This window comes from Aestuariibacter salexigens DSM 15300 (assembly GCF_000429145.1).
Classification (GTDB): domain Bacteria; phylum Pseudomonadota; class Gammaproteobacteria; order Enterobacterales; family Alteromonadaceae; genus Aestuariibacter; species Aestuariibacter salexigens.
Genome location: NZ_AUBH01000015.1, coordinates 1 through 55986, shown reverse-complemented (window position 1 = coordinate 55986; position 55986 = coordinate 1). Strand labels below are relative to the sequence as shown.

Here is a 55986-nt window from a genome sequence, read left to right as displayed (position 1 = left end):
CAGCTTTCATTTTCGTGTCGGCCAACTGTTGTTCGAGCTGTTTAATACGTTGTTCCGGCGTCAACTCTGTTTCTTGCTCGCTCATGGTTGCTCCCCGTTTAAAAAACCTGGGTGTGCCTAAGGACCAATCTAGACGACCATGCCTGCGAAGCCAAACTAAAACTGTCGAACTACCCTGAATACCATACTTGTATTGAGCTTGTTGATACGTCAACTCTCCCTTTTCTACCTGATCAACAACTGCCAATTTAAAAGCGAGGGAATAATCACGCTGAGTTCGTCTATTTATTGAATGCATTACACTCTCCAAAAAAGGTTGGAAAAGTGTCAACGCTATTTAGGACGGGTCACCAAGTACACTGGAAGGGTGACATGATGTCACCCTTTTTTATTTGAGATGGAACTCATGTTTAATGTACTGCAGCGGCGGCTTTTAAACGCATCTTTTTTTGACGTCAGCGTCGCCACCGATACGCCCGGCATGCTGACCCATTTATGTGCGCTGCTTATGTGCAGCTTTATTATCCTGCAAATTCCGGTTGTCTTACATTTTACTCCTGTGGAATCAGGGCGGGCAGCACCACTGCTGCTCTGCATATTGGTTCACGCTGCTATCATGTTGGCCGTATCTTATTGCCTTTCGCTCAACAGGTTGGTGACGGCCAAATTGTTATTGGTGGCCGGTTTCACCAGCTACCTTGCGTGGTCAACGCTGCTATGGACTGCTGATATTGGCACGCCCTATTTTCTGCTGCTGGCAATTTTCGTTATCGCATTTATCTTTGCCCACAAAGAGCGTGCATTAATGGCAGGCTGTACTGCGCTGGTCAGCATCGCATTCGTCGCGCTGCAAGTGGTGCGCATAAACGCGCTGGGCGGTCCCACATGGCAACCTCAGCAGTATTTGCAGCTGTGTAATCAGATAACCCTGCTGGCCGCATGTTTGCTGACCTCAGTGTTGTGTCATCAACTGGCACGTCAGGCGTGGACGCAACGTCACCTGTCACTCGCCAAAGACAGCGTATTGTTATCAGAAATTCTGCCCAAACCGATTGCCAGGTGCTGGCAACATAACAGGCAACGGATCGCTGTTGAATACCCCTGTGTTAGCGTAGTCTTTGCGGACATGAACAACTTTACACGTCTGGCCCAAACGCTGGATGATTTAGCACTGGTCACGTTGCTTGATGATATCCATCGTGAATTTGACCAAATACTTACCTATCATGGCCTGGAGAAAGTGAAAACCAACGGCGATCAATATATCGCCGTGGCAGGACTGTACGATGCAAATACAGGTAGCAATCTGAGCAACACACCGGCACAGCAAGCGTGTCGCTTTGCTCTGGCTATCACGCGAGCCTACCGAGCTCGCTGTAAGCAGTTGCAACTGCAGTCGTCACTACGCACGGGCATTAGCAGTGGCCCGGTGATTGCCGGCATTATCGGGGCCTATAAACCCGTTTTGGATCTGTGGGGCAACACGGTTAACCTAGCGAGTAGAATGGAGAGCCATGGCCTGGATAATCATATTCAATTGGATGCATCAACGTATCAGATGACATCAGGTCAGTTTACCTTTACCAGACGGGACCATGTATGGTTGAAGGGGATCGGCTTTCGTACGACGTATTTATTGAAGGATGATGCCGTTGAGTTATCAACTAATTAACTTTGATCGCGCTGAGTTTATGCGTAAATACTGGCAGAAAAAGCCTGCCGTATTCCGCCAGGTCTTTGATCAGTTCAGCGATCCACTGGATGAGCATGAACTGGCAGATCTGGCTATGGAGCAGGACATCGACTCGCGCATTGTCAGTCGAGATGGCGACAAGTGGGCAGTGCATGAAGGACCGTTTTGTGAGTTTGACTCAGTATGTCAGCACCATTGGTCACTGCTGGTACAGTCTGTTGATCATCACCATACGAGTGCCGATGCGCTGCTGCGCGCCTTTTGTTTTGTTCCAAATTGGCGCATTGATAATCTGATGGTCAGCTTTTCCGTTGCCGGCGCTGGCGTGGGTGCACATATCGACCAATACGACGTGTTTATTATTCAGGGAAAAGGCAGCCGTCGCTGGCAGGTCGGGTTGCCGGGCGACTACCCGCCCTATTCTCCCCATCCCTCATTGTCGCTAATAGACGGTTTTGAGCCGGTTATCGACGAAGAGTTACATCCTGGTGATATGGTCTATATCCCTCCGGGACATCCACATCAGGGGCAATCATCATCAGACTGTCTGAATTATTCAGTGGGATTCCGAGGCCCAACTGGAAAAGAGCTATTGACCTCATTCAGTGAAGAGACCGAACAATATAATTGGTTTACAGAGCGTATCAGCGATCCGACTCGTCAATGTCAGCCACTGGCAGATGAAATTTCACAACAGGATATCAGCGAGCTGCGAAAAAAATTTCACACTATGATCGATTCCGATCAGTTTCTACTGTGGTTTGGCCAGCACAGTGCCCGTCGTCTGGAAGACTGGATGTTAGAAGAGCTCGAGGAGGATGGCAGGACTGACGATAAAATTGTCCCACCTGATAGCCTGCTTATCAGGCAACCAGGCATTCACCCCATATTCATACCTGCTAATGCGTTTTCAGACCGGATAGCCAGAGTCTTTGTTGAAGATGTCAGCTTCAACGTACCGGATGCTGAGTGCGAATTGGTAAGAGAATTTCTGAATGCGCCACAATTTACGATAAATTCGAAAAAAAGCCACCAAAACAGTTTATTTTTTAACCGCTTTGTGGCTACACTGGTAAATCGAGGATTCTGGCATCAACACTCGTCTTTGTGATGCAGGGCCAAACACTCAATACCAGGGGGCACAATGCCGTTACGTGTGAAAAACGTGACATGGAAGGACGCGAAACAAACGCTCAGCAAATTGCGAGAGGAAGTATACGTCTATGGCTGGCGTATCCCCGCAGAGCGCGAATTTGATCAACACGATGATCAGGCTTTTCATATTCTGATGTCTGATGATAAACACGAGCCGATCGCAACAGCGAGACTCACCCACGAGGGAGAACTTGGTCGCATTGCTGTCAAACCCAAGTTCAGAGATAAGCGTGTTTATATTGCGCTTAGCAAAGCATTGCTCAAAATAGCCAGACAACAGAACCTTCAGGAAGTAGTGGTGCTGTGCGACCTCAGTGCCGTTGATGAATTTAAACAGCAGGGATTCAGGTCAGTCGGGCAGGCTTTTATGGAAGCCGGGATCCCACGTCAAAAAATGGCCTGCGCAGTGGAGTCCTTTTCACTGGCAAAAGTTGATTTAATGCACTAGCCGGGTGCTGGCAACAGACTATTGTTGCCAGATATTCTGCTCGTTGTAGAGTCGATACAACCCCTCAGCCCGCGATTCTAATAGTGCTGCGTGTTCTATTTGCTGCTTATCAGCGGCATTCTCACGACGAATATTTTCCGCTTTCATTTGCCACATAAAGGCAAAATGACGAAGTGCGCTGCGCGCTTCTTTTTCATTTTCAACCGGCATGAAATCACAGGGAAGATCGCCACTTAATACCCAGTAAAACCGCTGCGCGGTGTCTTTGATTTTCCATATCGCAAAAAACGGTGCCAGGTAACGACTTTCCTCGGTCACTACGCTCTCAAATAGTACGCCATTTTCTGCCAGATGCTTATTTGCGCGCTGAAATTGCTCTCTCACCCAAGCTGAGGTCTGCTCTGGGGTAAGTTGACTCGGTATATGTTCTGCCATTGTCGTTCTCGTTATTGTGGTTATTCATTAGTGTGCAAATGCGAAAGCAGCACTTGCAAAGGATGTTGAGGTTTATACCCGTCAATGCGCGATACCTGACTGCGACAGGAGTATCCGGTTGCCAATACGCGACTGGTATCTAACTTTTGCAGTGCTGGCTGCCAGCTTAGGTTAAAAATGCCTTTCGAATTTTCAAGCTGTTCCACCTCATGACCATAAGTACCGGCCATCCCGCAGCAGCCCACTGCGACAGGCGTCAGCGACAATCCGGCTCGGGCGAAGATTTGCTGCCATTGCTGTTCACTTTTCGGTAATGCAGTCTTTTCAGTGCAGTGCGCAAATAGCTTATACTCGTGGTTATCCCCCGGGCCAGCAGTGAATGCATCTTCAGGCAATGACAACAGCCACTCATGCGCTATCTGTACGGTAAAATCGCCTCGCGCCTGTCCCAATGCTTTAACGTACTCATCGCGATAACACAGCACCAGTGACGCATCGACACCTACCATAGAGCAGCCGGCCTGGCTGATACTATTTAGAAACGCTGCGGTATTTTTGGCAGTTGCCGCAAACTGTTTAAGAAAGCCCTTTACATGCTGAGGTTTACCATTGGGTTTAAAAGGTAAAAGCATCGGACGATAACCCAGTTGGTCTATCAGACGCATAAAGTCTTCCACCAGCTCGGCTTCATAAAAACTGGTAAACGGGTCCTGCACAACAAGTACAACCTTATTACGCTCACGCTCCGGCATGGCTTCCAAAGTGGCGAGATTAAACTGCCAATCTGCACGTCCCGCAATCCTATGCGCAAGCGTAGGCGTTGACAGTAAAGGCATATCAACATAGCCGACGTTATTAGCGAACAAGCGTTGTAGCCAGGTACGCTTCAAGAACCAGTTTACCGGTCTGGCAAATTTGGCCATCAGCGGTGCCATACGTTCGACATTCGCCACCAGATAATCTTTCACTGGACGCAGGTAGCGCTGGTAGTAAATATTCAGAAAGCGGGCCCTGAATTCCGGCACGTCGACCCCGACAGGACATTGACTGGAGCAGGATTTACATGCCAGACAGCCATTCATGACCTCCAGCACCTCATGAGAAAAATCCTGTTCTGCACTTTTTTTCTGCGAGTTTCGCCAGCGTGCCCACCAGGACAGATTAGTGCCGTTTTCCAACTCGGTGACGTCCTGGCCCTGCGTCGACAGAAGCCGTAACCACTCGCGGATCATGCCAGCTCTTCCCTTTGGCGTATGCCGCCGATCGCGGGTGATTTTACTCGATGGGCACATCGGCGAACTGACATCGTAATTGAAACACAGGGCGTTGCCATTGCAGCTCATGGCGGGCTCAAACGCATTGCGCACGTGGATAGGGATCTGCCTATCCAAACTGCCGCGTTTTACGTCATCAACGCTGACAAGTTGTGCGCCCGAATCAAAAGGTGTGCATATCTTGCCCGGATTCATCTGGTTGTGAGGGTCAAACGCACGCTTTATTTTTTGAAGTTCGGCGTAAAGCTCGTCACCAAAAAACGCTGGTGCATACTCACTGCGATAGCCTTTACCGTGTTCGCCCCACATCAAACCGCCATACTTGGCAACCAGTTCAACGACCTTATCAGACAGGCGTTTCATCAGTTTTTCCTGCTCTGGATCGCTCATATCAAGGGCCGGACGCACGTGCAGTACCCCAGCATCAACGTGACCAAACATGCCGTACTGTAACTGATGGCTATCCAACAGGTCTCGAAACTCCATGATAAAGTCGGCCAGATGTTCAGGCGGTACCGCTGTGTCTTCGGCAAAGGCGATAGGCTTTTGCCAGCCTTTGGCTTTACCCAGCAGTCCAACGGCTTTCTTGCGCATGGCGTATATTTTATTGATATCTGCCACATCAAAGGTGACCTGAAAACCAATCACGCCATGCTCGCCATTTTCCGCAGCAGCGCGTAGCTCTTCACTCAAACGGGCAATTTTGGCCTGAATTTCCTGTTCGTCATCGCTGTTATACTCGACCATATTCAGACCAAGCATGTGCTTATCCGGCACATCGGTAATCAGTTCAGAAACCGAATGCCAGATAATGTCTTCACGGGCCAGGTTAAGCACTTTGCTATCAACGGTTTCAACAGAAGTAGCATCGGCAGCGATCATGCGCGGAGCGTGACGCAGTGCCGACTCAAAGGAGTCATATTTAATATTAACCAGCGCCTTATTTTTCGGTATAGGCGTGACGTTTAATTTCGCCTCGGTGATGAATGCCAGCGACCCTTCCGAGCCGGTCAGGATGCGGCTGATATCCAACTCTGTGACGTCATCACTGATTGCATGCTCCAGATCATAGCCGGTCAGAAAGCGGTTCAGGCGCGGAAATTTGGCCAGAATCCTGTCACGTTTTTCCACACAGGTAGCAAGCAATTGCTCGATGATCTGCGCGGCTCTGTCGCCTGCTTTGACTAGTTGTCTGGCACTATCCAGCGGCATGGGCGCAGAATTTATCAAGGTGCCATCGGCCAGTACCGACGTTAAGGCCAATACATGGTCGCTGGTTTTACCATACACCAATGAGCCCTGCCCTGACGCGTCTGTGTTTATCATGCCGCCGATGGTCGCGCGATTACTGGTCGACAAATCTGGCGCGAAGAAAAAGCCATGCTCCCGCAGTGCATCATTGAGCTGGTCTTTGACCACACCCGCCTGCACTGTGACCCAACCTTGTTCGGCATTGATTTCCAGGATGTTGTTCATATACCGCGACATATCCACCACGATACCGCTGGTCAGCGACTGACCATTTGTACCTGTTCCACCGCCTCGCGCTGAAAAGCACACTTTCGGGTACTGCTTGGCCAATGTGCCGATGACGATGACATCGTCAGTTCCGCGGGGAAATACGACCGCCTGAGGAAGACGCTGATAAATACTGTTATCAGTTGCCACAGCCAGTCGACTGGCATAGCTATACTCAATATCACCAGAAAACGCTGACCCAGACAGTTCTGATAAGAAACTGGCATAGTCGGTCTCGAGCGTGGCGTCAGGCTTTAATGCGGGTAACATACGGCAAACAGAGGAGTGTCAGATAGTCAGCTTGCGATTATACCTAAGCTTGAACATGATTTGTAACATCAATCTTATGGCAATTTGTTTGGTCTTACGTAGACTTTGTATAACGATAAAAGTAGGAGAGTTGCGGTGAAAAAAACGGTCAAAACTATTGTCGGTGCATCTTTAGTGCTGGCAGGGATTGTCTTTTCTATCCTGCCAGGTTCAATCCTGTTTGTCCTTGCTGGACTCCTGATCCTCGCCACAGAGTTTGCTATTGCTCGCGTATGGTTACGTAAATGCCAATCGGGTATGAGTCATGGCGCAAGACGACTGGATCGGTTTTTGTTACTCAGAAAGCTTCGTTAAGCTTGTTCCCATATACAACAACACCGGCTTAAAGCCGGTGTTGTTCGTTCTATACCCGGTGTTATCAAGCGTGATTTTCAGCCAGATATAACCATGTTTCGACGACGGTATCCGGGTTGAGACTGACGCTGTCGATACCTTCAGCCACCAGCCACGCAGCCAGGTCTTCATGATCAGAAGGACCCTGACCGCAGATACCAACGTACTTGCCACGACGTTTGGCGGTCTGAATTGCCATCGACAACAGCTTTTTCACTGCCTCATTACGCTCATCGAACAGATGGGCAATAAGACCTGAATCGCGGTCCAGTCCCAGCGTCAGCTGAGTCAGATCGTTTGAGCCAATCGAGAAGCCGTCGAAGATATCCAGGAACTCATCCGCCAGCAATGCATTGGATGGTAGCTCGCACATCATAATAACGCGCAGGCCATTCTCGCCCTGCACCAGTCCCTGCTCTCTGAGCAGTTCGATAACCTGACGGCCTTCTTCTAACGTTCTGACAAATGGGATCATGATCTCAACGTTAGTCAGGCCCATCTTATTGCGAACACGCTTGATGGCTTCACATTCAAGTGCGAAGCATTCTCTGAAATCTTCAGAGATATAACGACTCGCTCCGCGGAAGCCCAGCATTGGGTTTTCTTCATCTGGCTCGTACTGATAGCCGCCGACCAGGTTAAAGTATTCGTTTGACTTAAAGTCAGACATGCGCACGATCACTTTTTCAGGCGAGAATGCCGCACCAATCGTGGAAATACCTTCGACCAGCTTTTCAATATAGAACTCAGTCGGTGATTCGTAACCGGCGATCATGTCGCTGATCTCTTCTTTCAACTCGTCAGGTTGTTCATCAAAGCTCAGTAACGCTTTAGGGTGCACACCGATCATGCGGTTGATAATGAACTCAAGACGGGCCAAGCCAACACCTTTATGCGGCAGGCGCGCGAAATCAAACGCGCGGTCTGGGTTGCCGACGTTCATCATCACTTTGAGAGGTAAGTCGGGCATCGAATCGATACGCGATGTGGTCACATCGAAATCCAGTTGCGCATCATAAATGTAGCCCGTATCCCCTTCTGCACACGACACCGTAATGTTGTGTCCGGTCTCGATGGAGTGCGTGGCGTCGCCACAGCCAACAACCGCAGGAATACCCAGCTCACGAGCAATGATTGCCGCATGGCAGGTACGTCCGCCACGATTGGTGACGATTGCCGCGGCCTTTTTCATGATCGGCTCCCAGTCAGGGTCGGTCATGTCGGTAACCAATACGTCACCGGGCTGAATCTTGTCCATCTCTTCAATAGAGCCAAGTACTTTCGCGACACCTGAGCCAATCTTATGACCGATTGCGCGTCCCTGAGATACCACTTTAGCCTGACCTTTAAGCTGGAAACGCTCGATCACTTGCGCATCTTCGCGGCTACGCACGGTTTCAGGTCGGGCCTGAACGATGTATAGCTTGCCATCGAGGCCATCTTTGGCCCACTCGATGTCCATCGGACGTCCATAATGTTTTTCGATAATCATAGCCTGCTTGGCAAGCTCCATCACTTCTTCATCGTTGATGGAAAACTGCATGCTGTCGCGTTTATCGACATCGATGATTTCGACTTGCTTACCGTGACTGGTGTCGCTTGAGTAAATCATCTTGGTCAACTTGCTACCAAGATTACGACGCACCACGGCGGGCGTGCCTTTGGTCAGGGTTGGCTTGTGCACGTAAAATTCGTCTGGGTTTACTGCACCCTGCACGACCATTTCGCCCAGTCCGTACGATGACGTGATAAACACCACATCTTCGAAGCCTGATTCAGTATCAATGGTAAACATGACGCCAGATGAGGCCTGATCACTGCGCACCATACGCTGGATACCGGCAGACAGTGCCACGCCTTTATGATCGTAGCCCTGATGCACTCGGTAGGAGATAGCGCGATCGTTAAATAGTGACGCAAAAACGTGCTTAATGGCAGTCAGTACAGACTCATAGCCTTTAACGTTCAGGAAAGTTTCCTGCTGTCCCGCAAAGGACGCATCAGGCATATCTTCAGCGGTGGCTGATGAGCGCACAGCGAACGACGCTTCGTCACCCGCATCGCCCTGGAGTTGTTCAAACGCATCGCGAATGGCGTCTTCCAACGCAGGCTGAAACGGTGTATCTATCACCCACTGGCGAATGTTCTTACCGGCCTCGGCAAGCGCGTTGACATCGTCAACGTCTAGTGCGTCGAGCACCTCATGAATTTTCTGATCCAGGCCGCTCTGCTCGAGAAATTCGTCGAAGGCTTCCGCAGTCGTGGCAAAACCACCTGGCACCTGCACTCCCGCATTCGCCAAATTGGATATCATTTCTCCCAGCGATGCATTCTTACCGCCGACTTTACCGACATCGCCCATCCCTAGTTGCTGGTACCAAAGTACATATTCGTGCACTGCCAAAGCCTCCAAATTGTATTTTTGTCCCGTCCTGTCATTCCTGCAAGGTGTGTCCGGACAGTTCATTGCGTAAGGTAAAATGGTTAGACCTGTTTGTTATGTTATTGTCAGGTCGCGAAATTCCTGTCACCAGTCACTCCGCGTTGTGGATTTTAGAATGGTGTATGAATCAATGTAAAATTTAATTTAAAACTGTAATTAAATTACCACAATGTTAAAGAATTGTTCTCGGCTAAACCAATAAAACAGGGGCTTTGCGAGGACTCTTATTCGTCGGTTGCAAAAATGCTGTCGTGCTTTTACAAGCTACTTATTTTCTAACCAAAATTACCGGGCTGGTAATTATCCGAAGCTTGCATAGAATGAAGCGATAAAAATGACAACAGATGCTTGTTAATACTTTTTGTTAATGAGCGATTAAGGACCCTATTGTGCGCACCGCTTTTTACATTTCTGACGGCACCGCCATCACCTCTGAAGTATTTGGTCATGCTCTGCTATCGCTGTTTCCTATGCAGTTTAATCATAAAACGATTCCGTTCGTGGAAACGGAAGAACAGGCTAATGAGGTGGTGAGGGAAATTGCCGAGAGTTTCGCCGAGACCGGCCAGCGTCCATTAGTGTTTTATACCGTTGTGAACATGGATGTGCGACGCATCATCTCCAGGTCGGTAGGCATTAACTACAACTTTCTGGACCAGTTTGTTGCGCCGCTGGAAAAAGTCCTCGGAGTGCCTTCTAAGCCTGAAAAACACCGTACCCATAGTATCCACGAGACCACATACGATATCCGTATTGAAGCGGTTAACTATGCATTGGCCAATGACGATGGTTCGAACATCAAAGACTATCATGAGGCTGATATTATTCTTTGCGGTGTCTCTCGTTCTGGCAAAACGCCAACCAGCCTCTATCTCGCCCTGCAATATGGTATCAAGGCAGCAAACTACCCGTTTACCGAAGAGGACATGGGCGACATTCTTAAACTGCCACCGGCGTTACGGCGTTTCAAACAGAAGCTTTTTGGACTGACAATTGATGCCCAGCGACTGCATCAGATCCGTTCAGAAAGACGCGCCAACAGTCGCTATGCTTCACTGCCGCAGTGTCGAATGGAGCTCAGAGAGGTGGAAAACCTGTACCGAAAAGAAAAAATCCCGTTTCTTAACAGTACCAAGTATTCGATAGAAGAAATTTCAGCCAAGATCCTGGCCACTACCGGGCTTCAGCGTCGTAAATATTAACGCGGGACTGGCTTAGTCAGTTTCACCCTCACCAAGGCGCTTTTTGCGTCCGCCGGTGACTTTGTCAGCACGGCCTTCCTGCTTGGCTTTTTCTGCCCGGCGCTTACGTACTTCTTTTGGATCGGCGATCAGTGGACGATAGATTTCGATACGATCACCATCCGAGACGGCATCCGACAACTTACAGGTGCGATTCCAGATCCCCACCTTATTTTCTGTCAAGTCAATTTCCGGAAACCGCGAAAGAATACCCGATTCCTGAATGGCGGCTTCAACAGATACGCCGCTGTGCACTGAGAGTTCAATCAGAGCGTATTTATCGGGCAGTGCATAGGCCACTTCAATCTGGCAAATGTCACTCATTGGTATACCTCTTTAGCCCGCGTTGTAAACGCGTGAACCATGTTACTGGCCAGTGAATTAAACACTTTGCCAAAAGCCATTTCCGCCAGTTTGCTGGAAAATTCAAATTCCAGATTCAGTTCAATTTTACATGCATCTTCAGACAGGCTTGAAAATGTCCAGCCACCGCTGAGGTGTTGAAAGGGGCCATCAATCAGTTTCATGTTGATGTATGCACCACGCTTGAATTCATTGAGTGTGGTAAACCACTGATTAACACCGGCCTTTGAAATCAGCAGAGAGGCCGTCATGCCATTATCTTCACGTTTAAGCACTTTACTCTGCGCGCAACCGGGCAAAAATTCCGCATACGCATCGACGTCGTTGACCAAATCAAACATGTTGTCTGCGCTGAAAGCCACCAGCGCACTTCGACTCACACTCGGCATTTAGGTTCTGGATCACTGTGGTGTATAAAAAGACGCGGAAGTGTAGCATGAAAAAACCCGCGATTTTTAGCCAGATTTTTCACTCCGCGATAAAGACAAACTTAGTGCGATGCGTATAATACGCGGCCATGAGTAAAAACAAGACTAAAAAGCCCGGCGGCGGCACCATAGCGCTTAATAAAAAGGCGCGGCATGAATACTTCCTTGAGGACAAATTTGAGGCAGGTATTGCGTTGCAGGGCTGGGAAATCAAAAGCATACGCGCTGGTAAAGTGAATATCAGCGACACCTATGTGATAATCCAGAATGGCGAGGCTTTCCTGCTGGGCTGTAAGATTCAGCCACTTAATCAGGCCTCTTCACATGTCATTTGTGATCCCGAACGTACGCGCAAACTGCTGCTTAATCGGCGGGAGTTAGATCGTTTGATGGGCGCACGGGATCGAGAGGGCTATTCTGTGGTCGCCACGGCGATGTACTGGAAAAAATGTTGGGTAAAAGTAGAAATACACCTCGCCAAAGGTAAGAAAACCCATGACAAGCGAGATACGGTCAAAGACCGAGACTGGGCGCGTCAGAAAGAACGCATGATGAAACACAAAGCCTGATGTCACTCAGGCTTTAATTTTTCCCTTCATTGAAACCTATCAACCTCTGCTGCGAAGCTTTGCCGATAACGTTTAGTCAGACGCGATGTACGCACTTGATCGGTGATCAGACTCCACAAGGGTGAACTGTCAGGTTTGGCACGTTTGCCATCCCCTACTCTGCGTAGCTGCCGTTTGATAATTGCCATCGTAGCCAAACCGGCAAGCGTCTTATCTTTCCAGTTCACCTTTGGGATCATGCCATTTTTATCTGGATCATGCTGCCAGTGATTCGGCAAATCCGGGGTAAATGCCAGTGCACTGGCCATGCCAACCAAACTCACGCCGCTTTCCACCACCGTATGCGCAGTTTCTAGCCGGCTAATGCCTCCTGTGGTCATTATCGCAATGCTGGTGTCTTTGGCGATACGTTGCGCGAATTCAAGAAAATAGGCTTCTCGCGCCAGGGTGCGCTGATCGGCGGTACGCCCCTGCATGGCTGGTGCTTCGTAACTGCCCCCTGATAGCTCAACAAAATCAACGTTGAGAGGCTCCAACATTTTTACCACGTTAGCAGCTTCGTCAACGTCAAAACCGCCACGCTGAAAATCCGCAGAGTTGAGTTTTACTGAGACGATAAATTCGTTACCGCATGATTGTCTGATACGTTTGACGATATCCAACAGCAATCGCGCGCGGTTTTCAATACTGCCGCCATATTCATCTTTGCGCTTATTAGTCAGAGGTGACAGAAACTGCGCTAGCAGATAGCCATGTGCGGCATGCACTTCAACACCGTCAAAACCGGCCCGCTTTGCCAGCTTTGCGGTGGTGTCAAATCGCATCGCCAGATCTTCAATTTCGGCCAGCGTCATCGCTCGCGGCTGACCGAATAGCTTTGAATGTTTCCCCATGTTTAAAGGCACATTAGACGGCGATAGCACTTTGCCGCCCATTCTGGCAAATACCTGACGACCGGGATGATTGATTTGCATAATCGCTATGGTGTTATTCAGCTTTGCGTTTTGTGCCATTTCCGAAAAGGCCGGAAGATGTTCAGGTGTTTCCAGAGCCAACCCACCTGGTCCAGTCATTGCGAGATGATCGACCATCACATTGCCGGTAATAATCAGCCCCACGCCGCCTTCAGCCCACGCTCGGTAAAGCCTGAATAATTCAGAGCCTGGAAGCTGTCCCTGACGTGCCATATTTTCTTCCATCGCAGCTTTGACGAGGCGATTTTTCAGGACAACACCACAGGGCAATGTTACAGGCGTAAAAACAGATGATGACATAAACGTATTCCGTTGCTGACGTGTTAGGTTACACTTTAACCTTAAAGTCAACTTTAAGGTCAAGAGTGAAATTCATGCGAATCGGTGAACTCTCTCAAACCAGCGGAGTGCCTACTTCAACGATCCGCTACTACGAGCAGCGAGGCCTAATCAGTAAGCCCGCCCGCACTGCCAGTGGCTACCGTCAATATGACGAAAGTGCTCTACAGCAGTTGCAGTTAATACGGATGAGCCAGCAGCTGGGGTTCAGTCTTGACGATCTGCCCAGGCTGCTGGACACCGACGGGAATTGGGATCATCAGCAAATACTGACCAAACTGAGTCAACATAAAGCCGATATGCAGAAACTTATTGAACAATTAACGGTCCAACTCAGTGTGTTAGGAAAGCTTGAAAACGTGCTAAGCAATACATGGGCGCAGGGTAAATGCTTACCTTATGAACGCATTAAAGCGCTGCTTGATGAAACCACTAACAAAAACGGAGCCAATAAGAGTTGAAACGGGTAATTTTACACCCATATTAAACAAAGCATTGATTCGAGGTGCGGGTGTGATAAAGTCGCGCTCGCAAGAATTCGGGGCTGATTAGGATTCGACAGGATTCATGAGGCTCGAGGTGCATGCAGAGGTGCGGTTTGCCTCTTAAAAAAGCCGCATTTAAATAGTCGCAAACGACGAAAACTACGCACTAGCCGCTTAATAACCGGTATAGGCCCTCCCACTCAAGTTTTGTCTGCTAGCTGAGGTTCGGGAGGTCATCCCAGTAGACTAGCGAGGGAAACCTGCCTGAGGTTGAACCGCGAAATAGTTTCAGGCCAGCTGCAAGGAATCCTGTTTGTCGGAGTCCAACGCAGTTAAATAAAAGACAAACTAAGCATGTAGTACCAACAGTTGACGTCTTCTGGACGCGGGTTCAAATCCCGCCAGCTCCACCAAATACAAAACCCTGTGCCAACGGCATGGGGTTTTTTGTTTGGTCGTGTTGGTGTGGACGCAGAATCCGAATCCGGGTTCACAAAAACGCCTGGAGCGTTTTTGGACAGCCGAAGGCTGGCCCTAAGGGCGAAGACCATGGAGGGTCTGAGCAAATCCCGCCAGCGTGGTTAAATCATCATCCCCCAAACACCACCGCATCAGGTATCTCATAACGCTCATTTCCCACCTGAATAATATGAACGTCAGCATCTCGCGTCGCTGAAAACTCTCCCCAGTCTGCCTGACTGGTGCTAGCACCAATGGCTTGACCAAGTACAAAATAGACTGCGCGTTTCCTGCCATCTGACTTGGTGATCACAACCGTTGCATAACCTGAGCCTGAACGAGCAACACCAAATGCACACTGTGATATTTCTTCCGCTTTAGTCGAGGCGCATTGCACTTGTCCGGTCGCATCAAACTCCCTCTGCCCGGCACGCAGTGCCGAGTCATCCTCGCCGTAAACTACTGCTCCGTTTGGAGCCACCGCAGGTTGAATATAATCAAGTGACACATAGCCGCGAACACCGCCTACCAGAGGCTGAATATCACACCAGGTCATGCCTTCTCCTGCTACGCAGCCATTCAGATTGTAAAGTAACGCTCCATTTTTAAGTTGTCCGATAATGGCAGCGTGTAATGAAGGTTGTTGACGCACGTTTAGTGCAGTGTCGATATTTACCACCTGCCAGTTTCTCGGACCGCCTCCAGTTGGGCTCACGGTCAACTTATCTGCATTATTCACTACGCGCCGCCAAACCAGGGTGCCACCATCGGCCATTAAATTCAGATAGAGCCAGTCGCCTTCAAGCACAAAAGATCTGATGTATCCCAGTTGCGCTGCAACAAATTGCTCGAGATTGTCAGGCCCACACAAAGCCTTCGTCATGGCCATTGGTCCAAATCGGAATTGCCCTGAAAGTGAATTGTCCGAAAAAGTAGCCTGCCAGTTACCTCGACCTCTGTTGCAATCGAGTACCATGGTGACTTTTCCCTCGCTACCGAGATCCATTTGATATTGGGAAGCGTCCAGAGGAGTCTTTTTGCCAACCTCATCACTCATCGACACAAACTCAACGAACTGCCATTTTCCTTCAAGCAACTAATTAGTCTCTGCCGTAACGCCGTAACTTGTGCTCATTATTAGCACAATCAAAAAACGAATAAGCCGCACCTTACCTGCCTCATTTTCTTAATTTTATATAACACTGCGTGAAAACTGTCCTCAAGTACAGCTTCACGTTGTCGCCCGATGCCCTACTATTTCCAATGGTCAATAACGACCAGATGACAAAAAGGATGTGATTTATGGATATTTCACAATTATCGAACGACGAGTTGCAACAGGTAAGCGGCGGAACCTGGGCACATGTTGCTGTAGCCATCGCAATCTCTGATGCAGCTTATGATTTTTATCTCGGCTTCACCGAAAACAGACGATAAGGTTAGCGTCATGTATACAGAAAAAATTAACTTAGAAGCGTTAACTGACGAGCAGATAGCGCACGTATCAGGCGGTGGTTTCTTTTATGAACTGGGTGCGTTTTTCGCCCAACAAGCCAACATCAGCGATTCAATTTACTCGCAGTACGGCAATACTAATCGAAACTAACAATGCAGCTTTAGGGGTTTCATTTACTGAAACCCCTTCAATTCATAGAGAGGATTGTACTGATGCAACAACTTCGACCGATATATCTGATCGGCGTCGCAATATTTTTTGCCAGAGCGATTTGGTCGCTTTTTAATGGCGAAGAAAACAGTCTGTTTCTCAGTGAACTACAAACTGGTTTACTGTTTTTGTTGCTGGCATCGATAACCGAAAAACGTTCATCCAGCACTGACGTTGAGGATTGCATAAAAAAAGCGAGCTGACATACTGGGTTGTATTGCCAACACGTCAGCAAACAACTTATGCAAACAGGATTTCTTAACAATAACTTGGCGTCTCGCTCATCTTTTCTCTCTTGCTTACTTGTTATATTGTCTAGCGGTATGCTGACCGCCTGCAGCGACAGCGAAGTTGGAGATGTGTCACTTGGCGTATTCACCACCAAAGACATCAAAATAGATGCGTTGGTCGATCCTGTTGTGACGGGCGTTACCTGCCATGTATCCAGTATCGAAGCGAACTTAAGCTTTTCTGACCCGTCTGACAGCGCTATCGCCTGTCGTCAGACCGGACCTATTACTAAAGCCATGCTTACCAGCATTGATAAGTCCGACTCAGGTGAAGTGGTGTTTAGAAAATCAAAAAGCGTGTTTTTCAAGTACATGAAAATTCGTCGTATTTATGATGCTGACGCGCAAACCCTGATTTATCTGTCTTATTCAACCAAAGAAACGTCGGGTAGTTTTAAACACAGTATTTCTACCGTGCCGCTATGGAATACCGACGCCTACACCACTCCCTCCGCTAGCTCGGGGTCATAAAATCTGCATGTTAAGCGTCGCATTGTATGATATACACGAAGGGTAAGTTGAGCATTCCAGACAGACGTACCCGATGACAGACAGTTCAGAATCGGACACCCTCAAACAGTATCAGGCACTGATAAATGCGCTTATTCCCTATCAGCAGGACAACCGCCTGCTCGAGGGGCTTAATAAATTCTCTTCTCGCATACCAAGTAAAGTCCGCAGCATCATTAAGGACGAAGTCATTCGTCTGACCTCGCTGACCGACGCGTCAGCCGATAACTCCCAGTTTGCTGAATTCCCGGTAATGAAATTCAAGCACTTTGGTATTCCTATGCGGCTGGACAAGGTCGGTCAGGAAATCCTTAAGAAAGAGACCTCTCGCTATCTGGATCGTTATACGGTGGGCGTTTTCGAGTCAGTCATGAATTCGGAGCATTACCAGTCACATATCAAGCGTGAGCAACAAAAAAAGATCGTTGATGCGTTTTCCGTTGAAGCACAGTCTATTAAGGATATTGACTTCGCACAGGACCTGGCAGTACGACCGAACTTTTCGGTGCTTAGCATAGACTTTGAGAAAGGCAAAAGTTGTCCGGTAGCCGCGCTGAACTTTTCTGGCATGGTGGTCGAAACCAAGCGCGCCCCGGTTGTCGAATCTGACCGTATGACCCTGTCGTTTACTTTTCCGGATGTGCCGGGGCTGGTGAGCAAAGGCACGCAAATCAGCTTTGAACGCGGTAAAAGTGAATTTAACAAGGCCATGTCGCGCTTTGAAACCACCTTTACGTTTAAGTCAGATGCCCCCAACAAGCTGGTTCAAAAGTGGAAACACTATATTGCCAGCGTCAAACACCAGTTTCCTCTGCAACGGGACCTTGAGATTGAACGGGTTATTCAGGATTTGGAACGAGACAAGGTATTAGCAACCAGTCCATGGATACCGGTGTTCATTCACTCTGATAACACCAGCTTCACGCCGCTCTATGCGCTTGTCACGTCAGCAAACCTGAGTAGCAACCTGGGTTTCGAGACACTGCAGCATTTACCGGGAAAGCGCATTTTCAATCGCATCATGAAGGAGCTGAAGCAGCATAATGAAGCATTCTTATTAAGAGGCACTTTTCAAACCAAAGCCGACCCGGTCACCGTGGTCGCCACGCACAGGGAGCTCTTTTCCAATCAATTACTGAAGCAATTCATCAGTATGGCGGTAAAAAATGAAAGTCTTAGCGTCATGCATTGTAGATTGTCATTTGTTAAAACCGCCGACAAGGATACGGCCTTTGCCATTCATGACATGCTCGCCAGTGATAATCCTGAACTTGACGCGGTCAGCCATGTGCTGTTCTGCCGTGATATCTCGGCGTGGGTAGGCAAGCTGCAAGTCAGCGAACCGGATCCTTTTAAACCCTTTTCCAGCGCGATTATCGACAATGAAGCTCGGCAACCCATTAATATTATCGTTGAAGCCGATGCCGACAGAAGAGCTGAACCCCGATATCTGATGGAAAAACAGGCTAAGGTCCACGCAGGCGTCCTCGCCTCCCTGCCAGCCACATTGAACGACCTGTCTGCCAGCGGACTCAAGATTACCCTGCACTCAAGCGAGGGCTTTAAACGTTCCGGCCATGTTCGTGTGTCAGTACCTGAGCTAAAACTTAACCGTCTGAAGTATTCAATTGTCGATTATGATGAACGCACCCGGGTACTCAGGCTGTCAGTGGTAAGAAAACAGGAAGATGCTTCCCGCGCATCATTTAGCCGCTTGTTCGAATCCGACCGTACCTATTTCAAACAAGTCGATGTGACTCGCAAGCAGCGCAGTATTCACCGCTTTTTATGGGATATTTCCATACGTTACCTGCCCTGCGCGGGTATTGTGGTAACAAAGAACAGGCATGTTCTGGACCGGCTGAAAACAGTCTACATGCAGGATGAGTCACCTGATTTACAACCCTTTTCCCGGCTTGGCAGTCAGGTGCTGTTAGACGGTTTCTTTGCTGATAAAGACAGCAGCAAACCTGCCTCCCAGCTATTGACCAATTTGCTTAAAAAGAGTCAGCGTGAAGCCCATATCATTCATGCAGTAAGAGGCGCTGATAAACGTATCATTTTTGTTAAGGAGAACGACTTTTTGTTTGGTAAAGTGCGTGAGCAACTCAGCGCCTATATGAATAAAAAAGCGCTATCTATCTGCGTTACCCAGGTGACAGCGATAAAATGTGAAGACGCTGACACCCCGCTAACTCAGAAAAGATTGGCCCAATTATCTAAAATAGATCTGGAGAGTCATGAAAAGCTGCTCACCTTGCAGTCGGCCTATACGCACATCATTTATTTGAGCAATGTCTCCTCATTTCATTATGCGCTGCTGCTGTGCGGCATTTCGCCTCAAAAAACGTCTTCATGACAACGCATATTGTCTGCGCAGAATAACTCAGTTAGTGTTAGCGCAAAGGGTGTCGATAGAGAACATGTTGTGGCCAACAGAGAAGCATTATTGCAACTGGAGTTGCTGCGCGTAGATGGCATAGCCCCGGGTAACAATGCCCCAAAACACGTTAAAATGGCCCGCCATCCATTTCTGTTTTTACGCGGCTCGGCACAGATTTTTTATGCTGATATTGCCAGCGGTCTCCTACCCTTCCCTGATGGTCTGAGCAAATTGCCCGTTACCGCTCTAATGGGAGACTGTCATACTTCAAACTTCGGTTTTCTGACCGAAGAAGGATCGCACGGCGACAGCGTTATTTTCTCACCAAATGACTTTGACGATGCCTGTATTGGCAATCCCGGCTGGGACCTGATGCGTTTTTGCGTGAGTCTGATTTTGTGCGCGGACTATTGTCAGCGTTCAGTTGGTCAGGAAGGAAAATACAAAGGCAAAGTGGCAATTAGCCATGATCACGCCGCTTCCGCTATCGATGCGTTTCTCAATGCATACCTTGCGATTTGCTCATCAGCCCTGACAGGCCGAGACCATTTGATGTCTGCCGTTGATGCGATCCGCCCTGACTCAAAGCTCAATAAGCTTTATTTGAAAGCACAGCGACGTGCGGCAGGCGGCGCTGATTTTGAAACGAAATCAGCTCTGGCCAAAGCAGTAGACGTCACTCAACTTCCGCCAAAATTCAAACGGCAGTCCGATAAATTGATTGAGCTCGACGAGCAGCAACGCAGTGCACTTATTGAAGCATTCAGCCCCTATATGGATGACCATGTATTAGACGTTACCAGGCGGGTTAATGCAGGGACAGGCTCGATAAACATTGACCGGTTCTACTTTTTGATTGGACCCAAGGACTATGCGAGTAAAGCCGATTTACCGCTATGCCATGTTGTCGAGGTTAAACAGCAGCGTGCGGCTGCACCGCTTTATCACTTTCCGGGACTGCATCCAGCCAATCGTCTCAATCCCGCCCATTTGACTGTCATGTGTCAGCGTCGCATGCAGCGACGGCCCGACCTGGTGCTTGATGAAGCTGAGTGGAACGGTTCCCACTACCTGGTGCGTTCCCGTCATCATGCCAAGGTCGGCATCGACCCGGAAGATATCGGAATTGGCAAAATGAATGTCAAGCAAGGTGGGTTTGATTACTATGCGCAGTGTTGTGGTTCAGCGCTGGCACTGGCGCATTGTCGCGGCGATCGACGCTCTACCCGTCTTGAGCAACGCGTGATGGAAATCCTGCCACACGACATTACAGCCCTGCGAAGCATTGCTTTTGACTATGCTGAACAAGTCAGAAAAGACTGTAACTGGCTGGCACAGCAGGAAGGGTCAGCAAACTCGTTGTAGCGCAATGGCTGTTTTCAGTTTGCCACTGCCGAATTGCGACATTACACGCATATCCTCTTTGGCAATCGGAATATGCTGACAATCCAGGGGGTCAACATCGTCATCCTCAACATCGGGATCGTTCACAAAGAAACATTGCTCATCCATGCCGGTAACGGTTACCCAGTGCGGTGCCTTTCTGCCATCCAGTCTGTAGGTTGAGATCAATAACAAAACCGCCATACCTTGTTTAAGACACTCGCTGATTCGCGTCTCATCCACGTCCTGATAAAGGATATCCACCTCTGCATGTTGTTCGGCATGCTTAACAAAGTCATTGTGCACAAGTGTCATCACCTGCTTTTTATGCAGGTCCCTGACGCCATCGACAAATAAGGGTGTCGTTATATTCATAAAAACCTTAGCACGGAAGCCCCGCTGGGCAGCGGCAAGCGCCAAACCGACCGGATGACACCCGCCGTGCCCTGAGGTCATGAATATCGTGGTGGCCTCACGCCAGATAGCGAGTTCCTGTGACAAATCAGGTGTGAGGTCAGATTGCAAGCTGGCCATTGCCATCAGCAAAGCTGCTGGCCCACAGGTGAACTCAGTGTGCTGAGGGTACCAGGGTGTCAGGTGCTCTACATTGCTGAGTCGGCCGCGATGAATGCATTTCTGCATACGCAGCGCATCGGCGTGATCATCGTAGTAGTCAGGGTATTCACCAAAGACTTTATAACCATGTTGTTTGTATAAAGAGATAGCACCGTGATTCGTCTCACTGACTTCAAGTCGCATAAACAACCTGCCTCGCTGCACTGCGCCCTGTTCGACAGCATCAAGCAGAGCGTGAGCAACGCCCTGCCCACGCGCATCAGGATCAACTGCCAATGAATAAAGCCGGGCCAGTCGCGTACCTTTTCGACACCATACCAGTGCATAGCCATTAATGCCCTGCGCCGACTCAGACACCATAAGCAGACCATGCGGCGCATCGACCCAGTTTGTAAAACTACGCTTGCTCAAGCGGTCCGACGTAAAGCAGCGTTGTTCAAGCTTGTATAAAGCACTGATATCGCCTTTTTGGGCGATGCGAATGGTGGCGTTTGCTGCAATGGTATTCACGTTTTGCCACGTAATTCGAGACGGCGATGAAACTCAGCCATTATTTGCATATACAGTTCGTTGCCCAAATAGGCGTCTTCAATCTTGGAATCGATACTGGGATTGTCGTTTACCTCAATCACGTAGGCTTTGCCATCTTTCTCTTTTATATCCACACCGTATAGCCCGTCACCCACTACTTTGGTTGCCTTCAGTGCCGCATCCAGTACGAAGCGTGGCAATTCAAAAGTCGGCAAGGTTTCAAAACCGCCTGAGCTGAAACGTTTCGAATCGTGGTTGTAAATCTGCCAGTGATTACGCGCCATCTCATATTTGCAGGCGTAAAGGGCGCGCTGATTAAATACGCCGACACGCCAGTCAAATTCAGTAAACATATATTCCTGAACCAATACCAACGCGCTGTGTGACAGCATTTCTGTTAATTTTTCAACCAGCTGATTTCTGTCTTTGACCTTATAAACACCGCGGGAAAACGAGCCCTCCGGGAGTTTCAGGATCATCGGATAGTCAAAACTCGACTCCAGCGCATCTACCGTGAACTCATTGGCATTGTCTACCACCTGGGTACGCAAACTGGGGACTTTCTGATAGCTAAAGGCATCATGCAGAAACACTTTATTACAGCAGCGTAAAATAGAGCTGGGATCGTCCACAACCACCAGTCCCATTTGTTCAGCCTTGCAGGCGAGCCGGTATGTGTGGTGGTCAATCGCTGTGGTTTGCCGGATAAACAGCGCATCAAAGCTTGCCAGATGGTGTAAGTCATTCACATGGCAGACTTTGGCCAGGATCCCATGCTTGGCAGCTGCTTTGACAAATTTTGCAATCGCCTCATTATCACTCGGTGGTGACTGCTCATTTTCATCATATAAAATGGCCATGTCCCAGCGATAGCGCTTATGGGACTTTCCCAAACGCCACTGCTTGTCGGTGAATTGTGCTAGCTGTGAGATAAACTCCGCACGCTGGTCATCATCGAGCTGCGCTAAAGATAATGCCCGTACTTCGACTCTGGCGAAGGATTTCTCGACCACAATTTTCAGTGCCAGCATTGGCGCAGAAAACTGACCAAACACCTGCAGCGCAATCGGCTGTAATTGACTGTCCGCTGCGTGTCCGAAATACGCAAAGCAGGTATATTCACCGTCGGCAAGTTTCTTAGCCGGGAGGTTCATCATGCTCTGGGCCTGTGTCTCGTCACGCAGCGAATTGATGGTTTTCACACTGGGCAACACCAAGTGATTGCGCGCTTCAGCAAGCAGCGAACAATAATAGCCTTTGCTCAGATACTGGCTGGCGTCACACAGGTTAATAACCCTGATACGTGGTTCATTACGCTTGGGATAATCTTTCAGATACTGACTAAATGGGATGACATCGAGAGTGTCTGTCAGCTCTGGGATTGCCTCATCGTCAACCACCAACAATGTCTTAAGCATGGTGTCCTCCTTGCCTGTGTTGCTCTGACATCAGGGCATTCAGTACCGTCAAAAACGCATTAACCGATTTTATCGGTGCTGACTCTTGCATGGTGTGATAGCCACTGCTTGGAATTTGCAGCGTCGTGCCATCGACCAGGCCATTTGACGCCGCGACGATGCGCCCCAGCTCCGTCGAGCCCAAAGATGTCGGTGTTTCATCTGGCCCTTTTTGTTGGTTTTTTTGCTCCACAAAGCTGTCTTTATACAATGTGTGGTAGCCGAGCGAGTCACACAGGGTTTGCAGACGATGCGTCAGTTCACTATTGAACTCGGCATTGGCATCTTTGTGACGCAATACCAAATCCTGCGCAGCGGCCAGCGGTCTGTCATCAAACGGGCTGGTATCCACGACTACCAGCTGATTGGTCTGTCCGCCGAAGCGACGGAACCATTCAAGCAGATAGCGCCAGCTTCTGCCCGCCTCTTCCTGGGCAGTAAAAAATGCCGTGCCTTCAAAGCCCAGTTCGAACAAATATACGAGTGCAGCAGTGCATAGCACGTTATCCAGCTGCCCCATAATGAATTCATCTTCAATAGTTAATGAATCAGTAAACGCGACGGGCGTACCGGCTACCAGATGCTCAAGGCCAGAAAGTGTAAAAATCAGGTTATTACGAAATTCACAGATACTGGCCGATTCTATCTGGCCTGCGCCTCTGTATACGCCTGACCAGGGCTCGTAGGCATACACTGACTCGCCTTTAAAACGACCCACTATTTTATTCATTAGCTGCTCAGATACCGAGTTTCCGAGCAGATCAGAGCGTGCTCCGGCAACAAATGCGGCGTACTGAAATTCATTAGGCCCTGTACAGATAAGACCATGCCGATCAATATGTGCAGACAGGTAAAGCTGCTGCGGACGTTCGCCACTGGCGACCAGTAACCCTTCATACCAGGTCACCTTGGCACCCCGTTCTTCCAGCTCTCGCTGCAAGACTCTGAAAAACGCATGCTCATTGCCAACCACACTGGGCTGACGGATAAGCGCTCTGAGTAACGTAACAAAGCTTTCCGGCAGTGCCGTAAAGACGTTTGGTGTTTGGCTGGACAATGGTGTTCCTTGTGAAAAATCCATCGTATGGAAAGAGTGCGCTATTTAAACCTGCTTTGCACCTGTGGCAAACGCAAAATTTTTATCGTCAGGAGTAAATCTGTTTTTACGTTACATACTGATGATTTCTGCCTTGTGAATGAATAACATGCCGCTTTTGGCACCCAGCAATTGCATTGCCACTGGGCTTGAAATACCCTAGCAGTATAAGGCGACATTGTCGTAATTCAGCACAACCCATTGGTATAGAGGAAGCGCATCACATGGCAACTGATCATGATGACGATCTGCCGAAAATTGTCCTTGATGAAGAAGACAGAGACGCGTACCAGCGCGCCAGAGCAACACAAAGCGGTAAGAAAAAGCCCCCACAGGCAGACGACAATGTCAAAGTCCAGAAAAGCGGTGGTGCAGTCCTCGCGCTACTATTGGCATTCATGGCCTGTGGCGCGGCCGGATATTTATATCATCTGAACACACAGCAGCAACAGATGCTGGTCAGTGCACAGGAGCGCATCACCGATCTGGAAAGGCGTCTGTCTGCCACCGGTGAAGAAATGGGTGAATCTACCGTTGCTCTGCAGGTAAAGGTCAAAGAGCTGAGCGCCAAGTCCGACGAACTCTGGGAACAGATGGATAAACTCTGGGCCTCGGCATGGCGCCGTAACCAAAAAGAGATCAGCGATTTGTCTACTCTGGTCGCTGAGCAAAACAAAGCCCGTGGGGACCGCCTATCAGCCGTGGAAACATCGCTCAAAGATGCCAATTCACAGCGCTCCATGCTCAATGAAAAACTCACCACACAAGCCAATGAAATGCTTAGCGTAGCGGCCAGTCTTGAGCAGTTAAATCGCGGTATAGAAACTCAGCGCTCACGCATTACGGAGCTCGGCGATTCATTTGCTGTGCTGGACCAACGCAATACGGCACTGGTAGGCAGGCTCACTCAGCTAGAACAGCGCGTGAGTAATATTGCGATGCCATCACCAGCGCGCTCAACGCCACAACCCAGCACACAGCCAACTACGACAACGGACGGCAATCCGTAATAAGGCATATCACGATATGAGAACCCCACTTAAGATTGTTATCACTCGCGTGTGGGTTCTCATCGCCCTCACTGTTTCCATCGCATTCGCTGATGAAGAGGCTGAAAGTAACTATTACCCCTATTATGAAGACCGAGCGGCAGTGGTGTCAGCTGGGCTAGAAGCGGCGCGGCGCGAAAACAAACTGCTGATGTTGGTATTGGGCGCCGACTGGTGCCATGACAGCCGGGGATTTGCTCGCACGATTAGCCAGACCGACCTGCAATCCATTATGTCTCCTCGCTACCACACTGTAATGATGAGTGTCGGCTACCTGGATAATTTGCAATCCGTTATGAGCCAGTTTGGTCATCCGGTTTATTTTGGTACACCTACTGTACTTATCGTGGAACCCCATTCCAGACAGCTGCTTAACCGTAACAGCCTAGCAATATGGCAGAGCGCTGACAGCCAGCCACAAGAAGAGTACGTAAACTATTTTAATCAGTTCACGATAAGTAACGCTGATGAGTTTTTGCTGAGCGATGTGCCAGCACCGGTTCTGGACCGTATCTAGGCATTTGAGGTCGAGCAGGCTGAGCGACTTTATCGCCTTTACGCCACACTGGGGCCTGAACTGGAAAAAGACGAAGCGGGTAATGGCGCAGCCGATTTTATTCAATTTTGGCGCGACGTTTACGGTTTTCGCAGTCAATTGCAAAGAGACATCATTGCACTTTATCAGCGTGCAACGTTACCGTCGCAACATGAAAGCCTGCTGACGGAGGTGTTTGTGCCTCTGCCTAAGCTTGAATGGGAAAAATGATGGATTTCCGCCTTCGCGGAAATGACGCCAGCGTCATTCCCGTACTCCCCTGCGTCATTCTCGTGACGACGGGAATCTCAGAATTCCAATAAAACCTGCCCCGAAAAGCAAAAAAGGCACCGCAAGGTGCCTTTTTTGTATTCCTGTGCGTATCGCTTAGCGACGCAGACCAAGACGCTTGATCAGATCCTGATAGCGCTGTTGGTTTTTACCTTTCAGGTAATCAAGCATTTTACGACGCTGGCTAACCATGCGCAGCAGACCACGGCGTGAGTGGTGATCTTTCTTGTGGCTTGAGAAGTGAGACTGAAGCTTGTTGATGTTGTGCGTCAACAATGCAACCTGTACTTCCGGTGAACCTGTATCGCCAGGCTTAACACCGTACTCTGATGAAATATCTGCAATTTCTTGTTTCGTTAGTGACATCATTTTCTCCTGAATATTCACGAATGAGCCAATCACTAATTCAGCCCATTCAAAAGAGCGCGTATTATAACGATCGCTGGTTGCTATGCAAGGCTTTTAGGCGTCTGGATACACAACCAGTCGTTTCGGGTTGATAGTCTGTTCTGCAGTGCTCTCGCCTATGCCCAAAAAGCGCCGTCCATGCGGTGACTGCCCATAAAGACGGTATTGCACATTAGCCTGGTCAATATCGTCAACAAGCACGGCCTGACCATGACAAAACTGTTTATGCTGATGTTCATCGAGCAACTTCTCCGGCAACGCCAACACGGCCGTATCCATTGCCAGTAATAAGCTGTCTAATGCTTCATAACGCGCTTCGTCATCAGACGCCTGTTCGACAATTCGCTGAATCTGCTCAAGACTCACCATCGGTAATTCAGGGTAACCCGCTACATGGGTGCGATGCAGACGTGTTACATAGGCCCCGCACCCTAATTTCTGCCCCATATCATCGACCAACGAGCGGATATAGGTGCCTTTACTGCAATGTACGGTAAGATCAACCTCGTCACCTTCGAAACGATCCAACGTGAGTGAAAAGATTGTGATATCCCTTGCCTCACGCTCGATTGTAATACCCTGACGTGCATAGTGATAAAGCGGCTTACCCTGATGCTTTAGCGCCGAGAACATCGACGGCACCTGCTTAATTGGTCCTGTGAAAGCATCCAGAACCTTATTGAGTTGCGTCTCAGACACATCCACCGGGTGGGTTTCTACCACTTCACCATCAGCATCAGACGTGGTCGTGCGCACCCCGAGTTTTGCCGTAACCTGATAGGTTTTATCCGCATCCAGAGAAAACTGTGAAAACTTGGTCGCTTCGCCAAGGCACACCGGCAGCATCCCCGTCGCCAGAGGATCGAGTGCACCTGTGTGCCCCGCCTTGGCGGCAAAAAACGCACGTTTCACTTTTTGCACCACATCATTGGATGTTATGCCCAATGGCTTGTCGACTAACACGATGCCATTGATTGCCCTGCCTTTGCGGCGTCTGGCCATTACTCCTGCTCCGACTTATCGTAATCGTCGCGACCAGCCTGCTCTGCGCGCGCTTTGTCACGCTGCAGCGTTTCTGACACAAGATTTGAAATACGCATGCCCTCTGTGATCGACGCATCACGCATGAATTTCACATGAGGTACCGAGCGCATTCGCAAACGCTTGGCCAGCAGGCTGCGGACAAACCCTTTATTATCATCCAGAATAGTTAGATCCTGTTTTATCTTGCTTTCATCACTGTCATAAAACGTGACGAACACTTTCGCATGAGCAAGATCTCTGGACACTTCCACGCCAGACACGGTAACCATGCCTAAACGCGGGTCACGGTTTTTAAATTCATTCTGCAGAATGCTCGCCACTTCTTTGTGGATTTGCTGGGCAACGCGGTCCGTGCGAGAAAATTCACGAGCCATAATGTTTCTCCAATACTGGTAGCGCAAACGGGGGCCCGAGGCCCCCGCTTGATATTACGTAGTGCGACTTGAAGCGGGTTAGATTTCCCGTTTCACTTCGATAACTTCGAAGACCTCGATTTGGTCTCCGACTTTTACGTCGTTATAGTTCTTAACGCCGATACCGCATTCCATGCCATTACGTACTTCCTGTACATCGTCTTTGAAGCGACGCAGTGATTCCAGTTCACCTTCGTAAATAACCACGTTATCGCGCAGAACACGAATAGGGTTATTACGTTTAACGTTACCTTCAACGACCATACAGCCGGCAATGGCACCAAGTTTCGGTGACTTGAACACATCACGTACTTCAGCAAGACCCATGATCTGCTGTTTGAATTCAGGTGCAAGCATACCGCTCATGGCCTGCTTCACTTCTTCAATCAGGTCATAGATAACGCTGTAATAGCGCAGGTCAATGTCTTCCGCTTCAATCACGCGACGAGCTGTCGCATCAGCACGGACGTTAAAGCCGACGATGATTGCACTGGATGCTGCTGCCAAGGTGGCGTCTGTTTCGGTAATTCCGCCTACACCACTGCCGACAATATTCACTTTCACTTCGTCAGTTGAAAGCTTAACCAGCGAGTCATTGATCGCTTCAACAGAGCCCTGCACGTCAGCTTTAAGGACGATGTTCAGCTCATGTACATCGCCGCTTTCCATGTTGGCAAACATGTTTTCCAGCTTGGCTTTCTGCTGCTTCGCCAGCTTCAGTTCGCGCTGCTTGATAGAACGCTTGCTTGCCACTTCTCGTGCTTTACGTTCGTCAGATACAACCAACGCATCTTCACCGGCAACCGGCACACCAGACAGGCCAAGTACTTCTACAGGCGTTGATGGACCCGCAACTTTCACTTCGTTCCCGTTCTCATCGCGCATTGCTCTGACGCGGCCATATTCCAGGCCACATAGCAGAATGTCTCCCGCCTTGAGCTGACCTTCCTGTACCAGCACAGAAGCAACCGGGCCGCGACCTTTATCGAGACGTGATTCAATCACGATACCGTGGCCAGGACCGTCTGCAACAGCCTGTAAATCAAGCACTTCTGCTTGAAGGTTAATCGCGTCTAGCAGTTCATCAATGCCCATACCGGTCTTCGCCGAAACATTAACAAACTGGTGATCACCACCCCACTCTTCAGAGATAACTTCCAGCTGCGAAAGCTCAGTCTTCACTCTGTCCGGGTCAGCAGCTTCTTTGTCCATTTTGTTCACGGCAACAATCAAAGGTACGCCAGCGGCACGGGAGTGCTGCACAGCCTCTTTAGTCTGTGGCATCACACCATCATCCGCTGCGACGACCAGTACAACGATATCCGTCGCCGTCGCACCACGGGCACGCATCGCAGTAAATGCGGCGTGTCCAGGAGTATCCAGGAAGGTAATTTTGCCGCTGTCAGTGTCTACGCTGTAGGCACCAATGTGCTGGGTGATCCCGCCGGCTTCACCTTCCGCCACTTTGGCGCGACGAATGTAATCAAGCAGTGAAGTCTTACCGTGGTCAACGTGGCCCATGATAGTGACGACCGGTGCACGCGGCGCCTTGTCACCAGCACCCTTGCCTTCCAGCAATTCATCTTCAAGCGCATTATCGTTAACCAATTCGTATTTGTGGCCCATCTCTTCGATGACCAATACGGCGGTATCCTGATCCAGCACCTGGTTAATGGTGGCCATCTCACCCAACTTCATCATGGTTTTGATGACTTCAGTGGCCTTCACCGCCATACGGCTGGCCAATTCACCAACAGAGATGGTTTCGCCAAGTTTTACCACGCGCTCAACAGGCGCTGCAGGCTTGTTAAAGCCATGCTTTAGGTCTGCACCGGCGTTTTTCTTAGACTTCTTGCGTCGACGTGAAGAACGCTCAATCTGCATATCTTCTTCGTCTTCAGCTTCCTGCGCGTAGCGATTCGAGTGCATGTGCACTTCTTCCGCTTCCTCGCGCTTACGACGCTCTTCTTCTTCTTTCCAGCGACGCTCATTTTCTTCAGCCAGACGCTTTGCTTCTTCAGCCGCTTTTTTGGCATCCTGCTCAAGCTTACGCTGAGCTTCCTCTTCCTGCTGCTTACGAATTCGCTCAGCTTCTGCTCGAGCGGCTTCCTGCTCAGCTTTTTCCTCGTCAGTCATGCTTGATTCTTTCTGCTGACGGGCTTCTGCTTCTTTGCGCGCCTTTTCTTCACGCGCTTTACGCTCTTCTTCCGCTTTGGCTCTGGCTTCTGCCGCTTTCTTGGCTTTTTCTTCTGCCGCTTTCTTCGCTTCTTCCGCCGCCTTGCGTTCAGCTTCGCGTTTTGCTGCCGCTTCTTCTTCTTTGCGCTTGGCTTCTTCTTCTGCGATGCGCTTCTCTTCAATCTCACTGCGCTTCACGTAGGTACGCTTTTTACGCACTTCAACCTTTACCGCCTTTGACTTACCAATACTCAACGTGCTGGTTGTTTTACGCTGCAGTGTCATGCGCTTGGGCGCTTCAGAGCCAGTACCGCCGTGCTGTTTGCTCAAATGATCGAGCAATTGACGCTTTTCGTCTTCAGTCACATTTTCGCCGGCCTTTTTAGTAATGCCTGCGTCGTTAAACTGCTGAACCAGACGGTCAACTGACGTGCCGATATCACCGGCAAGTTTTTCGATGGATACATCTGCCATTCGTAATTATTCCCCCTGTTGACCTTCTTCACTAAACCACACGATATTGCGCGCCGCCATAATCAGCTGACCCGCTTTTTCTTCGTCCAGTTCTTCTATATCCGTGATATCGTCGGTGCCCTGCTCAGCAAGCGCTTCCAGATCAGTGATACCACGACTGGCAAGTACGAACGCCACATGACGCTCCATACCTTCCAGATTCAACAATTCTTCTGTCGGCTCGTGCGCTTCCAATGATTCCTCAGTGGCCAGTGCCTGCGTCGTTAACGCGGCACGTGCGCGGTTGCGCAGCTCTTCCACTGTATCCTCGTCCAAACCGTCGATCGCCAACAGTTCACTTACCGGCACATAGGCGATTTCTTCCAGGCTGGTGAAGCCTTCTTCTACCAGCACCGATGCAAAGTCTTCGTCGATATCCAGACCTTTCACGAACACGTTAAGCACGCGTGAGTTTTCTTCTTCGTGCTTGGCGTTCAGATCTTCAACCGTCATGACGTTCAGTTCCCAGCCGGTCAGCTGACTGGCGAGTCTAACGTTCTGACCATTACGACCGATGGCCTGTGCAAGATTGTCTGCCTCAACGGCAACGTCCATTGACTGTGCATCTTCATCAACCACGATGGACGCAACTTCAGCAGGCGCCATGGCGTTAATCACATACTGCGCCGGGTTTTCATCCCACAGTACGATATCAACGCGCTCACCGCCTAATTCACCTGATACGGCCTGCACACGAGAGCCACGCATTCCCACACAGGCACCTACAGGGTCGAGACGCTTATCGTTAGTCTTCACTGCAATTTTTGCACGTGAGCCCGGATCGCGAGCAGCGGATTTAATTTCCAGCGTTTCTTCAGCGATTTCAGGCACTTCAATACGGAACAGTTCAACCAGCATGTCTGGGTGTGTGCGACTGACAAACAATTGTGCACCGCGCGCTTCGGGACGGATCACATAAAGTAAGCCACGCACTCTGTCGCCAGGACGGAAGGTTTCACGCGGTAGCATATCATCGCGGTAGATGACGCCCTCGGCGTTATTGCCCAGGTCGATAATAATGTTGTCTCGGTTAACCTTCTTAACCGTGCCGGTGACAAGTTCGCCTACGCGGTCTTCATATTCTGCGATAACCTGTGCACGCTCAGCTTCACGCACCTTTTGCACAATAACCTGCTTGGCTGTCTGCGTAGTGATGCGGTCAAATGCGATTGATTCAATTTGCTCTTCAACATAATCGCCGAGCTGCACGTCAGGCTCATCAACTTGAGCTGCGGATAAGGTGATCTCCGCGTACGGGTTTTCCATTTCGTGGTCGTCTTCAACAACCAGCCAGCGGCGGAAGGTATCAAAATCGCCTGTATCACGGTCAATCACGATACGGACTTCGATATCACCATCATTTTTCTTTTTCGTTGCACTGGCGATAGCGAACTCAAGCGCTTCAAAAATCTTTTCCTTGGGAACCTGCTTCTCGTTGGAAACGGCTTCAGCCACTAACAGTATTTCTTTACTCATTATTGCCTCACTATTGCTTTGCAATATGCGTCATCTGCCTCAGTCAAAAACTGGGACAACGTGACCTTTTTCTATGTTCGCGACTGCCAGCTCGAATTCCTGACCGTCTACATCCAATTTAATATTACCGCCCTCACATGAGAGCAGTTGCCCTTTAAAGTTTCGGCGATTATCCATTGGTAACCGCAGTCTTAGTTGCACAATTTCGCCGACACTCTTGGCGTAATGTGCCTCCTTGAAGAGCGGTCGCTCCATACCTGGCGAGGACACTTCAAGGTTGTATTCAGTATTAATAGGATCTTCCACATCCAGCACTGCACTTGCCTGATGACTGACATCAGCACAATCATCAACGGTGATCCCGTTTTCATGATCGATATACAGACGCAAAATGGAATGTTTTCCTGCACGAACAAACTCAACGCCTAATAACTCAAACCCCAATGCCTCAACAGCAGGTTCGAGCATAGCGGTCAGCTTTTGTTCTAATTGCGACAAATCCACTCTCCAAAAATAAAAAAAGGGCGTAGCGCCCAGAATAACGATGCAGATTGACTATTTGCACAGCACACTTTGTCAATCGCGATTGAAAAAAACGATAACAAAAAGCCCCGGTCTAGCGGGGCTATAGTATTCTGGACTCTGGCTCAGCAGTATCACCTTATCTGTGACCCTGACCTGAGTTGGATTAATGAACCAATAACCTCATTAAATCCATAAGCTCGCCAGTTAGTTCGCAGTTGAGACGTTACTTTTAAAAAGGGAGCCCGCCTCAAGATTGGTGCGAATTATATAGCCGAAAGTGAAAATCCGCAACCTGAACAGTGGCTACACAAAAACCAACAGGATATTAGTCTGCCATTTGCTTGTACATATGAGTAACCGTTGTTGTCATCAATGCTAACTCTTCACTTAGCAGCGTTAGTGTGTCCTTGGTCTGCTTATCAAAGTCCAGGCTATCAGATTGGATGCGTCGCTCAACAGCGCTGGCAAGCTGAGCAAGGTTGAACGCACCGATATAGTTAAGTGCAGTCGTGTAAATGTGTACGATCCTGAGAATATCGTCGACTTGTTTGTTGTCGATGGCCTGCTTAAGCCTGTCTATCTCACTTTCAAGACGAATAAAATCATGCAGCACCACGGTGTACAGACTGTCGTCATTTAATAACGCCTGGCGCGCAGTCTGCTGATCGATGATCCTTAAGGCATTGATATCTGGCTCGTTAAAGTCAATGTTCGGCGTATCTGTTGAATCCCTATCCAGCGTAAACTCTGTGCGGGAATCAAAGGCACGCTGCAACACCGCAAAAAGCTCATGAGGATCAATAGGTTTGGTGATATGCGCGTTCATGCCAGCAGCCACACTTTTATCGATATCTTGTTTGAGCGCATGGGCGGTCATCGCAATGATAGGCACATTCAGATGCAAATCATCCCGGATGACTCTCGCCGCAGTAAGCCCGTCCATCACGGGCATCTGCACATCCATCAGCACTGCATCAAAAAGGGGGTTAGCCGTTAGTAGCTGCACAGCCTGCTCACCATTACTGACAACAGTAACCTGAGCACCCGTCTCCTTGAGCAAGCCTACCGTCACTTTTTGATTTAATGGATTATCCTCGGCAACCAGCAATGTTTTGTCAGAAAAGTCTGGTATCTGTGATTCAGCTTCTGACAATTCTGCCATAGATAATTTACCACTTTCTGCATCCTCAACCTGAACGGTAAAATGAAAATGACTGCCCTTGCCACTCTCACTGTGAAGCCATATACGGCCGCCCATCAGCTCTGCCAGCTGTTTACAGATCGCCAGCCCCAGACCAGTGCCGCCAAACTGGCGTGAGACAGTTTCATCGCCCTGACTAAACGGTTCAAACAGTCGCTGCTGTTGTTCGTGATTCAAACCAATGCCAGTGTCGCTGACGATAAATTCGAGTGTAGTTTTATCAGCTGCCTGTGTTGCGCTAGCGCATACGGTAATCTTGCCTTTTGAGGTGAATTTCACCGCATTGCTCAACAAGTTATTGAGGATCTGCTGAATTCGCTGTGGATCTCCAACAACTACTTCAGGCAGGCTCTCTTCAGCATTAAATGACAGCGTCAGACCTTTGTCCCGCGCTGCGGCTCTGTGCATATCCAGGGTTTGTGTAATCAAGTCATGAAGGGCAAATCGGGTCTGACTTATCGACAGGTGACCCGCTTCCACCTTTGAGAAATCCAGAATATCGTTAATGATGGCAAGCAACACCTTTGACGCATTTTCAATCTGATTCAGGTTGGTTGTGGCCTGCGCTGAGTGTGACGATTTTTTTGTCAGACGGGTTAACCCAATTATTGCGTTTAGCGGCGTGCGAATTTCATGGCTCATACGGGCTAAAAAGTCTGACTTAGCATCGGTCGCACGTTGCAACTGTTTAGCGTATTCGTCCAATGCACGATGTTGAACTCGCGTCCTCAACCATAGGCTTGCCACCAGAATGAGACTCAGCCCTATGCCAATAATCAGGTAAAGCTGGATAGTATTGGCCTGACGTTGACTCTCATTTCGTTGCGCCTGCAAACGATTTTGCTGTTCCAGCAAACTGATCGCTTCTTCTTTATCTTTAACCGCAAGCTTGACCCGATTTAACGCTAAAAGCTGCGCATTACGTTGGTTGAAACTTTGTTCATACGCGGTTTGATATTGCTTGGCATAATCGAGAGCGGCACGCACGTCGCCGGTTTTTTCGGCTAGTTCAATTAGTCGCTCGAGGATTAGCATTTTATTAGCTTTATCATTTACAGCGTTGGACGTCTCAGACGCTGTTTTTAGGATTTGTAACGCCCGTTCGGGCTGGTTTTGCATTTCGTAAATATCAGCCAGTTGAATATAATGCTGACCGTCGTTATACAAAAATCCCACTTTTTGGTTTGCGTCCGCAGCTTGCTGATGCCTCGTCAACGCGTCCTGAAGATTGTTTTCTTCAATGTGCAGCTTCGCTTGCGTGCTGTAAACAATGCCTATAAAGGGATAACCTATTTTTGTTAGCATTTGTTCTGCTGCCAGTAGACTGCGCCTGGCGGCTTCCAATTGACCGAGCTCTAATTTTGCGTACCCAATGATAAAGTGCGCAGTGCCGATATCTTGCTCATCGTTAAACGCCTGCGCTTTTGCAAGATATTTTTCACCAAGCTGCAGCATGCCCTCAAAATCGCCTATTGAGATCATGACGTTATACATTGAGTTGTACACATTTAGCATGTGCTTGCTGGGACGTTGTTCAAAGATATCCAGAGCTCGGGTTAGCACATCATAGGCGCTGGCGTGCTCGCCAGTCAGGTCCAGTATTAGTCCTTCCAGCCTGAGTGATTCAGCACGGGCCATTTGATTGTTGCTGGCAACCGCTCTTCTGCGTGCCTCCATCAACAACTCATATGCCTGGGCATATTGCTGTTTTAGCACTGATGCATAGGCTTTTATATTGAGCAAGCGAGCATATTGAAAATCGTTGGGATGGGTATCAAACCATTCAGTCAGCGACGCAAATGTATGGGGCACGCTGTCGTCATTATTTTGTACCTGCCTCTTAAGGTTATCGAGCATGGTGACGGCGTCTGCGTCATTGCCGATCTGCACGGCGTTTGCAGCCGAACACAAAATCATTGCCAGCAGTGTGGCAGAAAGGATGAAACAATGAAAAACGCGCAAAGTACGAGTCACAAACAACAGTCAACAGGCTATGAATAAGCACATCGTTAACCATTGCAGGGGCAACGGTGTGCGCGAAGTCCTTATCTTACTTATATTTTTATAACGAGCGCCACTTCTTCGGAAAATAAGGTGATTCGATTGTTAGATCGTTAGGCAAATTTTACCGAAATGATGACCACTGGCCTCATAAGCGAATGCCTCAGCCATATCAGAAAGATAAAACTGCTTATCAATAACCGGCATGAAGTTCATACCCTCCAGGCCTCTGACAAATTCCTGTTGATGCTGTCTGGAGCCAACAATAATGCCATTTAATGAAATTTGCTTGAGCATCATTGCGCCGGTAGGAATGGTACCGTCAACGCCTGTGAGTACCCCTATCAACACAATGTTGCCACCTACCCGACACGCATGGATTGACTGAGGTAATGTGCCAGGCCCTCCCACTTCAACTACGTGATCAACGCCACGGTCCAGCGTCCACGCTTTAACCAGTCCCCCCCAATTTTCATGTTTCTGATAATTGACGGTAAAGTCAGCCCCAAGTGCTTTAGCCTTATCGAGCTTTTCATCTGACGACGACGTAATGGCCACCCGTGCGCCCATTGCTTTGGCAATTTGCAGTGCGTAAATGGATACGCCACCGGTACCGAGTAACAGTACCGTATCACCCGCTTTCAGCTGACCTTCCACAACCAACGCACGCCATGCCGTTAGCCCTGCTGTGGTAATGGTTGCTGAAGCCTGATGTGACCAGCCTTTGGGTGCCCGAGTAAACCAGCTTGCTGGGACGGTGACACACTCGCGGGCATAGCCATCAAGACCATCGCCGGGGGTGCGACTAAAATCACCGAGCGTAGGCTCTCCACTTAACCAGTCGGGGAAGAAGGTCGACACCACATTATCGCCAACGGCAAATTCAGATACGCCTTCTCCCACGGCCTCAACCACACCCGCGCCGTCTGACATCGGAATACGACCAGGCTTGGTCGGAATACGGCCACTGACCACACCAAAATCATGAAAGTTGAGAGAGCTGGCGTGAATACGGACCGTTATCTCACCTGCTTTAGGCGTTGCAGGTGCAGGCAGGTCAACAAGCTTTAGTCCTGACAGTCCATCTTTGGGTGAATCACAAACCATGGCTCTCATTTTTGTCTCTCCTCTAGAAGATGTGGGATGTACTCAAGCATGTGGTGATGCAGCGAAGCCTTTGCGTCTTGTTGGGTTTGCGCATATGCTTACAACTCAATCAGTTATTACTGTCTGACCCAGCATTTGGCTCAGATATCATTGCCGCTTAATGATGCAAACACTTCGCTTAAAAAACCTATGCTCTGCGACTTTACCGTTCGTAACCTGTCTCGGTGCGGTGTGTTTAACGCTTTGTTTGCCCAGCGCGGCACAAACCTCTTCTACCCCTGTCTACCTGCAGCCCGTTCCTTATTACATGGACAGCACAGAAAAAGGGACCTACGTGCAGCTGCTGACACGCTTTAGTGAAGAACATCAGCATCCCATCGACCTTTTTATGGCCAGCAGTGAGCGCATTGAAAAGCTTCTGGTCAGGGGACGAAAAGATATATGTTCGGTGGGCTTCAGTATGGAGCTTGCGATAACAGAAAAATTACCTACTGAACATCTGATTGAGTCCGTGTCGTTTAATCGTATCTACACCAGCATTTTGTCCAGAGCAGATGCAGCGATTAAAAGCACCACACAGCTTAACAACAAGACGCTGGTGGTCTATCACGGCAACTACCAAGATGCACTTGAAAGGCTTCCCGACGATGCAAACACCAGTGTCGTGGCTGTCTATGATCTGGATACCATGATCACCGTGGTGCTCAGTGGTCGCGTAGAAGCAGGATTTGTCACTACCCCCGATATATTCATGTCACCGCTATATCAACAATCTCAGTCAGAGCTGCACCTTGTTGAGTTGCCTGATTCTGAGCGACGGGAATCATTGGTGTGTATCGATTCGGACAAAAACCGTGCGCTGGTAGAAAAATTTAATACCTTTATCAATAAACTGAAAAAAGCAGACGAGTTGCAACGCTATATTGATTACAGGCCAGCGCTTCGCGCTATAGACGACTCATCTTACAACCCCAACTAGCATTTCCCTTCAGGCTCGCAATAAGCATTGCAATTTGCAGCAATTTTGTTGAGGCACGTGTTTTCATTATAAAAAACAATACATTAAATTTAGGCCCAGTTTTTGGATAGAAACATTACTACGAAAACGCAGTGAGGTTTCTATGAAAATTTTCAGTATTCTTTTGAGCGCGCTTTTTATTGCAGGTTGTGGAGGCGGTGGTGACAGCTCAAATGAAACGGTTTCCACTCAGACGTCTGGTTCAGCCTCCGTTAGTACGGGAACCAGCGCCCCGCAACAGAATAGTAAAAAATTGGGTGATAATAGCGCACCGTCTAACGCCGAATTTACCCAGTTCTCAGCATTTTTAGCGACGCTATCAGACCAAACGGGAGAATTTGAGAGTCAAAATATCTATCTAAAACTCTACACAGATGGCGGCAACACCCTCTACTTGGGTCGTTATAAACCCGCACTCCCTATCCAGACACATATTCCTAATCATCTTACGCGCGTTTATGTCGACATTTTTTCAAACGATCCGAGCGACACCACCATAACGCGGGAGTTATCACTATGAAAAAGACAATGACCGGTGTTTTACTGAGTGGATTAACACTTGCCATGCCATGCTGGGCGGCATTGGAATCGACCATGCTGCGAGACTCAATCGACCAAGGTTATGGGATGATTGACCTATTCGACGTGCACCAAAACAGCAATTCGTTAACCGATCTGGACGGATTTACGCTGCAGGGGTTTCGTGAACAACACGGTAACATGCTGGTGTTCGTTGTGGACGTAAATGAGGCATCTAACGGCACTGAAAATTCCGAATCTCAGGGCGTTGCTATCAGTACAGCTGAACTTATATTTAACTTCGGCGATACACAAGTACGCTGTACACATTACGCAACAAATACAGCCAGTCTGCTTGCGACCACATCACAAAGTACTCGCCAGCAATATCAAACGCTTATCGGCGCAACGGGTTCGAATTTAATTACACCTAGCACATCCAGCGACCTTTATGGTAGCGACTTTTCAGCCATTTTGCGTATGAGGCTGGATGACCAAAACTGCTCCGAACCGCTGCCCAATTTATCGGGGGTAACATCCGCTTTTCTGGAAGTGGTATTGGTGGATACTGATGTCAATCTCGGTGATCCGGAAGCGTTTTATGATTACAGCAATGGTCCGGAAGATATTGCCATTATCAGTGCACAGGATATAGAGCCTGTAGAAACTGTGCAGGCAGGCGTTGAGCTTGCCCCTCTTGTGATTGCGCAGAGTCAGGTCACTGAGACCGTAGACGCATGGATGTATTACCCCAGCGACAATAACTATTATGTGGTGACGTATGAAGATAACTATCCAAACAAAGGCGATTATGATTTTAACGATTTGGTCGTCGGCTATCGGGTAGGCTTGGGTTTAATATTCAATGAACAATTACAACAGAATGAAGTCACCTCCATCGTTGCCACCGGGTATATGATCGCCAGAGGGGCTGCATTTACTCATGATTGGTATTTACACATTCCAGCCAATACCGTCGTTAGCGGTACCGCATTGAAAAATCTGTTCAAGGAAAATTCAACAGAGCAGGTTGAGGGTTATCCACTAGAAGAAACCATCACTGGCGAAATTGATCTCAAGGTATTGGAAGACACCAAGCAAATGATGGCAGTTCAAGGCTCTCAGTTTGCTAATACACTCGATAACCAGAGTCTGGTATACGGCAAAAAGTTTAGCTTTTCGATAAATCTGGATAGCCCTGTATTACTCTCGGAGTTCGCCGCCCCTCCCTTCGATCCATATCTGCATGTCAAGCAAACCAACTATGAAATTCATTTATCTGGTTTTGACACCAGAGTGACTGGATCGGCTAACGCAGCGGCAGATACACACTTTAAAGATGAAAATGGCTTTCCGTATGCCCTGATTTTTCCTGATGACTGGTATCCCCCTCTGGAAGGCGTTGATATTGGTCAGGCATACGAGCAATTTCTTGATTATGCGCTCAGTCCGTCAACTGACAATGAAAGCTGGTATTTGTCACCACAGACCAGTGAAATCAAACCTATCAGCAAGACGTTTTGGAGTTGGTGATAGTATTGCATATAATGCGCAAGGGAGTGCGCACATTCACCGCTTATGCAGAAACGGTCAATTAACATCACCTACTGTGATTAAATAAAGGCATAGTTAGATTCAACGCAAATCCAAACTTAAAAACTTAACGTTTTAGATAAATTATGAAGTCAGTTTGGAAATCTATGTCTAACGTACGTATTTATCTTGCGTTATTTGCCCTAGCCTCTATAGCGCTTAACCACTTAACAATCGCAAAAGAGATAAAAAATATCTCTTTGCATGTACATAAAACGCCAACATGTGGCTGTTGCAAGCTTTGGATTGACCACATAAATGAGCAAAAAATCAGCACGACCTTTGAAGATTTACCTTATCTTGATAACGTTAAAACCGAATTTGGCATTATGCCCAATTATCGTTCATGCCATACGGCTGTATCGCCGGAGGGATACGTATTTGAGGGGCACGTACCCGCTAAATTCATAAAAAGATTTTTGGATGAAGAGCACGACGGATCTATTGGCTTGTCGGTACCGGCGATGCCACTTGGCTCGCCAGGCATGGAAGTGGGAGATAGGTTTATGCCTTACAAAGTGTTGCTGCTGAAAAAAGATGGCACGAGCGAGGTATACGCTGAGGTATCTTCTTACGAGGAGCAGTTTTAATTGAAAACTCGACGTTCAAAGTTTAGCTGACACTAGATAGTTCACCTATATGTCAATATGGGCTTATTAGTATTTCTGGCGATAGTAAAAAATTCACCCAAGCCATAATAGGTGTAGTCCGGGACGCGCAGTCCACGACGCGTAGTCCGGGACGCGCAGTCCACTGCGCGTGGTCTACTACGAGGTTGGTCGAAGAAAGGTGACCACAACGACAAGGCACCGCTTCACTAATCGTCAGCTTTTTTTACACTCTGGTCCCAATTACCACAGCAAATAAATAACGTTTTTCTTAAAAGCATCTTAAAAACAGAAACTTAAAAGTTTTGGTTCAGTTTATGCTTTGCATAAATGGCCACTGCAGGACGTATTCTTGTTCCAAAGGATTTTGGCAGATACGTTTCTGTCAGAGGCATGTTAAAACGGGTCACAGACGGAGGTGAGAAGTATGTCCGGCGCCCAATTTCTCAAGTTATTGTCCCACAAAGGGATCCCATCAAGCTGCTTTGCCTGCAAGGCTCGCTGTCACTTGGACGCGGTAAGACGATTGCGACAGGCAGACACCATCAGTGGTTACTACATCCGCGTACTGCTCAAAGAATACTGTCATTTACTGACCGGCGAAGAAATTAAATTACTAAAACGTAGTTAATGTGCCATTACCCTACTTTTGTTAGGTATTAGCTCGCGTGCGTTTTAGTCGATATAGAAATCGGTTTGGAAAATAAAATGGTGCCCCAGAAGACAATTGGGGCTTTTGGATTGAATTTTATATACAAAAAAGCCCTGTAAAAACAGGGCTTTAAATGTGGTTGCGGGAGCAGGATTTGAACCTACGACCTTCGGGTTATGAGCCCGACGAGCTACCAGACTGCTCCATCCCGCGTCTGAAATTGTTTTTGATGTGAAGCGTTGTTTTGCCGCCTCCTCATCAAGTGGAGCGTATTATACATAGCAAGATCGGCTACGCAAGCCGTAATGATAAAAAACTTTCCTGAATGCTCAAATTGCAACCGTATCGACTATTACTTGTACGATAGTGATTGCTTTAGGTACGAAAACACTTTTCCATCTGCATGGCGAGTTTGAAATCAAGCTCAGAAATACCATTTGCATCATGGGTGGTTAGATCCACAACCACCCGATTGTAGACATTGAACCACTCCGGGTGATGGTTCATTTTCTCAGCGTGCATGGCGATTTCGGTCATCCAGCCGAATGCATGCATAAAATTGTCGAAATGAAAGGCTTTGTGCAGTTTGCCATCAAGCACCTGCCAGATATGTTCAGACGATAATGAGTCATTAAGCATTGATAGTGCATCTGCAATCTGATGTTCGCTGTAGCGGGTTGACATGAATTATCTCCTTTTTTGTATTTCACAGTGCATGTCGCTGATAAAAAAATCCCCGGACAAGCCGGGGATTTTGTCGTTAGTAAGTAAGCTTAGAACTCAACGGCCAATCTTGCATAGATTTGGCGACCACGAGGATCGTGAACTTTTGAGTCAAAACCACTGTTTGTGAATACCTGCGGTGGATCTTCATCAAACAGGTTGATTCCGCCTACGGTCAGCACATATGCAGTGTCGGTATCCCAAATACCACCGAGGTCGATGTTGTACTGCGCATCCACTGTGACATGGCTGTCAATCTCTTTAAAGCCCTGCGTACAGGCTGCTGAGAACGCCGTCCCATCCGCACAGTTCTGATCATCGTCATAAGCGCTGATGTAGCGTACAAAGATGTTCGCACTGTGGTGCTCTTGTGCCCAGCTCAGGCCCAAGTTAGCACGCAGTTCTGGTGCCGAAACACCGATGTTACGGAAGTTTCTTACCCCTGCTCCATCAACGCTGCCCGCCTGCGGGTCGTTAAGGTCGTAAGCCGTGATGTAGGTAGCATTCAGGCTCGGTGTAAAGGTCCCTGCTTCCGTTTCAATACGGTAGCTGGTAACCAAATCAAGACCTGAGGTCTCCAGCGAACTGGCGTTAACAAAGGTATTGTTAATCTGCAGTACCGGACCATTAATTGGATCACCTGCACGAATTACGCGCGCTGGGTTCTGTGGCTCAGCTGACAGGATCGCCTGTGCGTTTTCCTGAATGATCAGGTCTTCAAACTCAAAGTTCCAGTAGTCAACCTCGATCGACATGCCATCGACCGGCTCGTAAGAGAAACCGATGTTGTATGCAGTGGACTCTTCAGGCTTAAGATTTTGGTTACCCACAGTTCGTACTGCGGCAAAAGCTGTTGCTCCACCGAATACCGGGTCACTTAGCTGCTGCAGTGACGTAGAGCCACCGTCACGTGTAAAGATAGTGGGCGCTCTGAACGAGGTTGACCATGAACCACGCAGTGAGAAATCATCGCTGGTACGCCAGTTAAACGCCACTTTCGGATCCGTGGTGCTACCTACTGAACCACCGTAACTCTCGTGACGCAGTGCAAGCTGAATATCCAGCGTGTCTGACACTGGAAGAGCGGCTTCGACAAATGCAGCCCAGACGTCAAGTTCGCCTTTAAGGTCAGGGTTACCAATCAGGAAGGTAAAGCTGTCCTGGTTAGCCAGGTCATCATAGTCCTGACTCAACTGCTCTTCACGGTACTGCGCACCAAATGCAATACCCGCGGTACCACCTTCCATATCAAACGCATCGATAGAAGCAAAGGCTTCAAGTACTTGAAGGTCAGACTTGGAATCGATAACTTGTTTACCTGTAAACGAGTCAATCACGTACTGTGAATTTGGCAGTACTGAATAGGATGTAGCGAACGGGTTGTAATATTGGCAAGGTCCCTGACCCGGCGTGCCGGTTGCTGGATTACAATTAGCGCCCCCTAAGCCTTGAAGTGCTAGCTCAAACTCTGTTCTCATCACGTCAATGGCCGTGAAGATAAAGTTATTGGTCGCATTGACATAACTCATCTCCCAATAACCATTGTCCATTTCACCACTTAACATGGTGCTGAAGCGGAAAGTATCCGACTCAGTGTTGGCCGGGTCTCCCGGAAATCCATTACCTTCAGCGCGGCCGAAGAATCTGACATCTGTGCCAAACGGGTTACTCGGATGCGAAGCAGGTACAACTGGCAGGGTTAAAATCGGGAAGCTTGGCGCACCACCACGCTCAGCGCGGTTACGGGCAAAGCTAAACTCACTGGTCCAGACAATATCATCTGTCACTTGATAATCTGCTTTCACATAGCCATTCACGCGAGTTTCATCAGGCACATATGAGTAGTACGGACCGAAATCAAATCCACAAAAACCGACATTTAAGCCAGGAACAGTGCCCGGAGGTGCAAGAAGCTGAGGATAGCCACCGTTCTCTTCACAGCCCGTCGGGTCTATAAATGGGAAAGCGCCCAGGAAAAATGCGCCTGGATTTCCCAACGCACTGGTGTCGTCCTGCGGACGGCTTAATCGGCGGTCGGAGATAAATAAAGGAGAGCGGTTGGTATAGCTGATAGCTGCCAGTACGCTGCTGTCGTCACCCGTCGCGCCCCACAAACCTTGTAAAATATACTCTTTGTTGTTGCCATGTGCGCCATCCTGATATTCCAGCGTCACACGAGCACCGTCGTAATCACGTTTGGTGATGAAGTTAACTACGCCGGCAACTGCGTCTGAACCGTAAAGTGCTGATGCACCGTCTTTAATCACTTCCATACGATCGATTGCAATCATAGGTACAAGTGAGCTGGTATCGACGAAATTAAGACCCTCGTTCGTCTGCTGGGCGTTTACTACCTGGCGTTTGCTGTTTAACAACACCAACGTCGATGCGACACCTAAACCGCGCAGGTTAATATTCGACGTACCTGCTGTCGCATTCTGTGTAAAGGCATCCGGGTTGTTTTGTGCACCGGTGTTTATCGTCAAAGTTTGTGTAATGTCAGCGATGTTCTTTGCACCGATAGAACTGATTTCAACGCTGTCGACCACTGACAATGGTGAGGGTGATTCGTAGTTTTCGCTGCGACGAACGAAACTACCGGTAATCAGTATTTTTTCTACCTGTTCTTCAGCTTGCTGTTCCTGAGCAACACTGAGCCCAGGAGCAAAAGTGAATTGCGCAGCCACGACGGCGGCTATCGCAGTTTTTTGCGTGCTCAATTTCATTATGTGTCCCCGATAGTAACTTCATAAATTTGCGATGAGCACCGCTGCTACGTATAGGGTACAGGTGCATTCACGCGAATTATGATGTTGTTTTCTATGTTTGAAATATAAACCGTGCCGAACTGTCCCTGATTCAGACACTTACATGATGTTAGGCATAACTTCGCAAGTTGTAAATGCAATGTTACTTATACGTAAACATTAAGATATTAGATGGTCTGACCAGAGGATGGTTTTATTGCTTTATCACCAACATAAGAAAGGTACCGATCATCGCCGGTTTATCCCGCCCTTCAATCTCAACTTCCGCCTCCGTGGCAAACAGGCTTCCCATGGCTTTTTCGCTGCGCGACGCGACTTTAAAATTGAATCGGATGCGGTCACCACTCCTGACTGGCTCAAGAAATCGAATCTTATCTGTACCGTAATTCAGCATGGCATAAGACTTTTCATCAATGTCGACGACCTTGGCAAACATCATTGGCATCAATGAAACAGACAAAAATCCGTGAGCAATGGTTGTTTTAAACGGTGATTCTTTTTCACAACGGGCTTTATCAAGATGAATCCATTGATGGTCACCCGTTGCCTGAGCGAACTCGTTGATTTGACTTTGTTCAATCGTGTACCAGTCGGTAGGTTCAAATGACTCACCGGTTTGTAATGAAAGGAGATTTTTTTTCATCGTTTTGCTCCAAATTGCCTTGTCAGTGTAGATTACCGCACCCAATATTATTAGAATAATGAATAAACAAAATCAAAATATATAACCCTACATGATAGTTTTGTATCTCGAATGAACATAGAACTATCGGTTTAGTGCGAGTGACTCCGTGGAGCTGCAATGAACTTAAACAGAATTGACCTTAATTTGTTTGCCGTCTTTGACGCGATCTATACCGCTGGCAGCCTAACCAAGGCAGCGGATGTATTGTGTATTACCCAGCCCGCTGTCAGTAATTCTCTGGCCAGGCTCAGAGACATGCTGAATGACCCGTTGTTTGTGAGAACCGGACATAAAATGACGCCTACGCCGGTAGCACAGAATATTATTGTACCAGCCCGTCAGGCACTCTCCTTGTTGCGTAAAAGCGTTCAAGAAAGCCATACGTTCGACCCTACTATTGCCGAAAAGTCTTACAACTTTGCCTCCCGAGACCTATTAGAAGCGAGCGTAATGCCACGTTTGATGGCAAAATTGCAGAACAAAGCGCCCAATATCACGTTGAACAATTTTGAAATTGCGCGCAGTCAGGTCGTATCTGAAATGGCTGCGGGCTCATTGGATTTTTACGCCGATACATCGACCTATACCGACCCTCACCTTTGTAAACAGAAAATTGCTGAGGACCGTTTTGTTGTGATGGCGAGAAAAAACCACCCGGCGCTTAAAAATGGTTTGGACCTGGAAACATTCTTGCGTTTAGGACACATCAACGTGTCACATCAGAAGTCTGGTTACGGACCCATTGACCTCGCATTGGATAAGATCGGCAAAACCCGCCGCATAGTGATGCGTGGACAACATTACCTGACCGTCCCCAGCTCTATTGTAAAGACAGATCTGATAGCCTGCTTACCTTACCATCTGGCTAAGCACTACGATCTGGCACTTTATGAAATGCCGTTTGACATCCCCAACGTAGAGTACTTTCTCTACTGGCACGTCAGCGCCGATCACGACCAGGCCCATGCCTGGATGCGTGACCAAATCGCCGAAGTCTGTCTGGCCTTTAACCAACATTAATCATCGGGCGTCACACTGACGCCCCGCAGCATTTGCGTATTATTTAATATACCTGAGTATAGGTTTACAGATTTTTTTTCATACTAAAGTGGACTTTAATTTTTCTCGACGATGAAACTTTAACCAACACCGAGAGGAATTAACCATGTTGAAAATCGTTAAAACTTCCGCCGCTGTTATCGCTGCTTCATTTGTATTCACTGGTACTGCACAGGCAGATATCAATGATGCCTTACAAAATATTTGTTCAATTATTGCTGCCGACGATAAAGGCGAGCTGCGCAAAAAGATGCGCAAGGTTCAGTCCGATTATCGTCTGAAACTCAACGATTATTACTCGGGCGTAACCTGTGGCGGACAGTCTTTAATCCGCACTGCGATTTTAAATAATGCAGTTGAAACTGGCACGCTTATGGTTAAGAAGATGCCAACCAGTGACCTGAGCGCACCTGAAAAGGACGGCAAAACGCTACAAGCGTGGATTGCTGAACAGGGTCTGGCTGATAACCCCATCGCTGTAGAGTTGAGCAGCCGTATCTAAAAGTTCAACATGGTAAGCAGGGTGAGAGCCTTGTTTTGGAACGGCTCCTTCGGGGGCCGTTTTTTATTGCCTGCTTATCGCCCTATTTATCAGTACGTTAACCTGGTCGGCGCACTCATGATGTAACCAATGGGTCGCACCTTGCAATCTGCGTACAGTGATATCAGTTACATAACGGTCAAGACCATCCAGCACCTCCGGTACGAACGCCCTATCTTCCATACCCCATATAACCGTGGTGGGCACATCAATGCGTATGTCGGGAATGCGCAGCTGATTTAGCTTTTCCTCGTCCTCATCCAGAACCAACTGCGGCATATTTTTATAGTATTGCAACATACCTTCAACAGCCCCGATCTGGGACCAGGCGTCAATATAAACCTGTCTCTCATGCTCCTCAGGTTGGTAGGTACGATGAGCAAGACAGAGGTTTGTCAGGAACGCAAAATTGTTCTTCTGCAACTCATTGACAGCATTGTCAGCGATAAGGTCGAGAATGTAGCGACTGCGACGACGCTGCTCCGGATTATTCTTCATTTCACGGGTAAAGGTGCTGGGGTGCGCCGCATTAAGGATCACCAACTGACTGATTAACTGCGGATAAAACGCCGTCAGCGGCCAGGCAAGTGCCCCGCCCCAATCATGAGCAATTAATATTACGGGTGACGATGGCGACACTCGGTCAATAAACTCAGCCAGAATCGAAATCAGATTGGGTACCTGATAAAAATCTTCTGCTTTTGGCTTTTGACTCAGATTGTAACCGGGCAAATCAGGCGCGATGACCCGAAAATGAGATTTAAAATAATCAAGCTGACGATGCCAGCAACCCGCAAATTCCGGGAAACCGTGCAGAAAGACCAGAGTTGTCGTGTTATCTGCTCCCGCTTCAAGATAATGCAGTTCGCAGCTTGATAACGCTATGTGATTAGATGTAATGGTCATAGAAAAAAGGCCGCGTTGAGCGGCCTGTTGTTTATTGATTAGGACACTTCACCAAAATGCGCGTCTTCGAACGCCATCAGGTTATCTGCCCCAGATTCTATCGCTGACACTAATGAACGCGTGCGCGTCATCAGGCGGTCAAAATAGAATCGTGCTGTATGCAGCTTGGACTCATAAAAGGCTTTCTCAGTTGTACCTTCATCCAATTTTTGCTGCGCAACAACGGCCATCTTCAGCCAGAAGTAACCGACTGTCACGTAACCTGCATACATCAGATAATCTACTGCAGCAGCACCTAACTCATCAGGATTGCTGGCGGCACGTTTACCGATATCGTTAGTGATTTGTAACCACTCGTCAACGTGTGACGATACTGCATTGGTCCAGGCCGAGAACTGCGTGTTACCACGAATGCTCGCGCAATATTCCTGCACTTCCTGAGCAAATACTTTGAGCAATTCACCTTTCGAGCCCATCACTTTACGTGCCAGCAGATCGATGGCCTGAATGCCGGTTGTACCTTCATACATCGTACAAATACGTGTGTCACGAGCAAGCTGCTCCATGCCCCACTCTTTGATATAGCCGTGACCGCCGTAGACCTGCATACCATGGCTGGTTGTTTCCAGCGCCGTTTCGGTCAGGAACGCCTTAACAATTGGTGTCAGTAATGAAAGCTTGGCGTCAGCTAATTGCTTTTGTTCGGCATCATCACTGTACAGCGTCTGGTCTACCAACTGCATACAGTACACCGCCATAGCACGATTACCTTCAGCGATGGCTTTCTGGGTCAGCAACATGCGGCGTACATCCGGGTGTACGATGATTGGATCAGCCGGACCGTCAGGGTTTTTGCGGCCGGTCAGCGATCTAAACTGCAATCTGTCCATCGCATAGCGAAGTGCGCCCTGATAAGACGCTTCTGACGCTGACAAACCTTCGATGCCCGTGCCGATACGTGCAATGTTCATAAAGGTAAACATGCAGGCAAGGCCACGGTTTGGCTCGCCAATCAAAATTCCTTTGGCGCCGTCAAAGTTCATGACACAGGTCGCACTGGCTTTGATGCCCATTTTGTGCTCAATAGAGCCGCAAAATACGCTGTTGCGCTCGCCCGGCTCGCCATTTTCATCGAGATTAAATTTAGGCACGATAAACAGGGAGATACCTTTAGTGCCCTCTGGTGCATCAGGCAATCTGGCCAGCACGATGTGAATAATGTTATCCGACATGTCATGCTCACCGGCAGAGATAAAGATTTTGGTACCCGTCAGGCTGTAGGTGCCGTCGTCGTTTGGCTCAGCTTTACATTTCAGCATGCCAAGATCCGAACCACAGTGTGGCTCTGTCAGACACATAGTCCCTGTCCAGCTACCCTCAATCAGTTTAGGCAGGAACATATCTTTCTGTTCCTTGGTACCGTGTGCTTTCAGCGTTGCCATACAACCGGCACTCAAGCCCGGATACATCGCCCAGCTGTGGTTGGCACCAGAGAACCACTCTGCCATCACCGTTGCCATTGAATAAGGCAGCCCCTGACCGCCGTATTCTTCTGGCTGCGACATTGATGCCCAGCCACCCTCAACATACTGCTGATAAGCTTCTTTAAATCCTGGAGGGGTGGTCACAACACCATCTTCAAACTGACAGCCGATTTCATCACCGACAGCGTTAATTGGTGCCAGTACATTTTCTGAAAATTTGGCAGCTTCGCCATAGATCGCCTGCACCATATCAGGTGTGGCATCTTCGAAACCCATGTCTGCGTAGTGTTTTTCAAACCCTAGCAGCTCGTTCATAACAAACAGCGCGTCACGCTGCGGAGCTTTGTAACCTTGCATATGTGCCTCTTTTAATAGACTTCAAACAGGCCGGCAGCGCCCATGCCGCCACCGATACACATTGTGCACACCACGTAGCGCGCACCGCGTCGTTTACCTTCAATCAGCGCGTGCCCTACCATGCGCGCACCACTCATACCGTAAGGATGACCAATAGAGATTGCACCACCATTTACGTTCATTAATTCATTCGGGATCCCAAGCTTGTCGCGGCAGTATAAAACTTGGACCGCAAACGCTTCGTTGAGCTCCCACAAACCAATATCATCCATGGTCAGGCCGTGCTGCTTGAGGAGTTTCGGAATGGCAAATACCGGCCCGATACCCATTTCATCCGGCTCACATCCCGCCACGGCGATACCGCGGTACGCACCCAGTGGTGTCAGTCCCAACTGCGATGCCGTTGCATCACTCATCAGCACGCTCGCCGATGCGCCATCAGATAGCTGACTAGCATTACCTGCCGTAATGCAGCCTCCTTCGATGACAGGTTTCAAGCTTTGTAGCCCTTCCAGCGTAGTATCGGCGCGATTACCTTCGTCTTTGCTGAGTGTTACCTCAACTTTTGACGTTTCACCGCTATCTTTGTCTACCACTACCTTGGTTGCTGTTAGCGGGACGATTTCGTCATCAAACTTACCCGCTTGTTGAGCGGCAGCAGTGCGCTGTTGGCTTTGTAAGCCGTATTCGTCCTGCGCATCGCGGCTGATGTTGTAGCGCTTGGCGACCACTTCAGCGGTTTGCAACATCGGCATATAGATGTCTTTATGCTTAGCGACCAATGCTGGATCAACCGCGCGGTGCGTGTTCATGGCTTTGTTCTGAACCAGTGAAATAGAATCCAGACCACCGGCCACCATAATGTCGGTTTCGCCGGTCATAATTGATTTCGCGGCAGTGGCGATGGCGTACATGCCAGAGCTGCACTGACGGTCCAGCGTCATACCGCTGACCGTTACCGGCAGGTCACCAGCCAGGCCAGCCAGACGGCCAATGTTCATACCGCCGCTGCCCTGAGTCAGAGCACTGCCCATCACGACATCATCAACGCGTGCTGATTCGATACCGGCTCGCTTGACCGCTTCACGGATAGCATGACCGCCCAGTGACGGTGCTTCTAAGTCGTTGAATGCGCCTTTATATGCTCGTCCAATTGGCGTGCGAGCTGTGGAAACGATGACAGCTTCAGTCATGCTTATTCTCCGCGTTTAAATTGTTTAAAAGATTTACCTTGCTCGGCCAGTTTGGCGAGCAATGGCGCTGGTTCAAACCAGGCCTTACCATAGTCGCCCAGTTGCTCGCGATACTTCAGCATGGCTTCATACACGTTATTCACCCCGATTTCATCGGCGTATTGCATTGGGCCACCGCGATAAACAGGGAAGCCGTATCCGTACACGTAGATCACGTCGATATCACTGGACTTGGCTGCAATGCCTTCATCAAGGATTTTCGCGCCTTCGTTGATGAGTGGATACAAAATGCGTTCAACAATTTCTTGCTGGCTGATTTCGCGCTGCTCAATACCGAGCTTTTGTGCTTCCTGTTTAGCAATCTCTATCACTTCAGGGTCAGGAATAGGCGTGCGGTTGCCCTGCTCGTAAAGATATGTACCTTTACCGACCTTAAGTCCGACGCGGCCCTGTTCAACCAAACGGTCAGCGACTACGCAGTAACTAGGGTCGTGAGCGATAAACTCGCGGCGACCTTCACGTACGAAATATCCGATATCCAGGCCAGCCATATCACCCATAGTGAAAGGCCCCATCGGGAAGCCGAAGTCGTAGATCACCTTATCGATGTCTTCCGGCTTAGCGCCTTCCAGCATCAACCTGTTGGCTTCCCGTGAATAGGCTTCAATCATACGGTTACCCACGAAACCAAAGCATACGCCAACCAGGACCGCGACCTTACGGATCGTCTTGGCCATCTGCATGGCTGTTTTGATCACATCTGGCGCGGTTTTATCAGCTTTTACCACTTCCAGCAGCTTCATTACGTTGGCTGGAGAGAAGAAATGCAAACCGATGACATCCTCTGGACGTGACGTCACAGCGGCAATCTCGTTCACATCTAGCGTAGACGTATTCGTTGCGAGAATCGCACCAGGCTTACAGACTTCATCAAGCTTGGTGAAAACGGCCTGTTTTACGTCCATCTTTTCGAATACTGCTTCAATTACCAGATCCACATCAGCCAGGTCGTTATATTCCGTTGTACCGTTCAGCAACGCCATGCGTGCTTCAACGTCTTCGCTGGTTAGCTTGCCTTTTTTAGCCGAATTCTCGTAGTTACGGCGGATAACCCCAAGCCCCTTATCCAGCGCTTCCTGCTTCATCTCAAGCATGACGACAGGAATGCCAGCGTTGGCAAAGTTCATCGCGATGCCGCCACCCATGGTACCGGCACCGATGACACCCACTTTCTTGATGTCTCTGACCGGCGTGGATTTATCGAAATCTGCGACATGGGATGCGGCTCGCTCAGCAAAGAAGAAATGCTGCTGCGCTCTGGCCTGCGGTGTATTCATGCACTCCATGAATAATTCACCCTCTTTGGCCAACCCTTGTTCAAACGGTAAGTTGACAGCGGCCTCAACGCACTGGATGCAGCGCTCGGGGGCATAAAACCCGCGCGCCTGTTTGGCAATTCCCTTGCGGAACTCGGCAAAAAGTTGTTCTGGAGCCTGCGCTTTGTCGATCACTAATTCGCTTGTCTTTCTAGGCGCTTCACCCTTGGCAAGCAGTTCACCAGCGAACGTCATCACTGTAGCCTGCAGTTCTTCAGGCTTATCTACAATGACGTCGAAAACACCAGGTAAAGTTTTGGCTTTCGCTGGCTTACCGGTGACGATCATGTCCAGCGCTTTCGCTGGTCCTGCCAGTCGCGGAAGACGCTGCGTGCCGCCTGCACCAGGCAGAATGCCAAGATTTACTTCGGGCAAGCCTACCTTGTTATCTGCAAACGTAACCCGGTAGTGGGATGCAAGCGCCAGTTCCAGTCCGCCGCCAAACGCCGGCCCGCTAACCACCGCGATAACGGGCTTGTTAGCGTTTTCAATAAGGTCGAGTACCGCAGGTAAAGACGGCTCAACCAGTCCTTTCGAAAATTCACTGATATCTGCGCCGCCGCTAAATAGGGCTAATGATGACGTCAGAACAATGGCGTCTACTGCGTCATTTTCCAGTGCTTGTGACACGTGTTCGATAAGACCTTTTCTTACCGCCGTAGATAGCGCATTAACAGGCGCATTACTCATTGTGATGACAGCGACATTTTGCTGTAGTTGGCTGGATACGACCGACGAGCTTTGTTCACTCATTGTGACTTCCCCTAGTGGTAAGACCTGACTATAACGGTGTGTCAGTCTAGGACAGCTACCTTAATCAACCAAATTTATTGATTTTATAGTAACTAATAACTCGATGTGATATTGACCCACAACCTATTAACATCGCGCCGTGTACGCCAATGGCAAGCGTATCGGGCATTAAAATACCGTTGACAGCGTCCTTCTGGTCTGTTTTTTTACGAGCCATTAACAATATCGGAAAGCTGATATGGACTACTTACGCACGCCAGATGAACGGTTTGACAACCTGCCTGATTACGATTTTGCACCGAATTATGTACAAGTAAACGATGGCCAAGGCGGCACCCTGCGAATGCATTATATAGATGAAGGCCCTCGTGATAGTGAGGTTGTGCTGATGCTGCATGGAGAGCCATCTTGGTGCTATTTATACCGTAAAATGATCCCTTTGGTTGTTGCCGCTGGCTATCGAGTTATCGCGCCAGATTTGATTGGTTTTGGTCGTTCGGATAAACCAACGAGCCAGGACGACTACACCTACGCGACCCATTTAGCGTGGTTGACTGACGGGCTTCAGCAGTTATCCCTGACCAACATGACTTTGGTGTGCCAAGACTGGGGGGGACTCTTAGGTCTGAGGCTGGTTGCAGAACACTCTGAATGGTTCGCACGTGTGCTGGCAGCCAACACCATGCTCCCGACCGGTGATATGAAACCCAGTGAGGCATTTTTTAAATGGAAAGCTTTTTCTCAGGAAGTTGACGTATTTCCTGCCGCCGGCATCATTAAAGGGGCAACAACTAAGCCGTTAAGTCAGGCCGTGTATGATGCCTATAACGCGCCCTTCCCCGATGAGTCCTATAAAGCTGGTGCTAGAAAGTTTCCCCTACTCGTCCCGGTGTCACCCGATGATCCGGAAACGCTAAGTAACCGCGCGGCGTGGCAAAAGCTCAGAGCATTCAACAAACCCTTTATCACCGCCTTTTCAGACTCCGACCCGGTCACCGCCGGTGGGGATAAATATATGCAGGCCAATATTCCTGGATGTGAGGGACAGGCTCACACCACCATCGTAAATGGCGGTCACTTTTTACAGGAAGACTGTGCAGAACAGCTATCAGACGTATTAATCAAGTTTATGAAAAACAATCCCCTACAAGAGAGATAGAAGGTTATGGATCCGTTATTAGATTTTTCCAATGATGTTGCACTTATCACAGGCGCAGGTTCAGGCTTTGGAAAGCTGCTTGCTGTGTCACTGGCCGAACGCGGTGCAAAACTGGTGCTGACTGATATCAACGAAGATGCGCTGACTACCACGTGCGCTGAAGTCAATAACGTTGGTGGTGAAGTCGCCAGTCTGGTTGGCAACATTGCTGATGAAAAGCTGGCTGAGCAACTCGTCAATACCGCCACTGAGCGCTTTGGCAAATTGACCATCGCAGTAAACAACGCCGGCATTGCACATCAACCCGGCCCATTGCACATGATCGATAGCGATACGTTGAATTCGCAATTCGATGTAAACGTCAATGGTGTATTTTTTGGAATGAAATATCAGGTCATCGCCATGTTAGCTAACGGCAGTGGTCACATACTTAATGTCAGTTCCATGGCCGGTATTGGTGGCGCACCGAAAGGTGCGGCGTATGCCGCGGCCAAACACGCCGTTGCTGGCCTGACGAGAACCGCTGCAGTGGAATATGGACGTAAAAATGTGCGTGTTAACGCAATTTGCCCTTTCTACAGCCCAACCAACATTCTCAATATTGATGGCTATAACACCGATGAGGCACGTGCCCAGTTGGCTCAGGGTTGTCCAATGAAGCGTCTCGGCGATCCGCAGGAAATTGTCAATACCATGTTATTGATGCTATCTCCCGGAAACAGCTATATGAATGGCCAGTGTATTGCCGTCGACGGCGGCGTGTCGGCCTGGTAATCAGGGGCGTTCGCTACTTTAGTCAATTAGATGCCCGCCTGCGCGGGCATGACAATAGGGGGACGGGCATAACAACTTCATCCCGTCGTACCCGATTCAAATGCCGCGTCGTACCCGCAAGCTCTTGGTTGGCACCCCTCATCGTCTTGCCCGCAGCGCTTTTGGCGGGCATCTAAGCCCTCCAAACATGCACACTAAAGTTATCACTCCCTATACCTATGTATCACCTTAAGGATTTTTCCGCATACGTTTCTGCGGTGTAATGCTCCTCGTTGAACGGCGACAGCCGAAATTAAAAACCATGTTGAGGATTACCCCATGAAAAAGTTCACTAAAGCTTCTATCGCCCTTGTTTCTATGTCTTTCCTGTTTGCAGGATCTGCCAATGCCAGCATCGAAGATGCACTGTCAAACATCTGTGCCATCGTACAGGCCGATGACAAAGGCGAACTGCGTAAGAAAATGCGTAAAGTCCAGTCTGACTATCGCCTCAAGCTGCAGGATTACTACAGCGGCGTAACCTGCGGTGGCAACAGCCTTATCCGCACAGCAATGCTGAACAACGCGGTTGAAACTGGCGAGCTGTTAGTGAAGAAAATGCCTAAGTCTGCCCTGGACGAGCCAGAGCAGGATGGAAAAACACTGCAAGCGTGGATTTCAGAGCAGGGCCTTGAAGGCTCACCTATCCACGCTGTTATTCA

50 protein-coding genes, 1 tRNA gene, 1 other RNA gene and 1 pseudogene are annotated in these 55986 nt (G+C 48.8%); 26 read left to right on the top strand and 27 right to left on the bottom strand.

The features are described from left to right. Positions 1-298 (bottom strand): annotated as a pseudogene (locus G441_RS0115410) (IS3 family transposase); the annotation flags it as partial. A 108-nt stretch (positions 299-406) separates the two neighbouring features. Between G441_RS0115410 and G441_RS19405 the strand changes: the two are divergent. Genes G441_RS19405 through G441_RS0115395 form a run of 3 tightly spaced genes read left to right on the top strand, consistent with a single transcriptional unit; the run spans position 407 to position 3296 of the window. Beyond that, positions 407-1672 carry an adenylate/guanylate cyclase domain-containing protein gene (locus G441_RS19405; RefSeq protein WP_169726094.1) on the top strand — a complete coding sequence of 422 codons (1266 nt, stop codon included), beginning with the start codon at positions 407-409 and terminating at the stop codon, positions 1670-1672. Next, complete coding sequence (locus tag G441_RS0115400) at positions 1653-2804, top strand: cupin domain-containing protein (RefSeq protein WP_169726093.1); 1152 nt, start codon at positions 1653-1655, stop codon at positions 2802-2804. Before G441_RS19405 ends, G441_RS0115400 begins: the two co-directional genes overlap by 20 nt. Before the next feature lie 33 nt (positions 2805-2837). Continuing rightward, positions 2838-3296: a GNAT family N-acetyltransferase gene (locus G441_RS0115395; RefSeq protein WP_026377184.1), complete on the top strand. Its 459-nt coding sequence runs from the start codon at positions 2838-2840 to the stop codon at positions 3294-3296. Positions 3297-3314: 18 nt separating this feature from the next. Here G441_RS0115395 and G441_RS0115390 read toward each other — a convergent pair whose 3' ends face one another. Beyond that, positions 3315-3731, bottom strand: a complete 417-nt coding sequence (locus G441_RS0115390) for a DUF4826 family protein (protein ID WP_026377183.1) — start codon at positions 3729-3731, stop codon at positions 3315-3317. A gap of 20 nt (positions 3732-3751) precedes the next feature. After that, positions 3752-6793: a D-2-hydroxyglutarate dehydrogenase YdiJ gene (gene ydiJ, locus G441_RS0115385; protein ID WP_026377182.1), complete on the bottom strand. Its 3042-nt coding sequence runs from the start codon at positions 6791-6793 to the stop codon at positions 3752-3754. A 135-nt stretch (positions 6794-6928) separates the two neighbouring features. Between ydiJ and G441_RS19595 the strand changes: the two genes are divergently transcribed. Further along, positions 6929-7147, top strand: a complete 219-nt coding sequence (locus G441_RS19595) for a PGPGW domain-containing protein (RefSeq protein WP_084407399.1) — start codon at positions 6929-6931, stop codon at positions 7145-7147. 64 nt (positions 7148-7211) lie between these two features. Here the strand turns inward: G441_RS19595 and ppsA are convergent, their stop codons facing one another. Next, positions 7212-9584 carry a phosphoenolpyruvate synthase gene (gene ppsA, locus G441_RS0115380; RefSeq protein ID WP_026377181.1) on the bottom strand — a complete coding sequence of 791 codons (2373 nt, stop codon included), beginning with the start codon at positions 9582-9584 and terminating at the stop codon, positions 7212-7214. A 434-nt stretch (positions 9585-10018) separates the two neighbouring features. Between ppsA and ppsR the strand changes: the two genes are divergently transcribed. Next, positions 10019-10831, top strand: a complete 813-nt coding sequence (ppsR, locus tag G441_RS0115375) for a posphoenolpyruvate synthetase regulatory kinase/phosphorylase PpsR (RefSeq protein ID WP_026377180.1) — start codon at positions 10019-10021, stop codon at positions 10829-10831. 12 nt (positions 10832-10843) lie between these two features. Here ppsR and G441_RS0115370 read toward each other — a convergent pair whose 3' ends face one another. After that, the gene (locus G441_RS0115370) at positions 10844-11194 is read right to left on the bottom strand and encodes an RnfH family protein (protein WP_026377179.1); all 351 of its coding nucleotides are present in this window, start codon (positions 11192-11194) and stop codon (positions 10844-10846) included. Next, complete coding sequence (locus tag G441_RS0115365) at positions 11191-11622, bottom strand: type II toxin-antitoxin system RatA family toxin (protein ID WP_026377178.1); 432 nt, start codon at positions 11620-11622, stop codon at positions 11191-11193. Before G441_RS0115365 ends, G441_RS0115370 begins: the two co-directional genes overlap by 4 nt. Before the next feature lie 128 nt (positions 11623-11750). Here G441_RS0115365 and smpB point away from each other — a divergent pair, with 128 nt between their 5' ends. Continuing rightward, positions 11751-12230, top strand: a complete 480-nt coding sequence (gene smpB, locus G441_RS0115360; RefSeq protein WP_026377177.1) for an SsrA-binding protein SmpB — start codon at positions 11751-11753, stop codon at positions 12228-12230. 26 nt (positions 12231-12256) lie between these two features. On the opposite strand, the gene G441_RS0115355 is transcribed toward smpB, so the two are convergent. Continuing rightward, on the bottom strand, positions 12257-13504 hold the full coding sequence (locus tag G441_RS0115355) for an NADH:flavin oxidoreductase/NADH oxidase family protein (RefSeq protein ID WP_026377176.1): 1248 nt from the start codon (positions 13502-13504) through the stop codon (positions 12257-12259). A gap of 74 nt (positions 13505-13578) precedes the next feature. Here G441_RS0115355 and G441_RS0115350 point away from each other — a divergent pair, with 74 nt between their 5' ends. Together G441_RS0115350 and ssrA are read left to right on the top strand one after the other, a co-directional pair. Further along, positions 13579-14004: a MerR family transcriptional regulator gene (locus tag G441_RS0115350; RefSeq protein WP_026377175.1), complete on the top strand. Its 426-nt coding sequence runs from the start codon at positions 13579-13581 to the stop codon at positions 14002-14004. A 79-nt stretch (positions 14005-14083) separates the two neighbouring features. Further along, positions 14084-14441, top strand: a transfer-messenger RNA (tmRNA) gene (gene ssrA / locus G441_RS19590). Between the two features lie 176 nt (positions 14442-14617). Here the strand turns inward: ssrA and G441_RS19400 are convergent. Continuing rightward, the gene (locus tag G441_RS19400; protein WP_051275652.1) at positions 14618-15583 is read right to left on the bottom strand and encodes an META domain-containing protein; all 966 of its coding nucleotides are present in this window, start codon (positions 15581-15583) and stop codon (positions 14618-14620) included. A 206-nt stretch (positions 15584-15789) separates the two neighbouring features. On the opposite strand from G441_RS19400, the gene G441_RS19585 reads away from it, so the two are divergent. The 6 genes from G441_RS19585 to G441_RS0115315 all read left to right on the top strand — a co-directional run bounded on the left by G441_RS19585 (position 15790) and on the right by G441_RS0115315 (position 20701). After that, positions 15790-15924 carry a class IIb bacteriocin, lactobin A/cerein 7B family gene (locus G441_RS19585; RefSeq protein ID WP_084407398.1) on the top strand — a complete coding sequence of 45 codons (135 nt, stop codon included), beginning with the start codon at positions 15790-15792 and terminating at the stop codon, positions 15922-15924. Positions 15925-15934: 10 nt separating this feature from the next. Beyond that, positions 15935-16093, top strand: coding sequence for a hypothetical protein (locus G441_RS19720; protein ID WP_156896388.1), 159 nt, complete (start codon positions 15935-15937; stop codon positions 16091-16093). Positions 16094-16155: 62 nt separating this feature from the next. After that, positions 16156-16356, top strand: coding sequence for a hypothetical protein (locus tag G441_RS0115330; RefSeq protein WP_026377174.1), 201 nt, complete (start codon positions 16156-16158; stop codon positions 16354-16356). Positions 16357-16476: 120 nt separating this feature from the next. After that, positions 16477-16914 carry a CreA family protein gene (locus G441_RS0115325; protein WP_156896389.1) on the top strand — a complete coding sequence of 146 codons (438 nt, stop codon included), beginning with the start codon at positions 16477-16479 and terminating at the stop codon, positions 16912-16914. 73 nt (positions 16915-16987) lie between these two features. Next, positions 16988-19312, top strand: a complete 2325-nt coding sequence (locus G441_RS0115320) for a PilZ domain-containing protein (RefSeq protein ID WP_026377172.1) — start codon at positions 16988-16990, stop codon at positions 19310-19312. 69 nt (positions 19313-19381) lie between these two features. Continuing rightward, positions 19382-20701, top strand: coding sequence for a DUF2252 family protein (locus tag G441_RS0115315; protein ID WP_026377171.1), 1320 nt, complete (start codon positions 19382-19384; stop codon positions 20699-20701). On the opposite strand, the gene G441_RS0115310 is transcribed toward G441_RS0115315, so the two are convergent. From G441_RS0115310 to G441_RS0115300, 3 genes are read right to left on the bottom strand one after another with little or no spacing between them, the layout of a single operon-like run. Continuing rightward, positions 20684-21805, bottom strand: a complete 1122-nt coding sequence (locus tag G441_RS0115310) for a GNAT family N-acetyltransferase/peptidase C39 family protein (RefSeq protein WP_026377170.1) — start codon at positions 21803-21805, stop codon at positions 20684-20686. The two genes, G441_RS0115315 and G441_RS0115310, sit on opposite strands and share 18 nt — an antisense overlap. Next, the gene (locus G441_RS0115305) at positions 21802-23244 is read right to left on the bottom strand and encodes a RimK family protein (protein ID WP_026377169.1); all 1443 of its coding nucleotides are present in this window, start codon (positions 23242-23244) and stop codon (positions 21802-21804) included. The genes G441_RS0115310 and G441_RS0115305 overlap by 4 nt, the downstream gene beginning before the upstream one ends. Then, positions 23237-24340, bottom strand: a complete 1104-nt coding sequence (locus G441_RS0115300) for a zinc-binding metallopeptidase family protein (RefSeq protein ID WP_026377168.1) — start codon at positions 24338-24340, stop codon at positions 23237-23239. Before G441_RS0115300 ends, G441_RS0115305 begins: the two co-directional genes overlap by 8 nt. A 263-nt stretch (positions 24341-24603) precedes the next feature. Here G441_RS0115300 and G441_RS0115295 point away from each other — a divergent pair, with 263 nt between their 5' ends. Then, positions 24604-25389 (top strand): hypothetical protein, encoded by a 786-nt coding sequence (locus G441_RS0115295; protein ID WP_026377167.1) that lies wholly within the window; start codon positions 24604-24606, stop codon positions 25387-25389. A 16-nt stretch (positions 25390-25405) separates the two neighbouring features. Beyond that, complete coding sequence (locus G441_RS0115290) at positions 25406-25945, top strand: thioredoxin family protein (RefSeq protein ID WP_026377166.1); 540 nt, start codon at positions 25406-25408, stop codon at positions 25943-25945. Positions 25946-26350: 405 nt separating this feature from the next. Here the strand turns inward: G441_RS0115290 and rpsO are convergent, their stop codons facing one another. The 8 genes from rpsO to G441_RS0115245 form a co-directional block, all read right to left on the bottom strand. Beyond that, entirely contained in the window at positions 26351-26620 is a 270-nt protein-coding gene (gene rpsO / locus G441_RS0115280; RefSeq protein ID WP_026377165.1) for a 30S ribosomal protein S15, read from the bottom strand. Positions 26621-26716: 96 nt separating this feature from the next. Beyond that, complete coding sequence (gene truB, locus G441_RS0115275) at positions 26717-27664, bottom strand: tRNA pseudouridine(55) synthase TruB (RefSeq protein ID WP_026377164.1); 948 nt, start codon at positions 27662-27664, stop codon at positions 26717-26719. Then, the gene (rbfA, locus tag G441_RS0115270) at positions 27664-28080 is read right to left on the bottom strand and encodes a 30S ribosome-binding factor RbfA (protein WP_026377163.1); all 417 of its coding nucleotides are present in this window, start codon (positions 28078-28080) and stop codon (positions 27664-27666) included. The genes truB and rbfA overlap by 1 nt, the downstream gene beginning before the upstream one ends. Before the next feature lie 78 nt (positions 28081-28158). Then, a complete protein-coding gene (infB, locus tag G441_RS0115265) occupies positions 28159-30768 on the bottom strand; it encodes a translation initiation factor IF-2 (RefSeq protein WP_026377162.1) in 2610 nt (869 codons plus the stop codon). A 6-nt stretch (positions 30769-30774) separates the two neighbouring features. Beyond that, the gene (gene nusA, locus G441_RS0115260; protein ID WP_026377161.1) at positions 30775-32283 is read right to left on the bottom strand and encodes a transcription termination factor NusA; all 1509 of its coding nucleotides are present in this window, start codon (positions 32281-32283) and stop codon (positions 30775-30777) included. Positions 32284-32322: 39 nt separating this feature from the next. Next, positions 32323-32781, bottom strand: coding sequence for a ribosome maturation factor RimP (rimP, locus tag G441_RS0115255; protein WP_026377160.1), 459 nt, complete (start codon positions 32779-32781; stop codon positions 32323-32325). Positions 32782-33133: 352 nt separating this feature from the next. Then, on the bottom strand, positions 33134-35899 hold the full coding sequence (locus tag G441_RS19395; RefSeq protein ID WP_240485155.1) for a tetratricopeptide repeat-containing hybrid sensor histidine kinase/response regulator: 2766 nt from the start codon (positions 35897-35899) through the stop codon (positions 33134-33136). Positions 35900-36115: 216 nt separating this feature from the next. Next, positions 36116-37126, bottom strand: coding sequence for a zinc-dependent alcohol dehydrogenase family protein (locus tag G441_RS0115245; protein WP_026377159.1), 1011 nt, complete (start codon positions 37124-37126; stop codon positions 36116-36118). Between the two features lie 325 nt (positions 37127-37451). Between G441_RS0115245 and G441_RS0115240 the strand changes: the two genes are divergently transcribed. The 5 genes from G441_RS0115240 (at position 37452) to G441_RS19715 (ending at position 41486) form a co-directional block, all read left to right on the top strand. Beyond that, complete coding sequence (locus G441_RS0115240) at positions 37452-38096, top strand: substrate-binding periplasmic protein (RefSeq protein WP_169726092.1); 645 nt, start codon at positions 37452-37454, stop codon at positions 38094-38096. A gap of 142 nt (positions 38097-38238) precedes the next feature. Continuing rightward, a complete protein-coding gene (locus G441_RS0115235) occupies positions 38239-38655 on the top strand; it encodes a hypothetical protein (RefSeq protein WP_026377157.1) in 417 nt (138 codons plus the stop codon). Then, entirely contained in the window at positions 38652-40187 is a 1536-nt protein-coding gene (locus tag G441_RS0115230; protein WP_026377156.1) for an LruC domain-containing protein, read from the top strand. The genes G441_RS0115235 and G441_RS0115230 overlap by 4 nt, the downstream gene beginning before the upstream one ends. A gap of 167 nt (positions 40188-40354) precedes the next feature. Continuing rightward, the gene (locus tag G441_RS0115225; RefSeq protein ID WP_026377155.1) at positions 40355-40837 is read left to right on the top strand and encodes a DUF411 domain-containing protein; all 483 of its coding nucleotides are present in this window, start codon (positions 40355-40357) and stop codon (positions 40835-40837) included. A gap of 445 nt (positions 40838-41282) precedes the next feature. Then, positions 41283-41486 carry a hypothetical protein gene (locus G441_RS19715; protein WP_156896387.1) on the top strand — a complete coding sequence of 68 codons (204 nt, stop codon included), beginning with the start codon at positions 41283-41285 and terminating at the stop codon, positions 41484-41486. Between the two features lie 157 nt (positions 41487-41643). Here G441_RS19715 and G441_RS0115220 read toward each other — a convergent pair. From G441_RS0115220 to G441_RS0115205, 4 genes are all read right to left on the bottom strand, one after another. After that, positions 41644-41720: transfer RNA gene (locus G441_RS0115220), tRNA-Met, on the bottom strand. Positions 41721-41882: 162 nt separating this feature from the next. Then, positions 41883-42191: a 4a-hydroxytetrahydrobiopterin dehydratase gene (locus G441_RS0115215; protein ID WP_026377154.1), complete on the bottom strand. Its 309-nt coding sequence runs from the start codon at positions 42189-42191 to the stop codon at positions 41883-41885. Positions 42192-42280: 89 nt separating this feature from the next. Beyond that, the gene (locus G441_RS0115210) at positions 42281-44956 is read right to left on the bottom strand and encodes a TonB-dependent receptor plug domain-containing protein (RefSeq protein WP_026377153.1); all 2676 of its coding nucleotides are present in this window, start codon (positions 44954-44956) and stop codon (positions 42281-42283) included. A 235-nt stretch (positions 44957-45191) separates the two neighbouring features. Then, positions 45192-45641 (bottom strand): MaoC family dehydratase, encoded by a 450-nt coding sequence (locus tag G441_RS0115205; RefSeq protein WP_026377152.1) that lies wholly within the window; start codon positions 45639-45641, stop codon positions 45192-45194. Positions 45642-45800: 159 nt separating this feature from the next. Here G441_RS0115205 and G441_RS0115200 point away from each other — a divergent pair, with 159 nt between their 5' ends. Beyond that, positions 45801-46703: a LysR family transcriptional regulator gene (locus G441_RS0115200; RefSeq protein WP_026377151.1), complete on the top strand. Its 903-nt coding sequence runs from the start codon at positions 45801-45803 to the stop codon at positions 46701-46703. A 145-nt stretch (positions 46704-46848) separates the two neighbouring features. Beyond that, positions 46849-47244: a DUF3718 domain-containing protein gene (locus G441_RS0115195; RefSeq protein WP_026377150.1), complete on the top strand. Its 396-nt coding sequence runs from the start codon at positions 46849-46851 to the stop codon at positions 47242-47244. A 63-nt stretch (positions 47245-47307) separates the two neighbouring features. Here G441_RS0115195 and G441_RS0115190 read toward each other — a convergent pair whose 3' ends face one another. The 4 genes from G441_RS0115190 to G441_RS0115175 are packed head-to-tail and all read right to left on the bottom strand — an operon-like array spanning position 47308 to position 53352. Next, positions 47308-48189 (bottom strand): alpha/beta fold hydrolase, encoded by an 882-nt coding sequence (locus G441_RS0115190; protein ID WP_026377149.1) that lies wholly within the window; start codon positions 48187-48189, stop codon positions 47308-47310. 38 nt (positions 48190-48227) lie between these two features. Next, entirely contained in the window at positions 48228-50030 is a 1803-nt protein-coding gene (locus tag G441_RS0115185; protein ID WP_026377148.1) for an acyl-CoA dehydrogenase C-terminal domain-containing protein, read from the bottom strand. Between the two features lie 11 nt (positions 50031-50041). Beyond that, positions 50042-51223 (bottom strand): acetyl-CoA C-acyltransferase, encoded by a 1182-nt coding sequence (locus tag G441_RS0115180; RefSeq protein ID WP_026377147.1) that lies wholly within the window; start codon positions 51221-51223, stop codon positions 50042-50044. A 2-nt stretch (positions 51224-51225) separates the two neighbouring features. Further along, a complete protein-coding gene (locus G441_RS0115175) occupies positions 51226-53352 on the bottom strand; it encodes a 3-hydroxyacyl-CoA dehydrogenase NAD-binding domain-containing protein (RefSeq protein ID WP_026377146.1) in 2127 nt (708 codons plus the stop codon). A gap of 238 nt (positions 53353-53590) precedes the next feature. Here G441_RS0115175 and G441_RS0115165 point away from each other — a divergent pair, with 238 nt between their 5' ends. The 3 genes from G441_RS0115165 to G441_RS0115155 all read left to right on the top strand — a co-directional run. After that, on the top strand, positions 53591-54511 hold the full coding sequence (locus tag G441_RS0115165; protein ID WP_026377145.1) for a haloalkane dehalogenase: 921 nt from the start codon (positions 53591-53593) through the stop codon (positions 54509-54511). Between the two features lie 6 nt (positions 54512-54517). Continuing rightward, positions 54518-55285: an SDR family NAD(P)-dependent oxidoreductase gene (locus tag G441_RS0115160; protein WP_026377144.1), complete on the top strand. Its 768-nt coding sequence runs from the start codon at positions 54518-54520 to the stop codon at positions 55283-55285. 318 nt (positions 55286-55603) lie between these two features. Continuing rightward, positions 55604-55986, top strand: a 383-nt coding sequence (locus G441_RS0115155; RefSeq protein WP_026377143.1) for a DUF3718 domain-containing protein, incomplete at its 3' end; no start/stop codon positions are given.

Coding starts and splice junctions, on each gene's coding strand:
- smpB (WP_026377177.1), top strand. CDS start 11,751: ATGAGTAAAAACAAGACTAAAAAGCCCGGCGGCGGCACCATAGCGCTT.
- G441_RS0115395 (WP_026377184.1), top strand. CDS start 2,838: ATGCCGTTACGTGTGAAAAACGTGACATGGAAGGACGCGAAACAAACG.
- G441_RS0115160 (WP_026377144.1), top strand. CDS start 54,518: ATGGATCCGTTATTAGATTTTTCCAATGATGTTGCACTTATCACAGGC.
- G441_RS0115295 (WP_026377167.1), top strand. CDS start 24,604: ATGGCAACTGATCATGATGACGATCTGCCGAAAATTGTCCTTGATGAA.
- G441_RS0115195 (WP_026377150.1), top strand. CDS start 46,849: ATGTTGAAAATCGTTAAAACTTCCGCCGCTGTTATCGCTGCTTCATTT.
- rbfA (WP_026377163.1), bottom strand. CDS start 28,080: ATGGCTCGTGAATTTTCTCGCACGGACCGCGTTGCCCAGCAAATCCAC.
- G441_RS0115305 (WP_026377169.1), bottom strand. CDS start 23,244: ATGCTTAAGACATTGTTGGTGGTTGACGATGAGGCAATCCCAGAGCTG.
- G441_RS0115330 (WP_026377174.1), top strand. CDS start 16,156: ATGCAACAACTTCGACCGATATATCTGATCGGCGTCGCAATATTTTTT.
- G441_RS0115390 (WP_026377183.1), bottom strand. CDS start 3,731: ATGGCAGAACATATACCGAGTCAACTTACCCCAGAGCAGACCTCAGCT.
- G441_RS0115225 (WP_026377155.1), top strand. CDS start 40,355: ATGTCTAACGTACGTATTTATCTTGCGTTATTTGCCCTAGCCTCTATA.
- G441_RS0115370 (WP_026377179.1), bottom strand. CDS start 11,194: ATGAGTGACATTTGCCAGATTGAAGTGGCCTATGCACTGCCCGATAAA.
- G441_RS0115185 (WP_026377148.1), bottom strand. CDS start 50,030: ATGCAAGGTTACAAAGCTCCGCAGCGTGACGCGCTGTTTGTTATGAAC.
- G441_RS0115235 (WP_026377157.1), top strand. CDS start 38,239: ATGAAAATTTTCAGTATTCTTTTGAGCGCGCTTTTTATTGCAGGTTGT.
- G441_RS0115245 (WP_026377159.1), bottom strand. CDS start 37,126: ATGAGAGCCATGGTTTGTGATTCACCCAAAGATGGACTGTCAGGACTA.
- G441_RS0115180 (WP_026377147.1), bottom strand. CDS start 51,223: ATGACTGAAGCTGTCATCGTTTCCACAGCTCGCACGCCAATTGGACGA.
- G441_RS0115365 (WP_026377178.1), bottom strand. CDS start 11,622: ATGCCGAGTGTGAGTCGAAGTGCGCTGGTGGCTTTCAGCGCAGACAAC.
- G441_RS0115355 (WP_026377176.1), bottom strand. CDS start 13,504: ATGTCATCATCTGTTTTTACGCCTGTAACATTGCCCTGTGGTGTTGTC.
- G441_RS0115200 (WP_026377151.1), top strand. CDS start 45,801: ATGAACTTAAACAGAATTGACCTTAATTTGTTTGCCGTCTTTGACGCG.
- ydiJ (WP_026377182.1), bottom strand. CDS start 6,793: ATGTTACCCGCATTAAAGCCTGACGCCACGCTCGAGACCGACTATGCC.
- G441_RS0115290 (WP_026377166.1), top strand. CDS start 25,406: ATGAGAACCCCACTTAAGATTGTTATCACTCGCGTGTGGGTTCTCATC.
- truB (WP_026377164.1), bottom strand. CDS start 27,664: ATGGCCAGACGCCGCAAAGGCAGGGCAATCAATGGCATCGTGTTAGTC.
- G441_RS0115215 (WP_026377154.1), bottom strand. CDS start 42,191: ATGTCAACCCGCTACAGCGAACATCAGATTGCAGATGCACTATCAATG.
- G441_RS0115325 (WP_156896389.1), top strand. CDS start 16,477: ATGCTGACCGCCTGCAGCGACAGCGAAGTTGGAGATGTGTCACTTGGC.
- G441_RS0115230 (WP_026377156.1), top strand. CDS start 38,652: ATGAAAAAGACAATGACCGGTGTTTTACTGAGTGGATTAACACTTGCC.
- G441_RS19715 (WP_156896387.1), top strand. CDS start 41,283: ATGTCCGGCGCCCAATTTCTCAAGTTATTGTCCCACAAAGGGATCCCA.
- nusA (WP_026377161.1), bottom strand. CDS start 32,283: ATGAGTAAAGAAATACTGTTAGTGGCTGAAGCCGTTTCCAACGAGAAG.
- G441_RS0115320 (WP_026377172.1), top strand. CDS start 16,988: ATGACAGACAGTTCAGAATCGGACACCCTCAAACAGTATCAGGCACTG.
- G441_RS0115205 (WP_026377152.1), bottom strand. CDS start 45,641: ATGAAAAAAAATCTCCTTTCATTACAAACCGGTGAGTCATTTGAACCT.
- G441_RS19720 (WP_156896388.1), top strand. CDS start 15,935: ATGTATACAGAAAAAATTAACTTAGAAGCGTTAACTGACGAGCAGATA.
- G441_RS19585 (WP_084407398.1), top strand. CDS start 15,790: ATGGATATTTCACAATTATCGAACGACGAGTTGCAACAGGTAAGCGGC.
- G441_RS0115175 (WP_026377146.1), bottom strand. CDS start 53,352: ATGAGTGAACAAAGCTCGTCGGTCGTATCCAGCCAACTACAGCAAAAT.
- G441_RS0115350 (WP_026377175.1), top strand. CDS start 13,579: ATGCGAATCGGTGAACTCTCTCAAACCAGCGGAGTGCCTACTTCAACG.
- G441_RS0115165 (WP_026377145.1), top strand. CDS start 53,591: ATGGACTACTTACGCACGCCAGATGAACGGTTTGACAACCTGCCTGAT.
- G441_RS0115210 (WP_026377153.1), bottom strand. CDS start 44,956: ATGAAATTGAGCACGCAAAAAACTGCGATAGCCGCCGTCGTGGCTGCG.
- infB (WP_026377162.1), bottom strand. CDS start 30,768: ATGGCAGATGTATCCATCGAAAAACTTGCCGGTGATATCGGCACGTCA.
- G441_RS0115190 (WP_026377149.1), bottom strand. CDS start 48,189: ATGACCATTACATCTAATCACATAGCGTTATCAAGCTGCGAACTGCAT.
- rpsO (WP_026377165.1), bottom strand. CDS start 26,620: ATGTCACTAACGAAACAAGAAATTGCAGATATTTCATCAGAGTACGGT.
- G441_RS19405 (WP_169726094.1), top strand. CDS start 407: ATGTTTAATGTACTGCAGCGGCGGCTTTTAAACGCATCTTTTTTTGAC.